The following is a 57,671-nucleotide window of genomic DNA, read 5'->3' as shown; positions in this document are numbered from 1 at the left end:
CACAGCCCACATGGGGGTCAGGAAAAAGGTGCCCACACCTCTGCAGCTTTTCAGGACTTCCAGGTAATGTCCCCTGCCTCCAAGAACGGCACCGATGCAGTCATCAACAATCTCTCCGTTTTCTTCTTTCAGGATGGAGACCCTGCAGTCCAGGTCTTTGAAGTCTTCTTCAATTTTCCCAAGCACGTTTCCGCAGAGCCCGTAAAAGAGCAGGACCCCGTCCGAACGGGGAGCCATAAGTTCTACTTTTGAATATACGGTTTTTTTAAGGTTTTCAGGGATTGCGTGCAGGGCGAGCTCAAGTATGTATATTATGAGGGTCAAACTTTTGTCTTTACCTGCAGCTTTTTCGGGAATCCCTTCAAGGGGAAGGGCTGTGTGTACAATTCCTGCTTCGGTCAATTTTCTCATAATCCCGCCGCAGTCTTCGTTTTCCACTACAAGCACTTTTCCAATTTCAGGGTCGTTTTCAAGGAGGTGCATGATCTCATCTTCAAACATCCTGCACCCTATTATGGTAATTACTGGCATGTAGCCTCCTCTGTTTTCCTGCAGAATACTTGCAGGGATTCTGGTTCTAGTACTTCGATTCCAAAATAAATTCCTAACTTGATGGAAAAATTCATGATCGGTGAATATATTCAAAAGCCAAGTCCTGTGAGTATACTTCGGAATCGCATTACTATAGTATATCTGAAGCATATTCTGAAACTTCATATGACTCTGAAGCTTTCATACAATCCTAAACTTTTAATCTAAATTCTATTCTAAATTCTAAATATTCCATTAGTTTTATGCAATTACCTGTATTAAAAAGCAAATATGATCTCCTTTGTATTAAAGATAAGATTTGAATATCAGATTCTTTTGATATCCGAGTTTCGCTTCCCGAGTTTCGCTTCGGGAGCACGAGGTCTGTTTCACTCGCTTCGCTCGTTCAAGCAGACTGATTCATAAAATCACAGATTTTACTTCCCGAGTTTCGCTTCGGGAGCACGAGGTCTGTTTCACTCGCTTCGCTCGTTCAAGCAGACTGATTCATAAAATCACAGATTTTACTTCCCGAGTTTCACTTCGGGATCACAGGGAATCAGAGATTTCCTGGGAGTTGCACTGCAAGTGCAACAGCACGAGGTCCTTTTCGCTACGCTTCGTTTCGCTCAAGAGGACTAAATGACAGATATTTCTAACCGGTACAACGCATTTGCTCTACCGAACCGTTTCTGTCACGCTCGCCTGCAAGCGGTCTTTTCCGCGAAAAAGAGGAAAAAACTATTAATGAAAACGAACCGGGAATCCAGTAGGAAACTAATAAGGAACCAATACTTAAGAGCAGTCAGAAAATGGTAAGAATGCAAAAATACGGAATTAAATTATATCTAAAAGATACTCTTCTCAGGTCTTCTTTTTCTTTCTTCTTGCTTTTTCAGATCGGTCTTTTGTTCCTTTTTGCTTCTTTTGGTAGTTGTCGCCATATCGCGGGAGCGCTTTCATACAGTGTGAATTGAAAAGTGGTTTCGTGTCAGATGAAATATTTTTAAACAAACGGGTATCAGGTAAGATGCCTGATAAGGCTGAGATGCCTGGTGCTGACTAAAGAGGTGGGTCTGTACACAGAATCAAAAGGGTTGAATTGAGCAATTTCCTTTAGCTGCAGGCCTGGTAGTAGCCGTCTTTCTCCATAACCTGTACGTGAAGAGAAAAAAGCTCGGAGAGGTTTGCATCTGTCAGAACTTCTTCTTTTTTTCCGTCCATGACGACTTTTCCTTCCTTTATGAGAATCACACGACTGATTTCGGGAATGACATCCTGCAGGTTGTGGGTGACAAGGATAACACTTTTCCCGGAGCATGCTATTTTCCGGACACTTTCACGGAAACTGTGCATGGCTTTTAAATCGAGGCTGTTTGCAGGCTCGTCAAGGATAAGGGCATGCGGGTCGTGCACAAGAGCTCTCCCTATAAGCACTCTTCTTGCTTCCCCTGTGGAAAGTTCGCACATCAACCTGTCTGCAAGGTGGGAAATCTCAAGGAACTCCAGAATTTCTCTGGCTCTTGTCTCCATTTCAGGGGTTACTCTGTGGTTGTAATATATTCCTATGCTGCTGAAAAATCCTGAGAGTACCGTATCAAGAACCCGGATCTGGCGACAGCAAGTCTGCTGGAGTTCTCCAGAGACTATCCCGAGAAGTTTCCTGAGCTCAAAAACGTGCCAGGTCTCCTTACCCATGATTTTCAGTACGAGCCCGTCAGCTCCTGCCAGCGGGTGGTACTCTTTTGTAAGGGTTTTTATCAGGGAGGATTTGCCCGAGCCATTGGGTCCTATGATTGCAACGTGTTCCCCTGGCTTGATGGAAAGGGATACGGAGTCAAGGATCTTTTTCCCGCTCCTGACAACTGTTACATTTTTCATTTCCAGTAAGGAGGGGGAATTTTCCTTCCCTGTGTTTTGAAATTGTTCAGCCATACGTATCATCTTTTAGTTTAAAACTGAAATTCATCCAGATCATCCATTTTCCAGTCGTTTTCTCACTTCGGGACTTTGCTGGATCACTTTTTATTGAAACTACTTTTGCCGGGACCTTTTATATTGGAGCTATTTGAAACTATTTTTTCTGGGATCATTTGAAGCTATTTTTACTGGAATTCACTTTTCCCCGGAGTTTTCCTTTTAATCGAAATTCCCCTTTTTAAATCTTTTCCATACCTTCAGCATAGTCCTTAACTGGCAGGAAGATTCGACCAGAAAAATCCATCCAGACTATATTCTGAAAGCATCGAGCATCAATTAGAATTACTGCTATAATTTAGTCCTAAAAGACATCAGAAGCCTCCGATTTTCTCTTTTTAGATTTAATTTACAAAATATCCCCTTAAACAAATATTTTACTGTCTATTCGGTTATCTTAACTCGTTTATATCTCTGTTCTATATTCGGTAGCCCATAGACATATTAAATATTATTAAAACCCTCGACGGCTTCCTTACTAAAATTTGTAAACCTCTATCTTAGTTTCTTACGCTTATATAATCTCATAAAATAAAGTCGCTTTAACCGAAAAACAGAGAAGTAATAGGGGGGTTTTGTTGGAAGTTAGCTATATTCGGAGTTCGTTCAGGTCTTATCTGTACGATATCCGTTTTATTATTCTTTTCTATGTGATAGGGGACTGGGCTTCTACTTTTTATGCCCTGCCGTTTGGCACAGAATATAACCCTGTTCCTGCAATGATCCTGGAAAAGTATGGAATTTACCATCTCCTGCTTATAAAAGTTGCATTCGTCCTTTTGCTCTTTTACGTAGCTCCGGTAATAAAAACGTCAAAGGGACGCTGGGAACTTACAAAACATATTATTGAATCCGTAGGTATCCTTGTCACTGTAAACAACCTTATGGTCGTTTGGTACGGGAGCAGCCTTATAGAGACTCTTGGGCTGGTCTGAGTTTTTGCAGACCCTGTAATTCAGGCCTTTTTTCCTCTCTTTTTATTTTTTCCTCACTGGTTGATCTGAGCCCTGTATTACTTCTCACCTGTTACTGCTCGCCGATTGTTGCTCACCTGTTGCTTATTTGTTGCCCACTGCTGCTTATTTACTCATTTTCTGCATCCGGCTCTGCTGTTACCCTGCTGCTGCCCTATTGCTTACCTGGTTTTGGAATATACGAAACAGTCGTAGTACTCTTTCCTGATCCTGTGAACTTTTTTTGCGATCCCTTCTTTTTCATACCCGCATTTCCGGGCAACCTGTTCACTTGCGAGGTTTCGAATATCCATAAGGATAACAATCCTCTGTAATTTCAGTTCACCAAAACCAATTTTTTCAAGCTGACTTACAGCTTCGGTTGCAATTCCCTGCCCGTGATAAGCCTTATCCACAAGATAACCGATTTCCCCAATCCACGGCCTATGCTGGTCGATCCTTATCCCGCAGGCTCCTACAAGTTTTCCGTCAAAGAGGATTGAATAATTATGTTCAAAATTGGTTTTCTTTTTTACCTCATTCAGCTTCAGAAATCGCTTTTCATCCTCAAGGGTTTCTACCGGAATTTCTATAAACTCCAGGTCAGTGTACATAAGAATTTCAAAAAGACGCTCGGCATCGGATAGTTCCTGAGGGCGAATCTTTACTCGAGGCATAATGGAAAATTGAGCTTCCCTCATGAAAAATGTTTTTAACGCCTCTCCGATTTTTCTTTCCCACTTCTCTTTCCCACTTCTCTTCCCCACTTCTCTTCCCCACATCTCTTTCCCACTTCTCTTCCCCATTTCTTTTCCCCACTTCTCTTCCCCACATCTCTTTCCCACTTCTCTTCCCCACATCTCTTTCCCACTTCTCTTCCCCATTTCTTTTCCCCACTTCTCTTCCCCACATCTCTTTCCCACTTCTCTTCCCCACATCTCTTTCCCACTTCTCTTCCCCATTTCTTTTCCCCACTTCTCTTCCCCACATCTCTTTCCCACTTCTCTTCCCCATTTCTTTTCCCCACTTCTCTTCCCCACTTTTCTTCTCTATTTTCCTTCTCTACCTTTCTTCCTTATTTTTCTTTTCCACTTCTCTTTCCCACTTTCTTTCCCACTTTCTCTCCTACTTTCTTTTTAGTTTTTCATCCTGACAGGCACACGGACCAGCAAACTTTTTTTCTTACCTGTCCATCCTGGTACCTGGCTATTTCTTACGCCTGAAAGCACGATATGGGTAGAAAAACAAAATATAAGTAACACCTTTGATTAAATATACAACTGTGCAAGCCGATATTATAGCCAGGATCAGAAAAGATTTAATCGAAAATGTTGATGAAAATACAAAAAATAGCTGTTCCCGCTTTTTTAAAGAAGAGGTGAAATGCTACGGAGTCAAGACTTCTACTGTCGGAAAAATCGCGAAAGACTATTTTAGGGAGCTGAAGCAGGCAGGGCAGGCAAAGAAAATAAATATATTTCTCCTGTGTGAAGAACTCCTGCAGTCGGACTACTGCGAGGAAGCCTACATCGCCTTCGAATGGGCATACGAGGTAAGAGCCGAATACACCGAAGCTGACTTTTCTGTTTTTGAGCACTGGGTCAAAAGCTACGTTAACAACTGGGCGAAGTGCGACACTCTCTGCAACCACACAGTTGGCTCTTTTATTGAAAAATTCCCGTCCTACATTGAAAACCTCAAGCTCTGGACACAGTCGGACAACCGCTGGCTCAGGCGGGCGTCAGCCGTGACCCTTGTCCTGCCCGCAAGAAAAGGCCTTTTCCTGCCTGAAATATTTGAAATCTCAGACCTCCTCCTCACAGATAAAGACGACCTTGTCCGGAAAGGCTACGGCTGGATGCTGAAAGAAGCCAGCAAACCCCACCAGCAGGAAGTCTTCGATTATGTCATGAAAAATAAAAAGGAAATGCCCAGAACTTCCCTCAGGTACGCAATCGAAAAATTCCCTGCAGACCTGCGGGCTGAAGCTATGAAAAAATAAAAAGAGGAAACAAAAAAACCGTGACAGAAACCTCCTGCAAATCGGAAACAGTACAGGAGCAGTTTAAGGCAAAAAGATCGAAAACTTCTGAGACTAAAGATAAAGAAGATTGAAGGGAGCAGGGAGTTTTTCCGATGCAGTACCCCCATACTACATCTATGAGCCCCTTTCTCCCCCATATTCCCTGGTTTTTATTCCCATATATTTGCCAGCAGTCTGGTCTGCAGGCGGATCCATTGATGCAAGCTTTGTCTGTCTGCCAATTAAATGAATGTCTTCACAAGTATTTTTGTCTATTTGTCCAGTAATGATACAGATTTAGCACTACCTAAGTTTTAATGAGAAAGTTTAACTCACACCTGCCTGTTCTATGCTTCGCCTGATAATGTATTGCATCTGAGAGTCTTTATTTTTATTTCTTGAGATATAATGTGAAAATGTGATAAGTTGGGACGAGAGGTGGTAATAGTTATTTTCGTTAAACAGGGCTTTTTAATTCAATTCTTATATTTTTTGCCCAGGCTGTTAAATTGAGGCAATTCTTCCTGCATCAGTTATTACGTATCCGCTGTCCCCGTCTGCAATATATCCCATCGATTTGAGCTCTCTGAGGTGGTTGTAAGTCATCCCTTTAGAAATTCCGGCAGTTGCCGCAATCTTAGAAACCGAGGAACCCCCTTTCTGAATCTCTTCAAGTATCAGTTTCTTGGTTTCTGAGAGGTTGAAGCTCAGCACCGGAAAATCAATCATCAAATTGTCTTCTTCGGTCACGTAAACGATTCTCTGTACCATATCGTTTCTCGCATATGCCCCAAAAAGCGCCCCAAAAGCCTGCGGCTTCCGGCCTCCTGAGACGTTCACAATAACCTGGTTACCCCTATCGTGTTCCTTTTCAATCAGTTCAGCAACATCTTTTGCTACTCTGACGGTGTCATAAAGAGCAGTATATTTTTTTTCAACTTCAAGAGCGTTTTTAAAAGTTTTTTCAATTATATCTTCGGACTGCAACTTCTTTTCAACCGCTCCTTCTTCTGAAAGAAGTATAATTTTTGAAGGGGAAAGCCTAGTCACACAAATAATAACAGGCTCAAAAGAATAGATTGTGGAGATGAGTGTGAGTTTTGGCATTAGATGCTTATTATTGTGGGGTTGGTTATATGCTTTACTATGCAGCATATAGGCTAGTTTGTATTATCTATTAATTAATATAATTTAAATTAGAAACGTATATATATAGTGTTGAAAATGAATGTTTAGGGTTTACAAGTTAAGGGTTGGATTTGAAAACGGAATATTATTACATATCTGATGTGGTCTTCTACCAAATAATTATATTCAGATTTGATTTCCTTTGTCTTAGGAATGAAAGACATTGAGGAGTATAACTCAAACAGATGTCACTGATATAATTAACGAAAATACCTTACTGCAGGAATAAAAATGATTGAAACTATTTGCAATATAGGCAAGACCGTCCGAGAAATTGAAGGGGAAAAGGACTTAGTCGATTTATGGCAAAAGGAAGAGAACGGAGATTATGAATTAATAATTGATGTTGATATCTCCAGTGATTCTGTTAAAATCGATACCAGAGATTTTGAAAAAAATGTTTTCAGGGATGGATTACTATTTACTCAAGGAAACTGGTTTATTGGCGGTGTTCTCAAAAAAGACTCACTGAAGGATAGCAAAATAGAAGATTGTTTGAAATTTATTGATGTTCCTCTTGATAGATTCAATGATGTTAAGTCGTTGCTTGATTCAAAACTCAAAGAATATGATGGAGTAAATTTTGTAGTATTTTTCATGAAAAACGGTCAAAAACCAATAGATATCTCCAAAAATAAGTTTCTGGATGAAATTGAAAAAAATGGATTAAAAAAAGTATCTTCTTCTGGGAATTGTCAGATGTGTGGTATACACACAGACACGCTGTATGATAGCATCATCTATAAATGCTATACAAATGACAAAGGGATTTTCTCAAATACAGAGGGTTTATCTTATGGTGTTTGTAAAGATTGTATTTTTAACATACTTTATGGAAGAAAACATGTAAACACATTTCTCAATACATGGTGGGGAGGAAGTGATATTTTATTCTTGCCTCATATGTATAATGAGGAAATAAAGGAAATTTTTGAATTCTCTAATATTGGTAACCTTAAAGGCAGGACACTTCTTGAGAATATTCGTGAAAACGAAGATGAAGTAATGGATAATATTGGTAATTGTGGTACTGAAGTCGATATTGTATTCTTTTCTGCGCCAAAGCAAAAATCAGAATGGAAAATAACCTATCACATAAGAGACGTGATACCTTCTCGATTTACAAAAATTGCAGAACTTGAACGTAAGTATAAGGCCAAGTCGGGAAATAATCTGGCTCTCTGGTTGGTACTTGCTTATTTACTTGGAGATTTTTCAAAACAAAATGAAATCTTCAATACAAACGAGGCTAAAAATTTCCTGAAAGCTATTTTTCATGGAAACAATTTGAATCGAAATCTTTTCTTTTCCCATTCAATGAGTAAGTATAAACACGACTACTTTGACGGGTATGAAAGTATGTCCATGATCCATAGGGTATATAGTTTCCTTGTGGACTGTGGTTGTCTTGATAAGGGTTGGAATTTTGTTGAACAAAATGATAGAGGTTACGATATGACAACATACGAGAATATTGAAGATTTCTTTGATGTAAACAAAGAATTTTTCGATCTTGAATCTAAAAAAGCATGGTTTTTGCTTGGTCGTCTTTATGGAAATATGATATATGAATCTAAAATATACAAGGGTGGAGCTGAAAAACAAAATACTGAATCATATTTAGAAAAGAACTTCTTCTTCGGAAGAAAATATGATTTCAAGACTTTTGTTTATTTCTCAAATCAATGCTCTGAATTGATGTATAAATATGGGGTGCAAAATAAAGGATATTTAAAAGATCTTATTTCTTCGTCAAAAGAACTGATGGGAACAGGTGATGGAAAATTCTCAAGTGATGAAGCTAAATACATTTTCTTCTGGGGAATGCAGCAGTGGATTGGAAAATCAAAGAGTGAAGATATCGATATTAATGGAGATGATGAATAATGGCTAATACAAGAGAATACTTACTAATTTGGGACAGTACGATGGCAAATCCAAATGGGGATATGCTAAATGACAACAAACCCCGACATGATGAAATTACAGGTCAGCTTGAAGTTTCCGATGTTCGAATAAAGCGTTTTATCAGGGATGAATGGCAGTCAATGGGTCACAACGTGCTCGTTCGCACAAAAAAGGATGATTCTGGAAAAGTGATGTCATGCACTAATTTGATCAAAGAGATTATGGGAAATTCCGGTGTAAAAGAAGCTGAACTGCCGAACCATCTCTTAAAGGAGTATATTGATGTCAGGTTATTTGGTGCAGTAATTACAAAGCCCAAATATGATATTACAGGTCCTTTACAAGTGATGTGGAGCAAATCAGTCAATCCGGCAGAAATAAAATTCATGCAGGGAAATTCTGCTTATGCAAGTGGAGAAGGAAAGAGCCAGTCTACAATCTGGTCCAAATACATATCTCCTTATGCACTTTTCAAAACCTATGCTGTTTATAATGATAATGCAGCAAAAAGACAGGGTATTGAAGTTAGTGATGAGGACCTAAGTGAGTTCACTAAAGCTTTGATTAATGGACTAATTAATTACAGGAGCACTTCCAAAAACCAGATGCCCAGATTATTGGTTGAAGTAGTATACAAAGAACATAGAATTGATGGTGAACTCAATTATGTTGATGTAAATTTTGATACTGAGGCAGAGGGAGTTAGAGAGATCTCCCAGGTTACTCTCGATCTTGAAAAACTTTGCAAATATTATGATTGTAAAAAAGATTCAATAGACACTATACGCATATTTAAACATAGTAGCGTTAGAGTGGACAACCTAAGAGATGATTTTGAGGTAATTGACTTCTAATGAGGCGTTCTTTGATGGACTGCTTGGTTTTTAGGGCAAAAAGTGGATACGCTAAATTTCGAAAACCGTATACCACTACATCAGCTCTGACTTTTTTGTGTATCCATCCTCCGGCTGTAAAGGGGCTTATTGGAGCAGTTATGGGTATTGACAAGACTGAAATTTATAGAACTACTCTGGATCTAAGAATCGGTATTCAAGTGCTTTCTCCTGTTCGTAAGGATATGCAGGTTCTGAAGTTAGTGAGTATGAAGGCCGAAAAAGATCTGTTTAACTTCCCTGTGAATGCCGAATTTCTGAGGGATCCAGAGTATAGAATATTTATATCGTGGCTTCCTGATAAGCTTGATGAACTTGAGAAGAGGTTAATGAACCAAAGTCCTGTTTTCACTCCTTATTTGGGTGTAAGTGAATACATTGCAAAACTGGTTTATGAAAATCGATGCAATGTAGAAATAGCAGGGAGAGCGGGCAGCGTGGAGAGTATCATTCCTTCACGTTTTATAAAACTGCAACATTCTGATTACCAGATGTTTACAGACAATATTCCTGTATGCAATAATGAAAAAAGGGAATATACGAGTTATGAAAAAATATTGTTTGCTTTCAAAAAAGGCAATCCATGCAGTTTGATAGGTGATCTAAAAAGGGATGTGTATAAAGTTGATGACAACAACATTTTCTTCTTTGAATAATGACTTTACTTTGAAGTCACATCCTCATCAATCATTAAAAGATCATCTAGATGGAGTTACTTCCATAGCAACTCATATCTTTGATTCTCAAAATCAGGATGATAAAAAGAGAGATGTTATAAAAAAAATCTGCATGGCTCATGATTTTGGTAAAGCCACTTCCTTTTTTCAGGAATATCTTGCTTTTCAGGAAGCAAAAGAAAAAGAGGAGTTTGGGAAAAAAGACAAAGTCTTTGGGCCAAATAAAAATCATGCTCTTTTGTCTGCTATTTTTGCTTACTGGTGGCTTCCAGAGGAATACAAACTGTTTGGTTATTTAATCGTGAAACGACACCATGGGAGTGTGAAGGATGCCCGTGACGAGTTTAATTTGATGGACGATTATAGTGTCATTGAGGAGCAAATAGAGGATATTAAGAAATTTAGTCAAACTGAACTTGAAAGAATTTATGGTTTTGATTTAAATGAGTTTTTTGCTTTCATTAATGAAACTAATATAAAAACAATGAAAAAACATTTTCGTAAAGTATGGAAATTAAATAATTTTTCCGTGAAAGACACTTTAGATTTTAATTATTTGTATTCCCTTTTACTAAACGCAGACAAAATGCAGTTGATTGCCGAGTTACCAAAATTGCCGACTCAAAAACCCTGTTGGTTTGTTGAAAAATATAAAGATCATATTCGTGCTAATCTTTTGTCTAAGAATGCAGCAATTGCAGATTCCCAAATATTTAGAATAAGAGATGAGATCTTTGGGGAAATGAAAAAGGAGCTTGATCTTATTGATTTGAATTCTGAATCTTTTTTTTCAATTAATGTTCCAACGGGTTCTGGTAAAACATTTCTTGCTTATTATTCTGCTTTTTGCCTTGCAGACAAACTTAAAGATCTTTATGGAGAGCAATCTCGGGTCATATATTCTCTCCCTTACATGAGTATAATTGATCAAAATTATGATGAGTTAGTAAACATAATTAAATTTAATCAGGGAATGGATGAGGAACCTAAGGATACGGAAATATTAAAACACCATTCTCTTTCTGAAATTAAATATGAATCTGGTGAAAAAGAATACAAAAATTACGATGCTAGGTTTTGTTACGATAATTGGCAGAGTAAAATCATAACGACTACTTTTGTACAATTGTTCAATACGATCTTTAAAGTTGGAGACAATTCCGTAGCACATCGCTTTAATCGACTTGCAAATTCAATAATCATTCTTGATGAAATACAGGCAGTGGATGAGAAATTTTATCCTGTAGTTCGGAAGTTTTTTGAATTACTGGCAAAACAATACAATACCAAATTTATTTTTGTAACCGCAACAATGCCTTTGTTAATTGGTGCACATGAACTTGTACCTGGTAAGAAAGCTTATTTTGAAAATCTTAACAGAATTAGGATCTGCAATCATATCCACGAGGATATCTTTCTAGATGATTTCAAAGATATATTGATCGAAGATATTGAAAGCCGAGAAGATAAGAGTTTTTTAATTGTGCTGAACACGATCAAGTCTTCAAAGGAAATATTTGAGTTTCTTCAGAAAAATACAGATAGACATTGCCTTTATCTCTCTACTGAAATATATCCAAAAGCAAGACTTGATAAAATAAAATTCATCAAGAATGGTTCTGATAAATTAGTGGTTATTTCGACACAGTTAATAGAAGCCGGTGTCGATATTGATATGGATGTTGTTTACAGAGATTTTTCTCCTCTTAGTTCAATAAACCAAACTGCAGGAAGAGCTAACAGAAATGGAGTAGGTCAAGAGTTTAGCGAAGTTCATGTATATCGGTTAAAAAATGAAAAAACTGGTTTATATTATCACAGTTATATTTATCCTGCATTTTTGACCGATATTACTAAGGATATTCTTGGAGATAAAGAGATTATTCTGGAAAAAGATATTTATTCCCTTAACGAAGCTTATGCAAAAAAGATTATTGAAAAAGTGAGTCCTGACGTTTCCACAGAAATTCTTGAACATATAAAGGATTTTGACCTTAAAAAATTAAGAGACTCCTTTGAATTGATTAAAAATGATTATGCTTTCAAGAAGGATGTCATTATTGAAGCAGATCCAGAATGTTCTCAAATTATTAATAAACTTAGTGAAATTAAAAGGAATGGAAAATCAACTAAGGATAAATGGGAATATAATTTCAAAATTAAAAATTTATTCCGCCAATTGAATCAGTATAAAATATCCATTTATGAGAGTACTTATTCATTGATCCATGACGATCTTTGCGAACTAAATGGTTTTGATGTCGAATATCTTCCAAAAAGTTGTGGTTCAAGGCAGCTTTATTCAGATGAAAAGGGGATTATTTTAGATACCCCTAATGTTATGATTTTTTGAGGTGTTTTCTTGCATATAAGTTACAGTTGTGTGCAATATCCGGATATTCGTCTGCAAATGCGTTATGGTTCAAAACTCCGAGGTTTTTTTGCTAAAAAATATTCCTTCGAAGAGCTTATGCATAATCATGGGGAAAAAGGACCTATTTACAGATATCCTTTAGTTCAATACAAGGTTATTGATGGCATACCTACTCTTCTGGGTTTAAATGAAGGTGCAAATCTTATTCTGGATATCGGTATTTGTGAAGAGGAACTAAATATTGAGGGAACCCGATTTTGTCTTGAAAGAGCAGAAATTACTACTGAATCTACTTTTTTTGGTGTTACCGATAAGATTAATGAGTATATTTTCAAAACCCCCTGGCTTGCTTTAAATCAGGAAAATATAACAAATTACAATGCTGTTGATGAGATCGATAAAGATGACTTATTGACTAAGATTCTAATCGGAAATTTGCTTTCCATGGCAAAATCTCTGAACTGCCGTGTTGAAGACAAAATTCGAGTAAAACTGAATGTTAAGCCCATAACGGTAAATTTTAAAGGTAAATTGATGGCTGGTTTTAAAGGTGGGTTTAAATCAAATTTTTGTCTCCCTGATTATGCTGGAGTTGGAAAATCTGTATCTCGAGGTTATGGTTCAATTAAAAAGCAATAAAAGGAGATGACGGCATGCAGCTTGTAATCAACACCCACGGCTCATTTTTGAAAAAGCAGAACAACTGTTTTCTTGTAAAAGTTGACGACAAAGTTTTCGAAGTCTCCGAAAAGAAAGTGGAAAGTATCCTGATTACGACTTCTGCAACCATAACTACCGATGCGATCAAATTTGCTGTGGAAAACAATATCGATATCGTTTTTCTGGACAATTTCGGGGATCCTTATGGGAGAGTATGGCACTCAAAACTCGGGAGCACGACATACATAAGGAGAAGGCAGCTCGAAATTTCGGAAGAGCCTGAGGGGTTCAGGCTTGCAAAAAGCTGGATTGAGCAGAAGATCGATGGCCAGATCCTTTTTTTGAAAGACCTAAAAAAGAATCGGCCTGACCAGAAGGACGAACTTGATGATTATATCTCTGGAATGGAAGATATGAAATCCCAGCTTGAAGCTCTGGAGGGTAAACTTGATGAGATGCGGGGAAAAATTATGGGTCTTGAGGGGATGGCATCGCGCAATTACTTCGGAGCTTTAAGTTTTCTTCTGCCCGATAAATGGAAGTTTTCAGGCAGAAGCCGGAACCCTGCAAAGGACGAATTCAACTGCCTTTTGAATTACGGATATGGGGTTTTGTATTCCAGGGTGGAAAAGGCGTGCATTATAGCCGGACTTGACCCTTATGTTGGCTTTAATCACACAGATGACTATAACAAAAAGTCCTTTGTGTTTGACCTGATTGAGATGTACCGCATCCACATTGACAGGACAGTCTTCAACCTTTTTTCTAAAAAACAGGTAACTGAATCTCAGTTTGATGAAATTCCAAACGGAATGACGCTTAATAAAGAAGGAAAAGCTGTTCTGATCCAGGCTGTCAATGAAACTTTTGATAAGGAAATAAGCTACAGGGGCAGGAACATAAAAATTGGAAACACAATCCAGTTCGACTGTCACAGGATTGCAAACAGCCTGATTGGGAAATAATAATTTTAATGCGAGAAGTTCGTGAAGCTAATAATTTGATATTCGGTAAAAATAAAAGTAAAGGAAATAAGAGTAGAGGGGATTGGTTTTGCTTGTCTGGGTAATATATGACATTACGGAAGATAGAGTCCGTCAGAAAGTTAGTGACCGTTGTAAGAACTATGGTCTTTATAGGGTTCAAAAAAGTGTTTTTCTGGGAGACCTTAATTCAAATGATAGAGATTCCCTGGGAATTGAGTGTGAAGAACTGATCAATACCGAACAGGATTCTGTATATATTTTCCCCATGGATGACCAATCTTTTAAAAAGGTTCAGCTGATCGGTCAGGCCTTTGATAAGGAACTTGTCAGCGATGAAATAATTACTAAATTCTTCTAAGTTTTTCTGAGGCGCATATGACGAGTTCTGAGTTTTTGGTGAATGAGGAAAGGGCTGAAACAGACGTTGAAAACGATACCGATGACAAGGACGAGATAGCCGTTGAACCTGATTCTGATAACGATTCAGGAACAATAATACGGATTTCAGATGTTCTTGAATACCTGTTCTGCCCCCGCTTTACCTACTATATGTACTGCCTCGATATCCCACAGCATGAAGAGAAAAGGTTTAAGGTTGTCAAAGGCCGCGAGGTCCATGAAACAAGGAAACTCGCAAACAGGGATTATGTTAGGAAAAAACTGAACTGCACAAGGAAGGAGAGTGAAGTTTTTATTGCTTCGAAACAGCACCATATAAAAGGAATCGTTGACGAGGTGCTGTTTCTTGAAGATGGGACTGCTGCCCCTCTTGAATACAAATTTGCCGAGTATAAGGACAAAATTTTTAAAACATATAAATTCCAGCTGGTTTTGCAGGCACTTTTGATTCGTGAAAACTACAATATTGAAGTAAACCATGCATACCTCTGTTTTACCCGCAGCAACAGCCTTGTCAAAGAAATGGAGATCAGCACCACTGATTTTAAGAAAGCTGAGAAAATAATCGAGGAAATACTAGATATCATTGAAAAAGGCTTATATCCCAAGACATCCAGATCTTCTAGAAAATGCGTAGATTGCTGTTACCGGAATATCTGCGTATGAGAATTTTTCTTGTATTTATAAAGGGTTTGATAATTTTCCAGCAAGAATTTTAGCCCCGAAAAAGGGCTCATTTCAGGCCTTTTCTGGCCAAACGCCGGAAAATTTTGCCCTATTCGCGAGCAAGATCCACTAAAACAAGGATTGAAACTCAACCGGCTTATATACTCAAAAAGAAGTTGCCCGCATTCGCGAGCAAGATCCACTAAAACAAGGATTGAAACATCATACCGTAGCCGGGAAGATGTACACCTGGTCAATTCGCGAGCAAGATCCACTAAAACAAGGATTGAAACTGTCAAGGAGTCGGATGGTACAGGAAAAGTAATCGGTATTCGCGAGCAAGATCCACTAAAACAAGGATTGAAACTCAACACCATCATAGGAAAATACAAAGGGACCAATTCGCGAGCAAGATCCACTAAAACAAGGATTGAAACCAAAGGTGAAACCGAACATGGTAAGAATTGAACTTTATTCGCGAGCAAGATCCACTAAAACAAGGATTGAAACTTGTCGAAGCTCCCAGCTCCACTGCCTGCAAACTCATTCGCGAGCAAGATCCACTAAAACAAGGATTGAAACATAAGTGTAGGATAAAAGCTGTACTCTCTTATGCTCCTATTCGCGAGCAAGATCCACTAAAACAAGGATTGAAACTCTTCCTGGTGTAATTGGAGCTCTCACGCCAGAGATTCGCGAGCAAGATCCACTAAAACAAGGATTGAAACTTGAATTGGGGGATTTAAACCCCCCATATTATCCTATTCGCGAGCAAGATCCACTAAAACAAGGATTGAAACTTGAGCTGATATGATACGAGGACGGAGCGGATAATTATTCGCGAGCAAGATCCACTAAAACAAGGATTGAAACATCACCCACCCACATACTGTATAAAGCCCCCGTTAGATTCGCGAGCAAGATCCACTAAAACAAGGATTGAAACGGAAACTGATTCTTGCAGTACAGCGAAATGCTACACATATTCGCGAGCAAGATCCACTAAAACAAGGATTGAAACCCTTATAGTCCTGCTTAAGAAAAGCTGTCCTGAAGAGATTCGCGAGCAAGATCCACTAAAACAAGGATTGAAACAAAAATACTGCTCTTATACATATACGTGTTATTTCTGGATTCGCGAGCAAGATCCACTAAAACAAGGATTGAAACATGCTGCAAGCATTGTCCTTGTGGTATTATTCATAGTATTCGCGAGCAAGATCCACTAAAACAAGGATTGAAACCAAGACTACCGGGTGCCTGAAAGACACCATCGGGAATATTCGCGAGCAAGATCCACTAAAACAAGGATTGAAACATGCTGCAAGCATTGTCCTTGTGGTATTATTCATAGTATTCGCGAGCAAGATCCACTAAAACAAGGATTGAAACCAAGACTACCGGGTGCCTGAAAGACACCATCGGGAATATTCGCGAGCAAGATCCACTAAAACAAGGATTGAAACTTCAAGAATTGTGGTAAAACAAAAGTAAGTAAATCTTATTCGCGAGCAAGATCCACTAAAACAAGGATTGAAACAAGACTATCTTGCAGGTCATACAAAAAGTGTACTGATTCGCGAGCAAGATCCACTAAAACAAGGATTGAAACTGTAATCACGAGGGTCATTAACTGCTCTATTCAGGATTCGCGAGCAAGATCCACTAAAACAAGGATTGAAACCAACTTGAGATGTTACAGACTGCTCTACCCGGTCCATTCGCGAGCAAGATCCACTAAAACAAGGATTGAAACAATATTTTCAGCGATTTTGAAAAAGACGGCTCAGCATTCGCGAGCAAGATCCACTAAAACAAGGATTGAAACATGGCATCCATAAGGAATCCTATTTTTTCAATCTGATTCGCGAGCAAGATCCACTAAAACAAGGATTGAAACTTCAGGCTCAAACAACAACGGAGCACCGAAATTTGATTCGCGAGCAAGATCCACTAAAACAAGGATTGAAACGATCCAAATGACTCAAAATGATACACCATACTCTCATTCGCGAGCAAGATCCACTAAAACAAGGATTGAAACCTTTTTACGCTCACAATTCAGAATATGACCTTTCCGGATTCGCGAGCAAGATCCACTAAAACAAGGATTGAAACCACACTAACACTTGATTCCCGGTTCCTCTAAATAAATTCGCGAGCAAGATCCACTAAAACAAGGATTGAAACTTGTCTTCCAGGCGGAGATCCATTGCGAATCCCCATATTCGCGAGCAAGATCCACTAAAACAAGGATTGAAACAATTCTTAATTCAGAGCAAGTCGATTGATTTATATATTCGCGAGCAAGATCCACTAAAACAAGGATTGAAACTCATTTTGTCTACCATTCCGAGAATCTTATCGAAGATTCGCGAGCAAGATCCACTAAAACAAGGATTGAAACGGGAAATATCTTTCCCCGGTTGGTTTTTGAATAATTACAATTCGCGAGCAAGATCCACTAAAACAAGGATTGAAACAAAAATGACTATGGTAGAAGTGACCCCCGCACAACTATTCGCGAGCAAGATCCACTAAAACAAGGATTGAAACAAAAATGACTATGGTAGAAGTGACCCCCGCACAACTATTCGCGAGCAAGATCCACTAAAACAAGGATTGAAACCCGGGGTATCGATTTTCATTAAAGAATTTGGTGTCTATTCGCGAGCAAGATCCACTAAAACAAGGATTGAAACTCATTGGTCCGCTGGCAATGCAGCAATTCAGATTGATTCGCGAGCAAGATCCACTAAAACAAGGATTGAAACCCAGGGATTCCTAGCAGTTTCGTAGCATCTGAATGAGTATTCGCGAGCAAGATCCACTAAAACAAGGATTGAAACCCCACTGCTCTTCGTCTTCGTCCCACACTTCAAAATTCGCGAGCAAGATCCACTAAAACAAGGATTGAAACCATACTCCATCTCTGTGTCGTCTACATCGCTTAAAAATTCGCGAGCAAGATCCACTAAAACAAGGATTGAAACAGTTATAAAACACCCCTTTGACAGGTGATGCTTCTATTAAATTTAAAGAAATTTATAGTTTAGAAAAAAACAATTCACAAAAATCGGATTAAACACTATTTTTAGCCTGCTCTATAAACTTTTTTATCTTACAGATATCTTTTGTGCTATCTTTGCCTCTAGTTCCACTGTTTACATCAACGCCATAAGGCCTGATTTTGCTAATGGAGCTGCGGACGTTTTCAGGATTTAATCCGCCTGCAAGGATAAATTTGATTTTAGGAAACTCACTGACAATTCTTGAGCTTACTGATCAGTCATGCTTTAATGTATATTTATTTATTCTATTATAACATATTATAATATATGTCTACAATAGCTATAGATCCGGATGTAAAAGAGTCTCTTAGAGAGCTAAAATTAGCTCCTGAAGAGTCTTATAATTCAGTAGTTAAGAGACTTATTAGCGAAGTTAAAAAGAAAGAAGATTATAAACCAATGTTTCCAAAAGAAGAAAAACAAGAACATAAGGAATCTCACATAAAAGATTTTAATGTTTGGTTAGAAAAAAAGCTGGTAGAAGATAAAAATATTTTAGATGCACTTGGAAGAAAGTGATGCTTTGATCAGTTTAATTGAAATTTTGAAAATTCATCAAAAGGTTATAGATTACGATAAATTTAAAGACCCAGATGATTATACCCCCACAATACGTTCTTTAGCTACATTGGAATTAATGTTTGAATATTTAATAAAAGAATCTAATACTATTTTTGAAAATGCCGCAATAATAGTCTATACTATTGTTGCAAAACATCCGTTTTTCAATGGGAATAAAAGAACTGGTTATGAAGCCATGAATTTTATTATTGAAGATGGAGGATACAAGTTTACATCTACAGATGAAGAGATGATAGAGTTCATAATTAGAGTAGCTACAACAGAAAATGAAATGTCAATTGAAGAAATAAAAAGATGGATAATTCGACATACGGAAAGAATATGATAATCGACATACGGAAAGAATATGATAACATAGAATCAAAGAGATGCACAGGGTAACAATTAATAATTCAATAGCAAGACTCATTAAAACAATTATTGAAACCAAAGAACCACGGCGGCACGGAGCTTCTCATTACAATCTCGAATTCGATATCAACTCTCAGATATTAAAGTCAATATCATTGCTCTAGCTGCCAGCCGTTTGGCCCTTTGCTTTTTTCCCGCCTGTCCGGTGCGGGTCGAGGACCCAAAGGTGCAGGTACAGGTGAAAATCGGCTTGTTGGTCGAGCCTTCCATCTCAAACGAATAAGCTGGCAAGGGAAGTTTCTTCGCCTGACAATACTCCTGAAGGGCAAAAATCGGGTCTTTCGACGTGTTAATCGTCATCTCTTCCTTACTGGCGGACTGATCTGCGATCGTGATCTTCAAGTCCGGAGCGGGTAAGCCCACAATAGCCGCGAGCAGGTCTACAGATGCCCGTTGCACGGCGCCTTTCTTTGTCATGTCCTCGTATGCTGCGGACTGGTACTCTCTATTATCGACTCTAATGGCGCTCCGAGCAATGAATACTGGCAGGTTGCTCCGTGCAGTTTCGGTCACGTCGTATACGGGCATCTGCCATCCCGGTATATGTTGTGCGATGTCGAAGATCGAGACGGCCTGATGAGGCGCAGTTGCGATTTCCTCCAGCAGTGCTCTTTTAAGCCCGGTCCATCTTTCGCCATCAGGAGCCTGCAGGAGTACCAGCCCTGCACAGATGATCGGCAGCTTGCCAAGGCGTTTCCGGAAAGCATCGCAATAAGCATCGGGGCAGTCTTCTCCCTTGCGGATCAGGAATTTGGTGATGCGCTCGAAGTCTGTATCGCTTGCATCCTCGATCCGATTCCCCAGGATGACCGACTCAGCTTTTCTATACGCCTTTTCCTTCATGTATTCGCTTTTAGCCTTGTCGTTTTCGAGGCGCGTCAGGTTGACGTGTGATGCAATTGCCTGAATCTCTTCTTTAGAATGGGGCAAGGACTCGTTTCGGATGTATGCCCGGATCTGCTGGTGGTTCACGAGATCAGCATACCTTCGGATGGGCGAGGTGAAGTGAGTATACGCTCCGAGGTTCAGTCCGAAATGACCCAGGATGACTGGGCCGTATTCCGCTCTGTTGAGCATCATGTACGCGGTATGCCTGAAGGTAGCTATATTTACCTCAGGGATAACAGCCATGCTTTCGAGCAGCTTCAGCAAGTCCCCCCGCTCAGGAGTAGCGCTCCGGGCTATATGGTTACGGAAAAGGATAGGAATGTCATTTTTGACCGCATACTCTGCTACAGCCATGTTAGCGAGAATCATCAGCTCCTGGATGATGACGTAGCCGATGGTATCCTCCCTGCATCTCAATTGCCGAAGCGATCCTTCTTCACTCGTCACCAGCCCGCGCCCCAGGTCGTAGAATGCCAGCGCTCCACGGTTACGGCGTTGCATCAAAAGACCGCTTGCGAGCTGGCTTGTGAGCTTGATGAGAGCATGCTGCTGGTGCTCCCGATCGGATAGAATACGGGGGATGTCAGAGAAGGCGAGCCGGGCTTCGCTGGTCATCGCAGTCCGCAAAAGCCTTGTTTCGAGGATCGACAGATCTATGCCGAGGATGATATCCACGACGAGGACATACTTCGCCTCTCCCGGCCACAGGGAAAGCTTCCCGTCTGCGAGCCGCCTGGGCAACATCGGGCTGTTACCGTTTGCATAATACCTGGTCTCGACCCGGGACATCGCAAGCCGATCAAGCTCTGAATGCCTGGGAACTACCTTTGCGACATCCGCGACCATGACCGCGACGTGCCAGCCGCCATTTTCCGTGATTTCCACCCAGATTGCATCATCCATGTCCCGGGTTGTCACGTCATCGATCGTAATACCTCTGAGCATATCTGGCATAATACCACTTAGGTGCAAAATTTGGTATCTTTCCTTATATGTATATTGGTTAGTAAAAAAGTGGTAAGAGATGCCCATTTTTACAAGTTATTGTTTCTGCCGTGCCGCCATGGTGAAAAAAGAAACATTGTGCCATCGTAGTAAATCATTCTCGCTCGCGAATCTGGATCCACTAAAACAAGGATTGAAACAAATTCTGAGTGATGGAATACCAATTTTCAAAAATTCATTATCAAGATCCACTAAAATCAGAATTGAAACACTGGATACAAATAAACAGGTCAGCAGCATTTGTAAATAAATTCCGATCTTTCAATTCTAAATATAAAAAAGTAAAACGCTTTACTTTGATAAAACGTTTTATCTTGCTTTTTTAATTAAATCAACTACCGATCATAAAGCGTAGCAATTTTTTGGCCGAGAGTAACAGTTTATTCTATGTTCTTATGATCTTATTCCGTGGTCACGCCGTCGAAGTCGGCTTCATTTGCTTCGGCTTCTTCTTTTGTGGCGCGAACGATTCCGTCCTTGTGGTGCGCCGGGGAATAGATTGTGTAGAGTTTCAGCTCTTCGGTTTTCGAGGTGTTGATAATGTTGTGCTCTGCACCGGCTGGCACTACAACTGCGACCCCATCACTGAGTTCGTATTCGTTGCCGTCGATTATGCACTTACCCTGTCCTGCCTCAAAACGGAAAAACTGGTCGTTTTCCTCATGCACTTCCATCCCGATGTCTTCTTCGGGCTTGAGGGTCATAAGTACCAGCTGGCTGTGTTTTGAGGTATAGAGCACCTTGCGGAAATTGTCGTTTTCCAGAGTGGCTTCTTCTATATTAATGGAAAATCCTTTCATATCCTTTTAATTAATGGTTTATCGTATATAGAATTATTCGAGAATAAGGTCTATTAATAACTGAATTGAAATATATTTCACCCGCTTTTGTTCTTGAACTGTGGTAGATTCGTGATTAAGATCCAAAGTAGGGGTTGAAATTCCGAGCATAACTATATCAATAACTTTAAATTGTATTCTCGCTTTCTCTCTTTTACAAAGGAGCACTTACAATGTTAAGAAAACTAATCCTGGCAATTTTAATAACCCTCCTGCTCACAGGGAGCGCGTCAGCAGCTACCCTTTATGCAGGAAGTACAGCCAAATACAAAACAATTCAAAGCGCGGTAAACGCGGCAAATAACGGTGATACAATACAGGTAGCCTCCGGGACATATAACGAGTATGTCTCTGTATCAGGGAAATTCGTGAGCATATACGGAACAAGCTATCCAAAAGTTAACGGTTTCAAGGTGACTCAGGGCGGAGCAGTCATTAACGGGTTCTCAATACAAAAGAACGGCATTGATTTCCAGGGTGCAGGCAGTAATAATACCATCCGTAATAATTATTTTTATAACTGTGGTGTGGACATCACAGGGTTGACCTGCAGCGAAAATACCATCATGAACAACCAGATCACAAATGGAACTGTTACGCTGTGTGAGACCTGGGATAACGTAGTCAAAGGAAATAAAATTACAAAAGCCAGAATCGGTCTCCATTTGTATGAAGGGGCGACATGCACAAGTATAACTGGAAATACGTTTTCTTACTGTGATATTGGTGTGCAATTGCCTGCTATCCCCCCGGGAATGATAGGGAATACATACATTGGAAATAAGGTAAACATAAAAATAGCTGATTATTGAAAAAAATTGAGTGGGGGATTTCGAATTCAACTGCATAACGTAGTTACATCTAGGATTCTTGGGCTGTGGGCCGCGGCTGCGAAACTCCGAACGTCACTGGTCCGGCCAAGCGTCCTCACATCCTGTCCATTGATGTAGCGAAAAATTTCCTTTCTTCCGTCATTCTGTCTCAATATGCTGATTGGTGAGAAACCACACTACTTCTTTAATGAATAATTCTGGTGCAGTATTGCGATATGCTACTGACCAGGCATCACGACTATTGTGCTGTTTGGGAATGCTTGCATTTACCTGCTTAATAAAATCGCTGTATACCGGGACTATCGCCTCCAAGCAAAAGCAGGGTAGGCATCTTCATGGATTTAAACCGATCCGGATTAAAACGAGGGAGTCTCCAACCTTCTGATCTTCTCGCAGTACTGTGTGCGCTGCTGCTACACGTCCGGACCAGGCTGGCAATGAACGCAGTATCTCGAGTTCATCGAGTGTTAGCCTGCCGACTTCAAGAATATATATGCTTAAGACCGCCTCACGGTCGTCCACATCCAGTAACTGTTTTATTTTATTCACCACGTCCGGCGACATAAGTTTCACGCCCGGAGCCTGCGGTTCATAAAGGATCAGCTTGTTGATGTTCTCCGTGAGCAGTGCTGCTTCAAGAGCACAAAATACCCCGAATAAATGACCGAGCAGATTAACCGGTTGAGCGATTTCATTCACAACCGCTACAATATCTTAGAATTCGCGCTAAACACAATATTTGACTGCATCGGTACTTTTACCAAGCCCTCTCCGGTCGACGGCATACACAGTGAACATTTGCTCAAGTTCTGGAAGAATGGGGTTCCAGCGAGTGTGATCTGCGGTGCTGCCGTGAATTAGAACCAGAGGCGGTCCCGAACCGCTCTTCCAGAAAGTGATCATGGTCCCATCTTTCGAACGTACGGTATGCATACATAGAGCCCTTATGGATTACAGTTTTTATCACAAAGCCCTATCTTTTAGTCGATATATATAATAATAGGTTAATACAATAGGGTGTTAAAATCAGGTATGATGAACTGAATCTCTATTATTTCGGCCTGTTAACATTTTAAGTTCTATAAGGATTATAAAAACAGGAAGTAATATATACCTGAAATTAAACAAAATTAAAAACGAAACCCTAACCTCAATAAAACAACATCGTAAACAAAACCCTATGCATGAAGATGAAAAGGTAAATCATGCAACTGTTTAAGATGTTAAAATGTGTGATCCAACATGCCTAGAAAATATGCCAACAAGACAACCCATTTCATCCTCCATGACGATGGTACATTCGACGTTTATATAAATGGAAAATTCAAAGAATGCGGACTCTATGAGGAAACCCCGGACACCGTAAAACTGGACTATTTTAAGCACTCTTCAATATTCCAGAAAGAAGAAGGGTGTCTTATTTCTGAGAATTACAGAGTCTGGATAGAAGACAGAATAATGAATGTCCCTGGCGGTATTCTTAATAATGGGGTGTTCATAGCTAACAGTGATAGTGGGAGTATTATTTGAAATAAGTTGAAGGAAATACTAAAATTTAAAATTAAAATAAGGTTTTAGAGGGATTGAAGCTAATCCCCCCGAATTTCTTTCATACCGTTTCTTTCAAAAACATTTCCAGAATTTTTAGTTAAATTGAAAAAACATAGTTTTTTATATACTCCAACATACTTTTTTTACATCAGGTCGTATATCCAGCAGCTGAAGAACTTTTTCTGACCATTAAACGTTGACCCGGAGTCCAGCTATTGACCTTAAGTTTAGTTATTGACCCTGAGTTCAGTTATTGACCTTGAGTTTAGTTATTGACCCTGAGTTAAGTTATTGACCCTGAGTTAAGTTATTGACCTTGAGTTCAGCTATATATTACAAATTATCTTGAATATCATTCTGATTCGAGATCAAAATCTATTAAGACAGGAATTGAAATAAACGGACAATGCGTGAACAAATAGAAATCTATTTCATATTCCAGAGCAAGACCCATTAAAACAGGGATTGAAACAGAAGATAGCAGTGGTGACGAAGTCGAAGCGGAGACTGTCAACCCTGTTCCTCACTCGTGCTATTATGAGCCGGATATTACATAATTACATACTGCTTTACTATAGAATTGTATCAGCTTAAATCAAATAGCTTAAACCAAATACTCTGAATGTTCTTTGAGCGATAAATATGTCCGGGAAAATCACCTACCTTGACGGGCTGCGCGGTGTAGCTGCGGTTAATGTTATGATAATGCATTTCTTTGTCGCATTAGCTCCGGCGATGGTCTATGGTAGTGAGCTGCCATCGCATTTCGGTGGAAACCTTGAACGGTTTTTTTCGACCACACCTCTGGGCTTAATTGGCGCTGGTAACTTTTCAGTCTGCATCTTCTTCGTCCTGAGCGGCTATGTATTGACCCAAAAATATTTTAAAATAAGGGACGACAGTATAATTATAAGCGGGGCACTGCGCCGGTATATAAGATTGTTTATTCCGGTATTTGCAGCAGTAATGCTGTCATTCTTATTAGCGTCAGCCGGATTATACCATTATTATATTGAAACTATGATTGTCTCTGCAGGCAGTAATTACCGTCACTACTGGACCTTTACGCCGGACATCTTCGATGCGGTTAAACAGGCGGTGTGGAATTCGTTTTTTTTAGGTGGTAACATCTACTACAACCCGGTCTTATGGACAATGACAATCGAGTTTTATGGGTCGATGCTTGTTTTCACAATGGCATTACTGTTCGGGTCGCTGAAAAACCGCTGGACGTTCTATCTTGCCGCAGTCGTGCTTTTCCTCAACTCTTACTATCTGGCTTTTGTAATAGGAATGGCACTCGCTGACACGTTCAACAATAAGACCCCTGTGTTGCAGGTATTTAAAACAGGTAATAAAATAGTGTTGTTTATTATACTGGTTTCGGGGTTGTTTATTGGGTCATATCCTATAAGCCCGCTGACAAACGATTCTTTATACGCGTTTCTTAATAACGGCTTCTTTGAAACACCAAAAGTAGCCTATCATATTATAGGCGCCGGCATGGTAATGTATGCCTTATTGAACAGCCAGGGCTTGCAAAACTTTTTTTCTTCCCCGGTGCCGGTGTTCCTCGGAAAAATATCCTACTCTCTGTACCTGATACATTTCCTGGTGATAAGCAGTTTCACCTGTGCATTGTTCCTGGCCCTGTACCCGGTATTATCATATGGCGCAGCTGTTTTAATCTCATGCGTACTGTCGTTACTATTAATAATACCGTTAAGCTATTTTTTTTATAAGTATATCGATATGGCTGGCGTAGAACTCTCTAGAGTTTTTTATATAAAACTGGTCAATTCTCGCACACATAACAGTGCCGGACACATAAAACAAGAACCATTATCGAGCTCTATTTTTACACTATATAATAAATTATTCAAATAACTCAAAAATCCAAATAATTCAAAAATTCAAATAACTCCAAAATTCAAATAACTCCAAAATTCAAATAACTCAAATTACATTATATTATATTATATTTTTGCGGTGTGATAATATATGCCGGCGTACGGATACCTTCCAGGTTGCTAGGATGACCATATTCGGGAAATTCGCAAGCAGGATCAATTAAAACAAAGATTGGAACTTCATAGCCCCTAACTGATATACAGACTTGAGATAATCAACTAAATTGCGTGACAGACCATAGTAATGAATTAAATCGGAGCCCGGGACAGTGGACAAAAAAAAGAAAAAGAATAAGAAAAAGAAAACTTCCTGCTACCCCAGGAGGAACGGAAAAGCTGAGGGGATCGGGAATGCTATGACTTGCTCCGGAATCTCGAAAGGAAGAAAAAGTAGTGGGAGAAAGTGGCACCATACAAAAAGGATCTTTTAAAGACTACAAAATAAAGGCCGTGTTTGCAAGATTTAAAGTCCTCTAATTCTACTTCAATAACCTTAAATACTTGTGAATACTATTTTTATTTATAGAAACTTATTTTAATGCGATGAGGTTTTATAACCGAAAGCTTCAAAACAGCTTGATTTGAAATTTTTTATGGCAACTGATAATTTAACGTCCACAAAACAAGTTTTCTGTTTACAATCTGAAATACATTTCCAGAATCAAGATCAACTAAAAAAGGAAGCGAAGAGTTTGACTACACAAAAAATAAAAAGTCTTGTCAGAAAATTTAACAGTTCTATTGAAATGAATAAGGATTATCAGGCTTATTCAGACTTTAAAGAAGGAGTGAATAAAGGCTTGGACATAGCCAGATATACTTTCGAAGAAAACGCAGAAAAGTTCTCTTTATCCCTCTCAGATGAAGACCGGGCTTTAATGACAGGGAACTTACAGAATGAGTTTAACCAGCTTTTAGATGGTATTATCCTGCCAAAAAAGCCAAATTGCTCTGAGGAGCGTCTGGATGGAATACACAGCGGATTTGAAAAATCCAAAAAAATATTTGGAGATTTCGTACAGGAGGCTTTTCCTCTGGAGAATTAATGAAAAGCCTCTATCAGTTTTATAACTTTGATTTAGCTTGAAAGCTCCTTTCTCAAGAATTCGTTTTCGATATCCATATTCTTAACAGCTCTATTTTCTATTCTCTTATTTTCAGTTTAGTTCTTAGTTAACGTATTCTATGGATCTTTGACTTATGATTTGTCTTTTTCAGAGTCAATTCTGGGTTTCTACCTCTTCCATAATAATATTTCATAATAATATAATCTCAAATTTATTCCAGATCTGTTCTAAAAGATCCAGCTGATAGAGAGTAATCGGTTTTGAGATCATCCGTGTATTAAATAGTAAACATTATGTGAGCCCATCCCAAAACCATTTTCATTCCTATATCTGGAACTATTTTGATGATCCGAACCCCGATTGACTATTCCAAATTCGAAGTTCGTAAGAGTAATTTTGAGTTTTGGGATCAGCTCAAAGTAAATTTTTGGGAAGTTGACGGCTTTCATCTCCCACCTGCCAGCCTACGGTTGTCGAGGAAGGGGACTTCCCGCCTTAAAGGTAAAATCTGTGATTTTATCACCAAATTGTTCAGTTACTAAATCTACAAGCAAGGCTAACTAATCAGGAATGGATGCTGGATGCCAGCAGCTCATTGTTTTTTCTCAGACTGGCCTTAAACTCGTTAGCAAGACCCTTTTAAATAATAAAAACTAAATTATTATAAATAATACTAAATATATTGATTATCCGGGAGCAGATCCATTAAAACAGGAATTCGGACAATGACTCTACATCTACATAACTGTTCAGGGTTTATTCAAAGCGAGATTCGATAAAAACATGCACCGGGACTTTTGTTATTGACATAAAGAGTCTCTTTTATATTTAGGGAGGGGCGAAAATTGAATCAGCAAAGAATTAAGAAGACAGCTAGAAGATTTAGTGATTTGATTGAAAGGAATAAGGATGGACGAGCTTATTCGGATTTTAAAGAAGGAATGAACAGCTGTTTAGAAATAGCCAAAGATACTTTTGAAGAGAACATAGAGACGTTTCTTTCCCCTATTTCAGATGGCGGTCAGACTGCAAAGGTACATACTTTGCAGGATAGATTCAATCGTATGTATAGATACGATTGTTGTTAAAGAAAAACCAAATTATTCTCAGGACCATTTAGACGGGATCTATGAAGGATTTGAAAAGTCTAAAAAACGATTTGGGGAATTTATTAAAGAATTCTATAATCCCTGACTGAAGCCCTGAACTACAATTTTTTACAGAACATGAGTTTTAGTTGCATGGCCGCTTTTCAATCAGCATGACCGCTTTTTAATCAGCATGACCGCTTTTTAGTCAGAATGACCGCTTATGTCGGCTATAATAATCAGTTACACCTGCAAATTATAATTGCTTTGGTAAGGAATAAGCGAGCAATATCTCTCTAAGGTGCGCCTCGATATAAGGTTCTCTAAAACAGGAATTTTATTAAAAATAGATATAAATAACAGTAAATTAATTAGTTATCCTGAACCAAGATTTATTAAAATAGGGTCTTAAATTCTTCCGTTTTTTCTCCCACTTTATGAAAATCGGTTTTCTAAAACAAATTGATCAACGAGTACTTGAGCTTCTTTATATATCAATATCCTTTTTTATATCTTAAAATAGGAGGGGTAAATTTGGATCAACGAAAAATTAACAGGACAGTGAGAAAATTTAGCGACTTAATTGAAAGAAATAAAGATAGGCGGGCTTATTCAGATTATAAAGAAGGAGTAAATGAAGGTCTGGAAATAGCTAAAGACACTTTTGAGGAAAACGTGGAAAATTTTCTTTCACCCGTATCAGACGAAGATCCGACTGTAAAGGTACAGAGCCTGCAGGATAGATTCAATCGTATTATAGATACGATTGTTGTTAAAGAAAAACCAAATTATTCTCAGGACCATTTAGATGGGATCTATGAAGGGTTTGAAAAATCCAAAAAGCTATTTGGAGAGTGTATAAATGAATACTATAATCCCTGATTTAAACTTATAAGGACTCTTGCTTTCATATTATTCAGCTTTAGTCATTATGGTCTCGCTTCAATTATTCCATAAATAATTTCTATTTTATAATATGGAACTAAGGAGTTCATAAGCAAAATTTACTAAAAATGAGCACTGTGACCTTCAGGAATTTCGTGAGTCTAACATATATAGTGAAAAATGGCATATGGTAATACTGAAGCAGCTAAATTTTCCGAAAATCATCTGTTATAAGTTCCAGGCAGCCGGAGAAGAGCAGGTCAACCCGATACAGCAGTGGAACTCTAAAAACAGTATCCTAGACATTTCCGGTTTGTACAGGGAATTGCGGGAGCAAGGTTTTAAGGTTGATATCAATAAAGAAAAATCTAGCGAAGAAGAAATGTAGCGAAGAAGGATGTAGCGAGGCTGAGGAGATCTGGAAAGCTATTATCATGTCAGGAAACATCAAGGCAGGACAGTAAAAATAATAAGTTATAAGTGCAGAAAGTAACTGATTCGAAAGCAGTGCCCATTAAATGTGAATTGAAACTTAAATATGCCCTCGACGGATAATTATATGTACTATTTGAAAGCAAGAATCACTAAGACAGGATCGAAGCCTTTTGATCAGAAATAGGTTGCCTTCTTCCTCTAAAGACTTATAATTCATGACCCGCTAAAACAGAGATTGAAACCGTACTGCAGGAGGAAAATGACGTTTTTCGGAGATTTTTATTCGAAAGCAGGATCCATTAAGCAGGGATTTGAACTCTCTTTGCCTGCCCGGATGTATGGTGCGGAAGTGTATAATCAATACTGCAGGCATAATTATAAAATGAAAGTTTATACAGGGCCTGATTTACCTATTCGCGAACCCTGGAGAGACGGAGATATAGATGGCGCCAGTTGAAACAACGGAAAGACTGGGGCGCAGCCTGGGTTTTTTCTCAACTTTTGCAATAGGCACCGGAACAATGATAGGGGCAGGAATATTCCTCCTTCCCGGAATTGCCATGGCGAATGCAGGTTCAGGAGCAATAATCTCATTTCTGCTGGGCGGGCTCATTTCAATAGCTACAGCAATCAGCATGTCCGAGCTGGCAACAGGCATGCCTTTAGCAGGCGGCAGCTATTACTATATCAGCAGGACAATGGGAGCCGCATTTGGTGCAGTAATCGGGCTCGGTTCCTGGCTGGCACTCGTATTCAAAGGTACATTTGCACTTATAGGGCTTGCAGAATACTCTCAGGTCTTTCATCCCCTACCTCTCTATTTAGTAGCAGCTGTTACAGGAATACTTCTGCTAGTTATTAATTACCGGGGTGCAAAAAGCAGTGGTTCGCTGCAGAACATTATCGTTATTATTCTACTGGTAATACTGGTCCTGTTCATCGGCGAAGTGTCTTTCATGGTTAAGCCAGCTAATTTTTTCCCGGTAGCCCCGCACGGGATAACCTCAATATTTACTACAACAGGGATTATTTTCATCTCTTATCTTGGTCTGGCAGAAGCGGCCGCAGTAGCCGAGGAAGTAAAAAATCCTTCAAAAACCTTGCCAAGGGCGTTTATCGCCTCAGCAGTTGTAGTGACCTTATTCTATGTTGGTATAATGGCAGTAGTTGTGGGATTTTCAGGCTCTGAAGGGACCGCAACAACGGTCACTCCGCTGGCAGATATAGCAGGCCTGATTGGAGGAGATTCCGGAAAATTCTTTATTTCCTTTGCTGCCCTTCTTGCAACGCTTTCAACAGCCAATGGTGCCATCCTTTCCTCCTCCAGATTTCCTTTCGCAATGAGCAGAGATGCACTGATGCCTGAATGGTTTGTCATGATCCATAAAAAGTATGAAACTCCTTACAATGCCATACTGGTCACCGGGTCTGTAATGGTTGCGCTCCTGTTTTTGTTCGACATAGAGCAGCTGGCAAGACTTGGCGGGGCTTTTAACATTTTGATTTTCATCCTGCTAAATATGGCAGTATTGATCCTTAGAAAGCGGACTCTACCCGGATATGAACCGACATTCCGTGACCCCTTATACCCTTTCACGCAAATATTCGGGGTGGTCGGGAGCTTATTACTGCTGCCTCTTCTTGGTGGTTTACCTTTACTATTTTCTGTATTGATGATATTTGCCGGAGCTGGCTGGTACATGTTTTATGGAAAAGGCAAAGCCATGCCAGCTTATAACCTGTTTGACCTGCTGGAAAACAATGTCGAAAGAGTGAGTGTTGAACCAGTTTCTGTTGGCAGGGTACTTGTGCCGGTTTCCAATCCGGGGCATGAACGAGACCTTCTGAAACTGGCAGATTTCCTGGGAAATGAGATAATTTGTCTGCATATAATTGAAGTTCCTCGCCAGACAACCTTAAAGGTGGCTCAGGAAGCCTATCACGAGAAAAAAATAGAGCTGGATTATCGTTTTCAGGAAGATTTCGATGTTTATCCTGCAAAGTTCGGAAATAAGAGAGAATTTATCGTTGCTTTTGATCACAGAATCTCAAATTCAATTATTGAACAGGCTGAAATTGAAAATGCAGACATAATCATTATGGGATGGCATGAATCAAAGAGGTTTAAGTATTCACTCGGAGACGTAACAAATGATGTTCTCGGGTCCTCAAAAAGCCAGATTGCTCTATTAAAAGGACATCTGCCTGACAGCATTAAGAAACTTCTTGTAGCATATAATGGAAAAGAAAATTCGGTACATGGTCTTTATCTGGCAAAAAAACTTGCTGTAAATACCGGGGCTGCAATTAGAATAATCAGTATTATCAGTCCTGATGAGGACCCGGATAAAAAGGCGAAAATTGCTGGAGAACTTGAAGAACAGGCAAAAAAGATAACTTCGGTACCTGTCAGCTTCAAACTGCTCGAAAGGTACTCTATAGAAGATGCCATACTGGAAGTTTCAAACGGCTACGACCTGACAATTATTGGCGACTCGAGCGAGAGGTTTAAGATTTCTTTCCTCGGGACCCTGTCCCAGAGGATTGCCAGACATTCCAGGAAGCCTGTAATGATAGTTAAAAAATCAAAACCGATATCAAAAGAGAGCCTGAATTATCTGCTGAAAAAATCTGCTAAGAAGATCTACGCAAGGATCAGGAAAGAAGAAGATACTGATTAAGGTCTTGATTAAGATCCTGGTTAGGCCCGAATTATTTGTATTAGGTCCTGATTAAGGCCGGACTAAGACCTGGACTAAGGCCCTGATTAAGATCGGATTAAGGTCGGACTAAAACCCTGATTAAAATCGGATTAAGGCCGGGGTTATCAGGTGCAATATGAGAGAAAGCCCCTAAATAAGGAGCGAGGATTCAGATAATTAATGAAATATAGTGATAATAGTAATCAGGGCTGAATTGCAGGAAGAGAGGCACCAGATATGACTGCAGGATACGCTGACATTGGAGATGGGAAGCTCTACTATGAAATTGAGGGAAAGGGCGAGGTGCTTGTGCTCATACACGCGGGCTTTGTTGACAGCCGCATGTGGGACGGGCAGTGGAATGACTTTACACAACATTACAGGGCTCTTCGCTTTGATATGCGTGGGTTCGGAAAATCCGATTCTGCAACAGGGCCGGTTTCCCGCCGTCAGGATTTATACCTTGTGCTGCAGGAACTCGGCATTGAACATGCACACATATTGGGCTGTTCCATGGGCGGAGAAACAGCCATTGATTTCACGCTTGAGCACCCTGAAATGGTGCTGTCTCTAATCATTGTTAACGGGACTCCGAGTGGCTTTGAAATGAGAGGGGCTCCTCCTTCTCAGGTTATGGAGATGCTGCAGGCTCTCGAGCAGGGGGATCTGGACCGCGCAAGTGATCTGCAAATCCGTCTATGGGTTGATGGTATTTTCCGCCAGCCAGAGCAGGTTGACTCTCGCGTCCGCCAGTATGCGGCTGAAATGAACCGGATTGCAGTTGAAAATAAAACATGGGCTATAGCCGATGCCAACCCTCTTAATCCTCTCAATCCGCCGGCTGCCGGGCGGCTAGATGAGATCAATATCCCTGCGTTGATTGTAGCCGGTTCTCTTGATAATCCTGAAATCCTCAGGGCTGCTGACCTGCTTGCAGACAAAATCAAAAGGGCAAAAAAGATTATAATTCCTGATAGTGCCCATGTGCCAAATATGGAAAAACCTGCTGAATTTAATAGGATTGTGCTGGATTTCCTGAGTCATCTATGAGGCAGCAAAAAGATAAGTGAAATTCCCTGTTTAAAAGCAACCTTCAGGAGCACTTTTTAACGTAAATATTTCTATTCCTTAACTGCTCGATTAAATTAAGGTTAAAGTAGCTCTCTGCTGAATAACCTTTTTTTCAATCTGTGATATTTAGTCCGTACACGTTCAATCTGTAAATACTCAAGCTGTTCATATTCAGTCTGTATACGCTCAATTTGTTCATATTCAGTCTGTACACGCTCAATTTGTTCATGTTCAGTCTGTACACACTCAGCTGTACACTTGCCGGCTTGAATTTCTTGAGACAGTAACTCTTTCCTTTGATTTTATTCTCTACTTTTTTTCCTTGTCAATACTTTAAGGTTTTGAAAGGGAAAAAGCCGATTATATGGGTAATAAAAGGTTATAGATGCAAACATATAAAAATACTTAAATCTGATTATTACCCATTTATTTTTTTGAGCGTTTAGCGCAACCAAATAAACAATTTTTTATGGGGGATCATACTAATGTCTGTAAAAATTGAATGGAAAGTCTTTACAGCTGAAACACAGAGTGACGGGACCTGGAAGTCGAACAGCCCGAGTCTTGAAGAACTGCTTAATGTTATAGCCAGCCCTCTCAGGATTAAAGAATATACTCCGGATATCGAGCATTCGATGGCTCAACTGGCAATTAAGGGACTGCCCTACTTTAGAATAACTGAGGTTACTTCAGGAAATACGGGGGCATCAGGGATTAAAACGGAGCAGGTCCATGCTTGAAGAGAAAAATATGGAAATGTAATATTTGCAGGGAAATTTAGTTTGATATTCTATACATAGTTGATAATGAAATAATAGCAGGGAAGATTTATGGGAATCTTATCCATTATTTCACACGTGAAATGCAAATATTGTTCATCATGCCCTCAATTCCAACCTAAAGGAAAATATTGCGAAGGGCTAGACTATCCTAAATGCGGGGTATTTTTGAAAAGAAGAAGGGAAGTATAAGCTCTGGTATAGAAACCAGAGGATAATATTAGAATTTAAAGAGATTTTCTCTATTATATTTAGAAAAGTTTAATAATCTATTAAACTTATACAGTACTTTTTGTACAGTATTTCTTATACGTACTTCTGGAGCTGATTTTGTGGCCTGTATAAAGGCTTTAAAATTTTTATTCCTTATTTTTCTTGTCTCCCTAACAGCCGGCTGTATGGACACTGGTAACCTTAAGGAGAACCTCATCACTGATGAAATTAATAAACTGCTGCCTGAAGGTACGGTGCCGGCAGAAGATTTCGAAGCCGAAGAAACTGATCTCACCGGAATTGGGGTGAGTGAAAGTACTCCCTCTCCGGGGATACCTGAGGTGCCGACGTATTCCGAAGAGAAATCAGGAGCTGTTTATCCAAAAGAATACAGGCTGCTGTCTCTCAACTTTCGGAGGGCTATAGGATCAGGAGAGGAAAGGATAGAGGCAGAAGTCTGCAATATCACAGGAAAAGCTTCAGGATACAATATGGAAGATGCCTGCAATGTTTTTAATCACGTAAACAGGCACTGGCAGTACAGGTACGACAAAAATGCCGAATTTTTTTTTGGGGCTTCACAGACTATCGACAGCGGATATACAGGGGACTGCGATGACTATTCAATTGTTATGTCTGCTCTTTTGAAAAATATGGGATTCAATACAAGGATAGTTACGGCATACAATGAGTCTTACGGGCACGCTTATCCTGAAATTTACATAGGGAATAACAGGGATACGGCTTACGAGATACTTGACTACGTAGCAGAGAGATACTCTTCTGCCGAAAATGTCTGGTACTCGGAAAGAGTGCTTGAAGATGGTCAGGAAACTCAGTACTGGCTCAACTTCGACTGGAGCGGATCAAACGGGTACAGACATCCCGGAGGCGAATACTTCCGGGGGACATGTATTATATATTACCCGAACGGTCTGATCGATTTTTGAAGCAGAAACAAATGCAAACTTTGCCCGGTTTCAACCTTCAGCTGGTGCCTGATTAACTGGTTGACCTCTCCGGAACCCAGAAAGGATCTTTTTATTTTTTCTTCCTGCACCGCGCTTGATCCTGCACCGCGCTTGATCCAGGCAGCCTGTCAGCCAGATAATATGAGCTGAAGACCGATACCTCAATCAAGAGGTCCTAAGACGTGTCTGATACCTATTTTAAAAATCGAAAAGGCTTAAAAAGCAGAGCAACGTCCCGAATTTTTTATCCCGTAGTATAAGTATCAAATAAATTTCTATGATTAATTTTATATGGTCATACTTCCACCCTCTTTTAGTAACAGGTATTCCCGTTCAGGGTATCAGGGGAGACGGTAAAGCCTTAAAATATGCTTTATGAAGAGGGGGAATTTTATGTGATTACTGATTTTGGGGAGCTTATCAGGGGAGACAGAGTAAGGGCAAATACATCTCCCAATATTAACGAGGCAATCGATCGCGAAATCGCAGTAACAGTCCGGTTCTATGCAGGCAAGACCGATTACGAAATCTCAAAAAGGATTGAAGAGCTCGATAATGAGTGGGATATAGGGCGTCATGTTGAAGCTCGGGCGGCTGTAGTTTCTATGATTGGATTGGTGCTTGGTTTGAATAGGGGCAAGAAATGGTTTATCCTGCCTTTAATAGCTGCAACCTTCCTGCTTCAGTACGCTGTACAGGGCTGGGCTCCTCCGATACCCGTGCTCAGAAGATTTGGAATCCGTACGAGACAGGAAATCGATGTGGAAAAATATGCCTTAAAAGCCCTGCGTGGGGATTTCGATGAGATTTCTTCTCAGGAGAGCAAAAGCAGGGCGCACAACACAGGCTGGCAATGAAAGTAAAGGGTTTAAGATTCAGGCCTTAATCATTTACTTTTAATGTTTATAAATGCTTGAAAATTCATTTATAAAATTGAAACTCTGTTTATTTAGAAGGGGAAGTTATGTTGATGACTGATTTTGGAGAATTCGTGAGGGGAGATCGTGTTAGGGCTAACACGCCTCAAGAAATTAATGAGGCGATCGACTCTGAAACCGCAGCAACAGTCAGGTTCTATGCAGGCAAGACCGATTACGAGATTTCGAAAAGGATCAAAGAACTTGATCATGAGTGGGATATAGAACGCTATATCGAAGCCAATGCAGCCATATTTTCTTTCATTGGTGCAGTGCTTGGTTTAAAACGGAGCAGAAAATGGTTTATTCTGCCTATCCTGGTTGCAATCTTTCTGCTCCAGCACGCTGTACAGGGTTGGTGCCCCCCTGTGTCCGTATTCAGAAGGCTTTTCATACGTACCAGAAAAGAAATAGAGCTCGAAAAATATTCATTGAAGGCTTTGCGTGGGGATTTTGATAGGGTCCCTTCTCAGGAGAGTGAAATAGACCGTGCAAGGGAAGCTATCAACGGCAGCAGGAGTATCTGAGCCGACGAGCGGCCCTGAACATTTATTTTTTTGATGCCTTTTTTCAATACCCTTTTAATATTTTTGTTTTAGTGTTTTTTGTTATTTAATCAAGGGAGATCCCTGAGTTTTTTTTAGTATATTTGCAGCAGGATATTTGAGAACCGATTTGCAAGTTCCATGCAATTACATATCGATTATTCTTCATAATTCATATATTCGGACAACTTTATATTATGTCATGCGTCTCGTCCAGGTGCTTATTCCTGTGGGAAAGCGAGAGTCCGTGCTGGCTGTTCTCGATAAAGAACAGATTGATTACGCTGTCTGGGATGAGACCGGAAGAGGAGACTTCGAGGCTCTTGTCCAGTTTCCCATCCCTCCCATAGGTGTCGAGCCTGTGCTTGAAAAGCTGCGCGACGCTGGAGTAATTAAAGGGGTATACACAATAGTATTGTCCCCTGAGACAGTTATTTCCGAACATATTGAGGTGTTGAAGAGACGGTATTCCGGAGAGCGCATCTCAAGGGAAGAACTGGTCGCACGTGCACAGCACCTCGCACCTGCAGCTTCAACCTATTTTGCTTTTCTTATTCTTAGCACAATTATTGCAACTGCAGGGCTTCTGCTTGACTCGGCTGCAACCATTATCGGAGCAATGGTCGTTGCCCCATTAATGGGACCCGCAATCACTGCCAGCGTCGGAACAGTAGTGGACGACCGAAAACTTGCCTCTCGAGGAGTATTGTTGCAGGTTACGGGTCTCCTGCTGGCAATTGCAGTCTCTGCCCTGCTCGGCTTCCTCATTAAAGAATCTTTTTTTCTCCCTCCAGGTCTTGATATTCGGGACGTGCCCCAGATTGCTGAGCGCATAAGCCCGAATTTCCTGTATGTATTACTTGCCCTGGGATCGGGCCTTGCAGGCGCTATCAGCGTAATGCGGAATGTAGGTTCTGCTCTAGTAGGGGTTGCTATTGCTATCGCCCTGATTCCTCCTGCAGCAACTTCAGGGCTGGGGCTTGCCTGGGGGCTTCCGGAAGTAGCTCTTGCTGCGGCTTTGCTTGCTGTTATTAACATGCTTGCCATTAATGTATCCACACTCGTTCTGTTCTGGCTTGCGGGCTTTCGGCCTCTTGAGTCTTCTGCTATAGACCATGCCCGATACGCTGTAATATCACGCAGTGCAGTGCTCTTCAGCGCAATTGCCGTCCTCTCTGTCATCCTGATCCTGACAAGTTTTGCTTCTTTCCAGGCTTATATTATTGAGCAGCAAGTAAACGAGGAAGTTACAACTATGTTTGAAGAACCCGTTTACACAGATATGGGGCTGACACTTGCCGAAGTTACTGTCAATTATGAGCCTGCGTACTTTCTTTTCGAAGAGCCTGTAAGTGTAGATGTTGTTGTGGCTCATCCTGCTGCACAGGAAGTCCCTCAGGATATTGCTATTCAAATCGACAACCGCCTCACCAGGGTTATAGATAAAGATTTCCGGGTCAATGTCGGGTTCATTGAGACTCAGCAGACTGCGTAAACCCGCTGCTTTAAACTCTTTTTTTAGGCCCTGTTTTTTCCCGATTTCTTTCTCGAATTTTATTCTTAGATATAATTATATAAATACAGACCCTAGTTTGATTCTGCCGAATGCTATTGATTTTCATGACATCAAGGGGGAAATGGAATGAGTACAGGTGTAACCAATCTTGACAGCAGTATTGAACTTACCAATGTCTGGCTTAAGGATATTCTTGAACAGTTAAAATGGCAGAGCAAGAACAGTGCATACGAAGCTCTCAGGGGCACGCTACATGCACTCAGAGACAGGCTGCCGATGGAGGAAGCAGTCCAGCTTGCGGCACAGCTGCCTCTTGTAATTAAAGGAATGTACTATGACGGCTGGACACCCCGGGACAAGCCGGAAAAGTTCAAAAAAGAAGAATTTGCAAGAAGGGTGCATGAGCAGTTTGGACTTGATTCCGGTGTAAATCCGGCTGAGGTTATCCGGGGAGTTCTACGTGTCATGTACAGGCACATGGGTGAAGGTGAGCTCGGACATGTAAAAAGCAACATGCCCGCGGAAATTCAGGAATGGTTCCCGGAAGAGATGAGACCAAAACAGTAAAAAGGTATGTCCAAGGTCAGTCTGAATTGAGCATTTTTTTGAAGGAGCTTTCTCTTTTTACTCTCAGTTTCCTTTTATACTTATAATTTCATCTATTTTTCCCTGGCTTGCTGTCTTTTATCGAGTGGGTTCCAAAGCTCAAAATTATTTCTTGGATTCTCAAATTTGAAATAACCGGTTGAGCTTCCGATTCTGATATTTTTTGAAACTCTTATTGGGCTCATTCCTGAACACAAAAATTGTATCTCTGTATTCTCAGACTCCTGTTGATCAGTCAAGTTTCTGATTATGAGAATGACTCTGAAATCTTATTGACGTGGAAATAAAGTTTTTTTGGATGAGCTCATAAAATGTCGCATTATTAAATTGGTGACTATGGCTTGTAATCTTTATAGGCCCATGTTGTGGAAAATATTAACGATAATGTTCTTGCTTTAACCATTCAGATAGCCTCATTTTGTTCCTTGATTCTTGTTTTTAACCAATCTGATTGTTGCATTCATTAGCTGTCTGCTAATGTCAGAAAAGCCCTACCATAACCTACTACAAGCCCTTATAGAAAGAGACTCGAAAAATCTGATATACAAAAGATTTCAAGCTTAAAGATATCCTGTATTGGGCTTCTAACAGATATGCTGAAAAGATTATTTCATATAAAACAATCCGACTTTGACGAAAATTAGCTCCAAAAATTCGAAAAAAATGTGTATATCGAATAACATCATTACAAATTCTAGCGCACGTAGCTGAAAACACTTATGACTTAAAAGCGAACCAGTCATGACTGCAGGCCGAAAAATCCAGTCTTTAATCTCTGAATCTCTGAGAAATACGGGACTGCTTGTTAGTTGTCAGTTATATCATCTATAATCTCCTGTCCTGCAAGTTTTAAAATAAATTGCAGGCTTTAATTTAAGACTCTGCTTTTGTTACTTGTTTTACATAACCACTAAGTCCTACTTCAGAAAAGGGCTATAATAGGCCTGAATTTTTTTACGCCAGGCAATTTTTTGCTTGAAAACAATTTTTTGTATAATTTATTTAATATAATTTATGCTATTACTATGTGCTGGAGTTGGGAAGTAAAATGGGGTATCTACCAATATAATCTACCACATAAAGAATTTCCTGGGGGTTGCTGGTCCACTTCGAATCAATATGCTTGGGGGAGCATAATATTCGAAGAGGCTGTATTGGGGGATACAGTAGATACAGCGCCTTCGGGCTTCTTCTTGCATTACATATTCAGAAGATTCTTTATCAAGTTTAAAAATATCAAGTTTAAAAATAACAATTCAAGGGTTTTATTCATGAAACATCTAAACATATGTCCAAAATGCGACGCTAAACTGAAATTGCGCCCAGATGGCGAGACCCAGTATTGTAGTATTTGCAGTTACTGGACAAAACTAGGTACTGCAAGACTCGATTCAATAATGATTTACGGATGAGGACTCTGTATGAAAAATGCCGAGATTTTTTAATATCTTCTGAGATTGCCAAAATTTATATTTGTTTTCAGAATCCAGTGACTGCAATCAAAAATCCAGAAAATAGTAAATTCAGAAAATAGTAAATTCAGAAAATAGTAAATCCAGAAAATAGTAAATCCAGAAAATAATAAAAGTCTCGAATTTTAAGACAGCTTCTAAGTAAAAACTACGAAGGATTACCAGAATCATCAAGCATTAATTTATGCTGTTATGATCCATATAATGATTAAAAGATTGGCTAGTCTCAAACCTTAAGTAAACAATAAGGAACATTCAGACAGGCTCTAAACAGGATTTACGCAGTTAAACTGAAAAACTCAATTGTATTAAAAGTTTAACTGTATAACGTTTAAATTGGGTTACAACGTTTATTGTACTTGATTTTGTACTCTAAGTATGTCCTGGTAGTAATCAGTTTTTTTGAGTTTGCAGTTCGAATGGAAAGAGGGGGAATATTATGTCAGTAAAAATCGAATGGCAAATCTTTACAGCAGAAACGCGGAGCGATGGCACATGGAAATCAAACAGCCCAACCCTTGCGGAGCTGCTCAACACCATAGCAGGACCTGAAAAGATCAAAGAACACAACAGTCTGGACATCGAAGACTCTATGGCCCGTCTGGCAGTCAAGGGGCTGCCATATTTCAAAATAACTGAGATTCCTCAGAAACGCCGAGACAAAAAATTTCCCGAAACCTGTATGCTAAAAACATCAGTTCAAAAGTAATATTCGTTTAAAAAGGATTGAGCCTTGAAAATGTCGAGCTCGATAAAACACTTAGTCAGTATTAGCAATCAAGCTAAAGGACCGTTACTAAATAACTTAGGCAATACATAATTATTTTGGACCAAAATCGATGGGCTTGCGTGTGAAAATGGTTGAGTACAGCCTAAAAATAGGTCTATGTTATTTTCGCGGTGGATCCTTAGTATGAGAAGTGAGAAAATGACATTGCCTTTAAAACAGGCAACTGCGTAAGTCCTAACTGGATTAAAAGCACAGATAAAGTTTTATAACTTTTATGAAAGTTGGATATTTTAAAAATTTCTCTACTGATTAGTGGTTCATCTTGTAGTGTTTCTTGTATCTGTTTTTTAATAAAGCAATCTTTGTCTCGATGATTTTGATCAGGAAGAAATCGAAGCTCTATTCAACGATTTTCTTGAGGCTCTCTCAGTTGAACATGAAGGTGGGAGTTTTTTAGTTAATTGTCTTATAAGCTAACCGCGCCTCAATGTCCCCTGAGGGTCTTAAAATCATTTTAATTTTGAATATTATACTATTATAACTTTAGCGACTTCTTCATGTATGCACAGGATTTCCAACCTAAAAACTGGTTAAAAACCAGTTAAAAACTAATTAAATACAGATCTGTTCAACTCTTCCATATTTGTCCTCAAGCCTTTCGATATCATCTTCCCCCAGATAGTCTCCCCGTGCAATTTCAATGAAAACAAGATTTTCATTGTCTATATTTTTTATACGATGAATCTCGTTTACCGGAAAGTCGACAGAATCTCCGGCAAGAACCCTTATTTCACTCCCGCTTTTAGTTACAAGCCCTTCTCCGCTGACTATGTACCAGTGCTCATTTCTATGAGCATGGCGCTGAAGTGAGATTTCACCCTGAGGTAGAATCGTAATAGTTTTGACTTTACATCCTGGCTTCTGCAAAAGTACCTCATAGTACCCCCAGGGCCTTTCTGACTCACGTTTGCATTTCTCAAGAATTGTTTCGTACACTTTGATGTAATCGTCCACCATCCTGTCAACAGAGAAGCGTTTTTCCACGCTCTCTCTGCATTTTTTGCGGGATATGGAAGCAACCTTTTGAACAGCATTTGCAGCTTCATCAACGCTATCAACCAGAAAGCCAGTCTCTCCATTACTGATAAGTTCAGGCATCGAACCTCTGTTCATTGCAATTACCGGTGTACCGCTTGCCATGGCTTCAATAACACCAAGCCCGAAAGGCTCATCATAATTGATCATGTGCAGCAAAGCGTATGCATTTGACAGGAGTTCTTTCTTCCGCTCAGGATCGACATGACCCTCATAAATGATCTGTTCATTGTCTATGTGGGGCTTGACTTCTTTTTCGAAATAGGCCTGATCCGCGATAAAGCCAGCTATTATAAGTTTCCTTCCGGTCTTTTTTGCAACTTCTATTGCTTCTCTTGTGCCCTTGTCTTTGTGCAGGCGTGATAAAAAGAGGAGATAGTCCTGTGGCTTATCATTAAAATGAAAGCTTTCTATCTTGATTCCGTGTCGGACTGTTGCTATATAGTCCAGCTCATTGCACCTGCAGGCATCACTTATGGACACATAAAAAGTTCGATTGTTGTATTTTTTGTAGACAGGCAGAATTTTCCTTGAAGAAATGCCGTGTATTGTTGTCACAACAGGCGTATCGACAAGTGCACTGTAGGTAAGAGGAAGATAATCAAAATGATTGTGTATTATATCGAACTCATTTGCTCTCTCAAAAAGTTCTGAGATATGCAGACATTCATAGACCTTTGTGATTATATCCTTATCTTCTTCGTAGGGTCTTGGACATACTGCATGAAGTTTGGCTGCGGTGTGCGAATCTGCTGTTGCAAACAGCGTGACGTCAATACCCTTTTTTATCAGTCCTTCGGTTAATAAAGAGACTATCGATTCCCAGGGCCCATATTTTTTAGGCGGTGTGCTCCAGGCAATCGGAGATAACATTGCAATTTTTATAATAATCCCCCCCTAAATACTCACTTCTTAATATTTATCTTCGAATCTAATTGTAATTTTATTTTAATTGTAATTTTATTTTAATTGTAATTTTATTTTAATTGTAATTTTATTTTAATTGTAATTTTATTTTAATTGTAATTTTATTTTAATTTTATTTCAATTTTATATCACCTTTTTTAGGATCATTGGAAAGACCCCTGTTTTCTTCAAACGATCTACAATATTCTTCAGGACATTGTATCTCAGGACACTCATGGATATACTCAAGTATATCGCTTACTTTTGCGCTGGCCATTGATACAGAAGTATCCGCACTTCCATAATAAATGCGAATTTCATCGTTCACCAGAACCCATCCGCAAGGGAAAACGACATCATTAACGTCCCCACTGCGTTCATACATTTCACGGGGCCCAAAAACCCATCCTTCTGATCTGTGGAGCACTTTTCTGGGATCTTCAAGGTTAAGAAGGGCCAATCCAAGTCGGTAACTTGCTTTAGATGTTGTATGGCGTACCCCATGATACATTATTAACCATCCGTCAGGTGTACGGATTGGCTGTGGTGATAAACCTATCTTGTGAGCATCCCACCATCCGCCTTCTCGAGCATATAAAAGAACTTCGTGTCCACCCCAGTATTTCATATCAGGAGAAAAAGAGATCCAGATATTTGCCTTTGCACCCTGCATACCAGATACAGGCCTGTGTAGCATTGCCCACATGCCATTAAATCTTACAGGGAAAACAGCAGCATCTTTATTTTCAGGAGGCATGCTAGGTCCTACTCGGTCAAACTTACGGAAATCTTCTGTAAAGGCAAGAGCTGGTAAGGGACCTGAATCCGAAAAAGCCGTATATGCTACAGCCCATTTTCCCATCTCATCAATGTAAGTTATACGTGGGTCTTCAATGCCATATATCTCTTCAGGATGGTTTACAGGATCAGGAGAAAAGGTTGGTTCGCTGTCAATTTCCCAGCCATCGATCCCATTATTACTCCTGGCTACGGTAAAGTGAGAAAAGCCCCTGTGGTCTTCGACCCGCACCAGTAATAGAGTTTGACCATCAACTATAACGGCTGCAGGATTAAACACTGAATGGGCCTGATACGGCCAATCTTCAACAGTAAGTATAGGATTTTTCTTATACCTTTGGAACAGTTCTCCATGTTCTTTCCAGGTCATGTTACTTCCCTCATTCCGCCTGATTTGCTGATAATAGATTCTTTGTTCTCTGCAGAGCCCCGTTATCTGCTTCATCGCTTACTTTGGATTGCAATATCGTACTGAAGGGCTTATTTATGTGTTTATTTAAAGAGCTCAAAGCCATAAAGAAGCAGATTACGGATTCTGCACCCTGATTACAGTTCATGCCGTCGCTGTTGAGCCCGTCGCAGACTGCACCTGTTGAATAATCGTATATGGCAGCTTTCAACCGGTTTCTGCCCAGGAAATATTCAAAAGAGTATTTTGCAAGTTCCAGATATTTTTTCTCACGCACAATTTCATAAGCCGAAATATAAGCCTGAGTCAGGTAACCTGCCTCTATAGGTTGCTGGTCAAAAATTGGCTTTTCTCCATCGTAAGAATACCAGCCCTGGTTCCCAACGATGTCAAAAAAGTCCCCTTTCCACTGAATCCCAGTAAGGAAATCAAGAGTAGCAAGACCAATTTTTTTATAAGTTCTGTTTTTGGTATAATCATATGCCAGTAAAAGGGATTCACTTAACTTTGCATTGGCGTAGGTAACTGTAGGTTCAAACCAGTCCCAGTCCTCTTTATGGTTCGCCTCATATAAGTCAACCAGAGAATCTGCATGGCTGGTAAATATAGATTCAAAAGTATCTTTTTCTGCAAGGGAGTCTCTGACCCTGACAGCGTCTCTGCGTGAGTAGAATAAAGACCCAAATTCGTCTGCATCTACGCCTTTTTTGAGTATCTCATACAGGCCGCACATTGTATAGGCTTTTGCCCTCGGATAGCGCAGATTTTCCATTTCCGGTTTGGACCTGCTTACAAGGGTATGTGCAAGCGTGCGCATATTTTCTGGAAGGTAAGGACAACTTATCATGTGTCCAAGCCCATAGATCGCACGCCCAAGAGTATCTTCACTGCCTTTTTTGTCTAAAAATTCTCTTTCATAGCTCATGAAGTTATGAAAATGACCCGTGTCTGTCTGGGCATGTTCAAGAAAGCTCGTGTATGTCGTAATTAACTTGCAGAACTCGTCAGACCTTTCCCCATTATTTATTAACTGTGTTAGAGCAACAAGAGCCCTGCCCACATCATCAGTGCTGTACCCATGACGGCGAGCAGGTACACCAAGATTGGTGTGCTGTATAATGCCTGTATCATCGGTCAATAGTTTAAGGTGATCAAATTTAACTTCAGGCAGCTGGTCTGGAAGGAAATTAAATCTGTTTTGTATTTTGGGATAGATATTGTATTTCTTTAAAGCCTTGCTAAAAACGGCATTATATTCTTTACCTACATTTTTCCAGGTCATTTTTCTACCAAAATCGTACGCTTTTTTGCGCATAATATCGCACTCTTCTGGATTTTCAATTAAGTATAAAAGGGAATTTTTAAAACCGTCCTTATCTCCGAAATCTACGAGCAACCCACGGTTATCGGAAAGCATTTCCTGGGCATACCAGTAAGGAGTGGATACTATCGCTTTTCCCATACCCATGGCATAGGTCAGAGCGCCACTGACAATCTGTTCCCTGGAAAGATAAGGAGATACGTAAACATCACTGGCCAGGATATAATTGCAGAGTTCTTCTTTTTCGACAAATTTATCGTGAAATATCACGTTATTCTCAAGCCCAAGTTCTGAAACCTTGTTTTTGAGACATTGCCTGTATGTTTCTCCCTGCTTCCTTTTAACCATAGGATGCGTAGCGCCCAGAATAAGATACTTAAGGTCCTGATATCGACTTACAACCCCAGGAAGAGCATCTAACATACTTTCTATCCCTTTATTCTGGCTCAGCAGACCAAAAGTAAGAACAAGTGGAGATCCTTTAAGACCCAGTATTTTTTTATACTTTTCACAGTTGTTAAACGGATAGTCCGGTACTCCATGGAATATGACTTCTATTTTGTCCTCAGGAACCTCATAAACATCTTTTAGCATATCGACTGCCGTCTGGCTCATTACAACCAGTTTTTCGGAATACCTGATGAGCTTTTCAGTGGATACCAGATATTCAGTGTCAGGCTCCTGAATTACAGTATGCATTGTGGTTATTACAGGCTTGTTTATTCCTGATAAAATAGCAAATATGTAGTCGCCTGCATCCCCGCAAAAAAGGCCGAATTCATGTTGAAGGCACACAATATCGGCATCAGATTGATTTATGTAGTCAGCAGCGCGGTAGTAGTCATCTATCTTGTCTCTTTGAATTTGAAAAACGACCTCTTTCGGATAATTGTAAGTTTCAGAAGGATCATTCAATGCAATAACTTCGCAATGAACTCCTTTGTCATCTCCAGAAACCGAATTTAAAAGATCAGAAGTGAATGTAGCAATCCCACACTCTTTTGGAACATAAGTCCCTATAAATAATACTTTTAATTGCTTATTCAAGTAATCCCTCCAAACTTGCATTAATTTATTTCTCACTTTCCCAATTATCTATTTACAAATACCTGGCTCATCAAAACTTCCATGACTTCGTCTGGAAGCTCATCAAAAACTTCCATGACTCCGTCTGGAAGCTCATCAAAAAGTTAGCTCATCAAAACTTCCATGATTTAATCTGGAAGTCCCCCAAAAAGTTAACTTATCAAAAGTTAGCTTATCAAAAACTTAGCTCATTAAAAAGTTAGCTTATCAAAAGTTAGCTTATCAAAAACTTAGCTCATTAAAAAGTTAGCTTATCAATAACTTCCATAACTGCCTTATGTTTTTATAGACTTCTCAATCTGGCTGGGACTTCTCTTGACGAGTTAATCCTCCCAGATTAGGGCATTTTTGTCTTTTACCTACCTTCCATTATATACCGTTTATATACTATATAAATGTATAGTTGTCTTTTTCCAAACCTAATTAAATATTATGTTGACGTATCTATAAAAAAATTCAACCCAAACGTTTGTTAAAAGACGGTTATTTAGGTATAGCAACCGGCTTTTTCTATTCGTATTGGAAACTGAATATACTGAAGACTGGGTTTTGAGCCAACTCCTTTTAAACCTATATCTCAGAGCGTGTCTGAATATTATATTTTTCTCATTCGGTTAACGTTTTGATACGACTCAGTCGTCTAATCATTATGTGTATGATCGCAGCATACACCAACGCTTGACTTGATTCTGTCAAACCTTCGTAATCTTTACTCAAAGGCGATATCGACCCAGCCATGCAAATGTCCGCTCTACAATCCATCTGTGAGGAAGTACTTTAACGCCTTTGACATCGTCGCGCTTAACTATTTCCAGTACCCATCCACACATTACATTGACCCAATAAACCAGTTTACCCGAGTAACCAGCATTTGACCAAATTAACTTCAACCGAGAAAATCTTCCAGTAACTTGTTCCATAATAATTTTAGCCCCATCTCGATCCTGAATATTTGCTGCATGAACTATAACCATTAACAGTAATCCTATTGTATCCACCAGAATGCGGCGTTTTCTCCCTTTTACTTTCTTGCCAGCATGATAGCCGCATATTCCTCGTGTTTCTGTGGTTTTAACTATTGGCTATCTAAAATCGCTGCACTCGGATCTGGTTCTCTGCCATACGCAACTCTCAATTCCGTTCTCAATGCAGCATTGATATGTTCCCAGGTTCCTTTAATCCGCCAAAGGCGGAAATAATGGTAAACAGTTTTCCATTGTAGAAATTCGTGAGGTAACATTCGCCAGGCACAACCAGAACGTAACAAATAGAAGATGGTATTCAATATTTCTCGATAGGAATGAACACGTTTTCTACCTCGATTCGTTCTGGGATTCTGGAAATAAAGCTTAATTAATTTCCATTCTTTATCGGTTAAATCACTGGGATAAGGAAGTCTTCTATATTGTTTTGGCATTGACGAACAATCAGATTATAGGAATTATTTAGTTTTAGGACAGGCTCTCAGATATAGCCTGGAAAATTGATTAATAGAAATAATGATCAAAAATAAGGGTTGTGTCCGTGTGTTATTGATTAAATCTGACAAAGCGGGCATATTTGTTTTGTCTGTACAAATTTGAAATTACTCTCTGTTTGCTGTTTTCAGTAACTTCCCCCACGATCCTATATTCAGCGGGTCGACATAAAGAGTTAGATATTTTGACAATATTGTTTTTGAACATCCTATAAATTGTATTTAAAGTGTTAACATATGGCCCAAATCTCACCACTATAATAATCAACGAACATTTTGCAACGATGTTTAGTCTGGGAAGCGATATGTTTTCCTACAAAAGCGCTATCATTAATAATACTCGGGAAAAAATAAGTTACCTGCCAAAAGTATGATACAGAACTTTTTAACTTAAAAACTGCGCAAAAATAGAATTACCGGCATTCTTCAAAGGGATATTTGCCGGCTTCTTGACAATTCTGAAAGTAAATTAGGATGCAAGAGCTTTAAGTGCTTGAAGGATGTGGATGTCTATATTATACCTAATAGAATTACTTATTTTTCTCGTCATGTCCATCTCTGCGTCTTCCAGCACATTTGCGTACCGGATAATCACAAAGTAAACTATAATAAAAGCTGTATATTCCAGGTTTGTTCCAGTCAACAGAAGTGCTTTTCCGGCTGCATACATAGCCACGACCATAAAAATGTCGATGAAGGTTAATCTTCTGTACGTCGAAGTGAAAGGGTGCATGTTCTGTTTCTTCCAGGTTTTTAAGGTCATAAAGACTTCAATTGACGCAAAAGATACGGAAGATGCAATTGCTGCTCCTATCATTCCATATTGAGGTATAAGTATGAAGTTGAGAAGGACATTCATTCCCGCACTTGCCATCGAACACTTCATAAGGAAGTCAGAATCTCCATATGCCATTATTGTGTGATAGTTAAATCCGAAGTATGAGTTTGTTATGAACCCCAGGGACAGGATGCGAAGGACTGTAACTCCACTTGCGTATTCTGCTCCATAGATTCTCGTGAGAAGAAATTCGGGGTACACAAACATCAACACAAAGATTGGAAAGGTGAACAGGAAACACCATTTGGTCGTTATCTGGTAGATAGGTCCAATTAATTCAGTCCTGTTTTCCCCCCAAAGCTTTGAGATTACAGGAATGTATACAAATCCCATAGAACCGATTATCATGGACAAAAAACCTACCAGGGGATACACTGCACTATAAACTCCGACCACTTCGGCTGACTTGAAATAACCAAGCATTATAGTGTCTGTCCAGGTCATAAAGTTTAAAAGAGTCGCAGTTATTAAAAGCGGGAAAGAATATCTAATCAATTGCTTTGTAGGTTCATTAAACTTAAGTTTTAATTTCAGTTTAAATGGGGGCCTTTTCATAAAGTATACTGACATTACACCAAATGTAAATATCATGGAAAGCAGATCCACAAACACTATTCCGTGAAAAGATACGCCGAAGAATACGGCAGTTGAAGCAAATACTAGCAGGGACAGGGGTCTTATGATATTATAGAAGTACATATTTACGTTGGTACGATCGAATCCTCTGTAGATTGCTACTGCCACATTCAAAAGTATAGTAAAAGGAAGGGCAAAAATCATAATTTTAACGACGGACAGGATTTTTCCCTTTATGTCGAATCCCTCTCCAACCAGACACTCGAATAATGCCGGTGAGACCAGCATGGCAAGTACAGCTGCTATCAGACCCATGGCTGCTGCTGATATAATTAATTCATGAATCTTGTAGTCTTCATTCCTGCCTCTGAAGTATGCAATATACCTTGGCACTCCTTCATTAAGCCCTAGAGAATAGCCCCTGTAATCGATATTACTGTAAGCGCAGGGTATATGTTCCAAAGTCGGCCGGCGACAGATATGAAGTGAGCACTCCTTTAATAGTAATATCGAAGAGCAATCCAATAAATGTGCCTGTAAATATTACACCGGAGCCTAGCACTATTCGGTTGACAGAGTCGTTAACTGACATGTTAACACCGTTTTATTGTCGTTCCAATATTCTCGAACTAACGGACAAAAACAGAATTCTGTTACCCAGCCATTGACGACTTGTAAACCAATTTTAGTCAACTCAAGATTGAAATCTAGAAAATTCTTCTCTGCAATCTCTTTATTTTTCACTTGTTTTTTCCTTCTTTAAAGCTCATTAAAACAATTTTAATACTGAATACTTACTCATAATTTTCAAACATTTCCGTTTGGATTCAGGCGTTACAGAAATAATCTAATTTGAGAGAATTTGTCTCGGGATAAGGGCGGAATCAAAGCAAATCTGCGTAGAGACATCAGGGTATTTCGGCGCAAGAAACGTTAAGATATGCCTTGAAATTTAAATAAGCTTAAAAAAGTTAAGAGATTAGGGCATGGGTCAATTACGAAAATTGCAAACAAAAGAATATTCTCTAAAATCTAACCAAAGAGGGCGAATTATAGTTTTTCTGTAATAATTTACATATAAGAAGAGTTATATTTTTTAAATTGTTGATTGTTTGAAATTAAAATTAAAGTGACGTTACTGTTAAAATTAAATTAAAATAGACTAAACTAAATTAAATTAAACTAGACTAAACTAAACTAAACTAAACTAAATTAAATTAAATTAAATTAAATTAAATTAAATTCTTATATTCCAAACGACAGAGAAAAGGAAGACAAAAATTGTATTACTAATGGGAGAAAAAGACCTGGTAACCTACATCCCGTAGATGTACATAGATGTAGAGTTTATTTTCACATCAATAAGTGCTTCAGAACAATTTTCAGGATCAGAAATTTTATTGGTCATTCGGAATTTGAAATTTAGACATGTATTTTTGAGTTTTGGGATCAGTTCAAATACAAATGAGAGAATTCTCATATTCTTCTATTTTTAGTTACAGTCGAATGCCCGAGGAATAATGGTAAACCTGTCGTTTCAGAAAAGATTAAAAATTCTCCTAAATGATGGTCTCGCCTGCTGCTGTGACTTTTTAGGCAGGCGAAAGCAGGGATAATCCACAAGATTTTAAAGACGGCCCTCCTGTCATATGTGATGCTCGATACCTTGAAGCCGGGAATATTCCACGGCCGGAGAAAAAAAAAGGATTTCTTTGAGGGCTGGTATTTTAAGATGGTGGATCGCAGTGAAAAGAACGCCTATGCTGTCATCCCCGGAGTCTCCATAGCCAGGAACCCGTTAAAGTCCCATGCATTCATCATGTTCATGGATGCCGAGCACAGCGAATGCGCTATTTCAAGTATCCGCTCGACGACCTTAAGGCGAACGATAAAAAGTTCGAGCTTACCATTGGTGGATCTTCGTTCAGCATTGATGGGATGAGACTCAACCTCGAACAGGGTGGAGACCTGATAGCTGCCCAAACCAGTTTCAAGAATATGCATCCCTGGCCCGTGAAGCTGCTGTCCCCGGGGGTGATGGGCTGGTATGCGTTCGTGCCGGGCATGGAATGCTATCACGGCATATTGAGCATGGACCATGCCATCGAGGGGTTCATAGAGGCTGACAGCATAAGGACAGACCTGACGGGTGGTAGGGGCTATATCGAAAAGGATTGGGGCGTTTCGATGCCTTCCTCCTGGATATGGATGCAAACTAACCACTTCGGCCGGGAAGGTATATCACTCTCTGGATCGATCGCGAAGATACCCTGGCTCGGCAATTATTTCACGGGTTACATCTTCGGCTTCTTATATGACATAAAATTATACAGATTTACGACGTATTCCGGGGCAAAGGTAACCGCACTCGATGTGACCGACAATAACATTCGGATCCGGCTGGAAAATAAAGAATACCGGCTCGACATCGATGCGGACAGGTCGGAAGGTGTCGAGCTCCCGGCGCCAAAACTGGGAGAAATGACGGCAAAGGTCAATGAGTCGTTACGCTCCAGTATCAATGTGACTCTATTGAAGAAAAACGGTTCTGGCACAGAGCTTATCTATTCGGGGACAGGGAGAAATGCCGGTCTGGAATTCATGGGCGATATTGCAGAACTGATAAAAGGCTTGAAGAAATAAGGTTTTAATTGATGTCGATTCGCATTTTCTAACCAAATTCATTATTTCATTTGATTTATCTTTGTCACATACAAGATAATAGTGGGTTTTCTTGAAGCTTTCATTTGTCGGATAGCAATCTTTTGTCCTAAAAGTTGCTATCTTAAATGAATAGAGAAAAGATAGAAAAAAGAATAGTTTATTGAATATACGAAGATGCGGAGTACTGCCCTAAAAACTTGTTAGCTTTTTTAGAAACTCAATGAAAATCTCTTTGTATACGTGTGGTTCTGGGAGTTACAAATTATCATACAAAAGTAATTACCAAAATTTATACAATGGTTTCTTATTTCCATGTGATTCAATTGCTTTTTGATTTATCAAAATCTGCTTTTTCAATTGCAGCAACTATCGGCTGTAGGTTAAGATACATTGGAATAAACTCCCTGTTTCTATATTTTTCTACAAGTTTAAATCCATTTTTTTGATAGAAGCCACTTGAATTTTTTTTCGAATCAACAAGAATGTATCTGCATCTTATGCTCTCACAAACTGACAGCGTTTTACCTATTGCTGCTGCTAATAGATACGTGCCTATTCCTTTTCTTTCAAATCTGGAATCAACTGCCAATCTTGCAATTTTAACTCTTGGATATTTGCGATATTCGTAATGCTCGATTCCATCTGTTACAGCTTTAGCTTCAATCGTATCAGCTATCAGAGCAACAAATCCTACGAATTTGTCTTTCCAAAAGCACAAACCGGTTCTACTGATCATATTAATCTGATCATCTAAAGCGTCGTTTTTCAAAAAATCATTCAATTCCGGACTTAGGCAATTAAAAGAAGAAAGATTATGACTTTTATCAAGGGGTACTATGTAAAGTTCAGAATCTGGAATAATAGAAGGCAAAATTAAAACCTGTTTTTCTCATATATTTTCTTTCCTCGCCTAAACAATCCTATTAGTTCCTCTGATACCACCGGATTTCTTTCATTTCTGAAGAACTCTTTTGCATCTTCCCCTTCAAGAACAAGCCCGAGTTCAATAGGTTTTGCCATTGTGAATACCTCTTTTGTTTAATTGATTAATCTATGTTAGGATTATATATCTTTATTGCAGTCCTCTGAGCTATCAGCAAGAAATATATTATTTCCAGAATTTCCACCATTATTTTTTATTATCCGGTTTTTCTGAAATGCAAGACGCAGGCTTCTAAGTCTGATCAAGGTCTTATAGGATATCCCTGATAGATTAAAATCTTCCTAAACTTCAATGATTAGAAATGATAGCAACGTTTTGATCTAATAATGTTGTTATTTCTCTGTTTTTTAGGCTTGTTTCTGGCATTTTTTTCATACATATAAATTGATTATAGCAACCTTTTATTATTTGTTGCTGTGTAAAATTTCATGAATAACAGTCTTGTTACAAGAGACCAAATAATACATCAACAGGTACATGCATTAAAATATTGTGAAGCAGTGATATTATAAGTGATAGTTTATTGGGATTCTTTGAATTTCTTACAGACTTCTCTAAACGCATAGAACGCATAGAACGCATAGAACGCATAGGATTCTTGCTATTAGGATTATTTTTTATCATTGCAGGAGCTTGCTTCGAATATTATTTTCTTGGTGCGATTCTCTCATCCATAGGTATGGCTATGCTGGCCTATGCAGTGATACCAAGAAAAATCAGAGAAAGTGAACTAAAAAAGTCATATGTTAGCAATACAATTTTTATTTTTTAATTTCAATTTATTTTAATTACTTTCTTATTTTTTTATTTCTCTTCACACTGTGCTTTTCTGAATTCAGTTGTTCTGCATCATATCGGAATATAGAGTTGTGATCGATTACTGTCCGGTTCAACGTCAAAAGCCGAAACCAATCTAGTGCCATTGCTTGTCAAGGCCTTATAAAATGCTCAATGTACTTGCTCTACCATATCCTTAAAAGCTTCATAGAGAGCACAAGAATAAGCTCTTATCCTGTTTTGATTAGCAAAAATATACTTTATAAAGTCAATCAACAGTTCAACATAATAACATTTAAAATAATAAATGCCTGTAAAATGTAATGAGAAAAATTAGGAGAATTGAGATATGAAAACATTTTACAGAACAACAATTGCACTGTGTCTTTCCCTGGCAATTCTTTTTCTAATTATAGGAACAGCCACCGCGGGTTATGTCAGCCCTGAACACCCGGCGACAAATACCGGGTTAAAGCAAGTGCCATATGATATCAACGGCGTTTTTACGACCGTGTCAGGTATCACCTACGACTCTGCTTCCGGCTGGTTTGCCGCAGACAACTCAGGAATAGTTTACACCGTCACTCAGTATGACCGGCTGTTTACGATCGAGGAGGATATCTTCTGCTCTCCTTTGTTTTTTGCCATTGACGATAAACACGGTACGCATTTCTTCAGCTATGAAAATAACGGGAATACCAGATTGTTCCGAAGCGGTATCATCGAGTCAGACGATCTTTTCTCAACGAGGCTGATTGCCAATTCAGGTGGGGTTGTCACGGTCCAGACGGCTCTCGCAGTTCGTAACGGAACAACAGTCCCCGATGACAGAACTGCGATTCCTGATCTCATTGGGACGTGGACAACTGCCCAGAACAGTGTTTACCTGATAGACAGCCAGGAAGGAAACGTGTTTTACGGTCAAATCACCCCACATGGGAAAACAACATCCACACAGTTTGCCGGATACATCGATACGGTTGCTGAGGACGGTACAGTCGAGATTGTTATGCTCTGTGAGAAAGGCAACCTCATCTTAGGCAATGTCAACGAAAGCACGCATAATATAACAATTTCCTATGTTCTCTATGCTGATGGCAGAGTCTCATTTTCGTCCCTGACAGAGGTCGGGACTAGGTGGGCGAGGACTAACATGTCGTACAACGTGAACCAGGAATACGTCACCGTTCTGAACAGTGGCGGGATTTCCGAAGATACCTCGGAACAGGTCCGGTTGCTGACAGTCTCTGATGAAAAGGCAGGCCTGTATACTCTGACTTCCGCTTCCGACGACATCACAATCATCGGCACTGTCCAGAGAGACAATTCATTTATCGAATATTCTCCAGAGACGGGACTTATTCGCGGTTTCGTTAAAGGTAATACAAAATATGATTTCAGGGGAGAACCTGAATTAGCAGAAGCCTCGGTCCATAATTTGACATTTTTTCAAAAGCTGAAGCAGAGGGCTTTGTGGCTTATATCGGTAAAATCACTCTCATGAAGCATTGTTTCAAGTATGACCCTGGTAAGGCGACACACGATTAGTAGGTATTACTAATTTATCCAGTTTGCACCAAAAACTTAACAGAAGATGTGGGCTAATCGACTAAACACAACTAGAAAGAGAAGAATCAGGGGAACTCTAGATTAAACACTTAGTTCCCATATTTTAAGCGCATATTAAGCATTATTACAAATATATAATCTCAATTGATGCCGATTTTGAAATTCAGTCCAAAAAATTATGTGCTTATATTTTAAGCGCATAATCCAACATCAGGGGCCTTTATGCGCTTAAAAATGCGGAACGTAGGGTACATATTTTTTTGAATTTTTTACAACGGAACCAGAAGTTATGTAAAAACTGTAATCAGCTGTTTGAGACTTCGAACCCCAGAAAAGAGACATGCAGTGATAAGTGCAGATCTGCTTTTTCTAGAAGAAAAAAATAGCAAAAAATGAGGTTACAACGCCGGTCGTGATTGAATAAAGAATTCTCGATACCGTTTATGTTCATTAGTTTCGTTAAAAAGCTCAGGGTGTTTCTCTCTTAATGGTGTTTGGAGTTCAGGATTCAAGTTTGTTGCTCCATAAAGTGATTTTACTTTTGAAAGTTGGTTAATTGTTAAGTCATGCTTATTGTGAAGCCCAGGTAATAATGAACTATCGGTATCATACTCTGCAAAGTCAACCTCTGTAAAATCGGCTCCTTCAAGGTGAGCCCCTTCAAAGTTAGCCTCTTTGATAATAGTATAATCAGTGAAGTCAATCTCTGTAAAATCGGCTCCTTTCAGGTTAGTTCCTTTCAGGTTAGCTCCTGAAGGTTAGCTCCCTGAAGAAGAGCCCCTGAGATATTGGCCTTGCAGAGATAAGTGTCTTGCAGATCTAGACCATAGGGCTCTATAAAATCATCGGGTTTATTGCGTTTTTTGATAACAGAAAGAATTGCTTGAATATCAAATTGTACTTTACCCAGTTCCTTTACTTTCTGATCTTCAATGGATGAGTTTTTTCGAACATAAGCAGTTAAAATTTCCATAATCATTCAAGTGTCGTATTCGCAGCGATGAAAACTTGATTTTCTTTGAGTACTCGCTTCGACATAACATGATGTGTGAATCCATATGAATAAAGTTGTTCAATGAATCTTTGATGTGCCGAGCTAGGGACATATTCTGTAAGCACAATGACATCAGGTGTCAGTGAGGCAATCGCATTAGCCATGTGATATGGAATCTTTCTATTGAATGTGCGATGATTGATATTCCATGTGAGCAGTTTCATTGTTGTTTGATCCTCTTTAATTCAACAGAATATACTTATACCTGACTTTCCGCAGATCCCCACTCAAAAGTAGTATTTTTCGCAATTTTTCCCCATCAACCTTATTATCTTGCCCTTAATTTCATCCATGTTGGCAATTTGAGTTACTACTTTTGAATCAACTTCCACTTTTACTTCTGTAATCTCCCTCATTAGCATAAAAGTCCACTTCAAAGTGGGCTTTTGAGTTTGTTTTTTAACTTGGTCAGGTATTGTTTCCCCTGTTTCTTTCAACCTTTCTCTTAGCTTCCATTCTGCTACCGAGTAAACCATTAGAGTTAATACCATTACCATTGATAGAGCTTCAATTCTTTGAGGTTTTTTCAAATAAACCTCCGAAACCCTGAAACTTTTGTCCTTTATAAACCTGAATCCCTTTTCAACCTTACTTTGATTCTTGTAGTAATCCAGCATCTTTTCAGCATCAAGATTGAGATCATTGCTTGCAATTATAAACCTTCCCTGATGCTCTTTTTCATTCAGTGTAATCTCTTCATTCCTGACTGCTGTTGCATTTACAACATAGTGGACGATAAGCTTTTCATCCTTCTTTGGCCTTCCTCTCTTACCGTTTTCCCTTGTTGAAACTGTTGAAATCTCTACAGTTTCAAGCAAACAGTAAGGATTCTCTTT

Annotated in this window: 49 protein-coding genes, 1 pseudogene and 1 CRISPR repeat array (1 of these 51 only partly in view); of the genes and pseudogenes, 32 read left to right on the top strand and 18 right to left on the bottom strand. The window is 39.4% G+C overall.

Annotated elements, in window-relative coordinates:
- On the bottom strand, nucleotides 1-531 hold the 5' portion of the coding sequence (locus FXV91_RS03655) for a DUF1638 domain-containing protein (RefSeq protein ID WP_229388410.1). Its footprint begins 258 nt before the window's first position; only the first 531 of its 789 coding nucleotides appear in the window; it begins with the start codon at nucleotides 529-531; the stop codon falls past the left edge of the window.
- A gap of 1,116 nt (nucleotides 532-1,647) precedes the next feature.
- Nucleotides 1,648-2,412 (bottom strand): ABC transporter ATP-binding protein, encoded by a 765-nt coding sequence (locus FXV91_RS03650; protein WP_229388408.1) that lies wholly within the window; start codon nucleotides 2,410-2,412, stop codon nucleotides 1,648-1,650.
- Between the two features lie 674 nt (nucleotides 2,413-3,086).
- Here FXV91_RS03650 and FXV91_RS03645 point away from each other — a divergent pair.
- Nucleotides 3,087-3,443: a hypothetical protein gene (locus FXV91_RS03645; protein WP_229388406.1), complete on the top strand. Its 357-nt coding sequence runs from the start codon at nucleotides 3,087-3,089 to the stop codon at nucleotides 3,441-3,443.
- A gap of 200 nt (nucleotides 3,444-3,643) precedes the next feature.
- Here FXV91_RS03645 and FXV91_RS03640 read toward each other — a convergent pair whose 3' ends face one another.
- On the bottom strand, nucleotides 3,644-4,138 hold the full coding sequence (locus FXV91_RS03640) for a GNAT family protein (RefSeq protein WP_229388404.1): 495 nt from the start codon (nucleotides 4,136-4,138) through the stop codon (nucleotides 3,644-3,646).
- Between the two features lie 35 nt (nucleotides 4,139-4,173).
- Nucleotides 4,174-4,488: a hypothetical protein gene (locus FXV91_RS03635; protein ID WP_229388402.1), complete on the bottom strand. Its 315-nt coding sequence runs from the start codon at nucleotides 4,486-4,488 to the stop codon at nucleotides 4,174-4,176.
- Nucleotides 4,489-4,743: 255 nt separating this feature from the next.
- Between FXV91_RS03635 and FXV91_RS03630 the strand changes: the two genes are divergently transcribed.
- Together FXV91_RS03630 and FXV91_RS03625 are read left to right on the top strand one after the other, a co-directional pair.
- The gene (locus FXV91_RS03630) at nucleotides 4,744-5,463 is read left to right on the top strand and encodes a DNA alkylation repair protein (protein ID WP_229388400.1); all 720 of its coding nucleotides are present in this window, start codon (nucleotides 4,744-4,746) and stop codon (nucleotides 5,461-5,463) included.
- 109 nt (nucleotides 5,464-5,572) lie between these two features.
- A complete protein-coding gene (locus FXV91_RS03625; RefSeq protein WP_229388398.1) occupies nucleotides 5,573-5,734 on the top strand; it encodes a hypothetical protein in 162 nt (53 codons plus the stop codon).
- Between the two features lie 254 nt (nucleotides 5,735-5,988).
- Here FXV91_RS03625 and csa3 read toward each other — a convergent pair whose 3' ends face one another.
- Complete coding sequence (gene csa3, locus FXV91_RS03620; RefSeq protein WP_229388396.1) at nucleotides 5,989-6,591, bottom strand: CRISPR-associated CARF protein Csa3; 603 nt, start codon at nucleotides 6,589-6,591, stop codon at nucleotides 5,989-5,991.
- 312 nt (nucleotides 6,592-6,903) lie between these two features.
- Here csa3 and FXV91_RS03615 point away from each other — a divergent pair, with 312 nt between their 5' ends.
- The 10 genes from FXV91_RS03615 (at nucleotide 6,904) to FXV91_RS03565 (ending at nucleotide 19,213) form a co-directional block, all read left to right on the top strand.
- Entirely contained in the window at nucleotides 6,904-8,559 is a 1,656-nt protein-coding gene (locus FXV91_RS03615) for a TIGR02556 family CRISPR-associated protein (RefSeq protein ID WP_229388394.1), read from the top strand.
- On the top strand, nucleotides 8,559-9,434 hold the full coding sequence (gene cas7b, locus FXV91_RS03610) for a type I-B CRISPR-associated protein Cas7/Csh2 (RefSeq protein WP_229388392.1): 876 nt from the start codon (nucleotides 8,559-8,561) through the stop codon (nucleotides 9,432-9,434). The genes FXV91_RS03615 and cas7b overlap by 1 nt, the downstream gene beginning before the upstream one ends.
- A 14-nt stretch (nucleotides 9,435-9,448) precedes the next feature.
- Nucleotides 9,449-10,129, top strand: a complete 681-nt coding sequence (cas5b, locus tag FXV91_RS03605) for a type I-B CRISPR-associated protein Cas5b (RefSeq protein ID WP_229388390.1) — start codon at nucleotides 9,449-9,451, stop codon at nucleotides 10,127-10,129.
- Nucleotides 10,101-12,503: a CRISPR-associated helicase Cas3' gene (cas3, locus tag FXV91_RS03600; protein WP_229388388.1), complete on the top strand. Its 2,403-nt coding sequence runs from the start codon at nucleotides 10,101-10,103 to the stop codon at nucleotides 12,501-12,503. Before cas5b ends, cas3 begins: the two co-directional genes overlap by 29 nt.
- A gap of 9 nt (nucleotides 12,504-12,512) precedes the next feature.
- Nucleotides 12,513-13,163, top strand: coding sequence for a CRISPR-associated endonuclease Cas6 (locus tag FXV91_RS03595; protein ID WP_229388386.1), 651 nt, complete (start codon nucleotides 12,513-12,515; stop codon nucleotides 13,161-13,163).
- Nucleotides 13,164-13,177: 14 nt separating this feature from the next.
- On the top strand, nucleotides 13,178-14,149 hold the full coding sequence (gene cas1, locus FXV91_RS03590; RefSeq protein ID WP_229388384.1) for a CRISPR-associated endonuclease Cas1: 972 nt from the start codon (nucleotides 13,178-13,180) through the stop codon (nucleotides 14,147-14,149).
- 88 nt (nucleotides 14,150-14,237) lie between these two features.
- Nucleotides 14,238-14,528, top strand: a complete 291-nt coding sequence (gene cas2 / locus FXV91_RS03585) for a CRISPR-associated endonuclease Cas2 (RefSeq protein ID WP_229388382.1) — start codon at nucleotides 14,238-14,240, stop codon at nucleotides 14,526-14,528.
- A gap of 17 nt (nucleotides 14,529-14,545) precedes the next feature.
- Complete coding sequence (cas4, locus tag FXV91_RS03580) at nucleotides 14,546-15,235, top strand: CRISPR-associated protein Cas4 (RefSeq protein WP_229388380.1); 690 nt, start codon at nucleotides 14,546-14,548, stop codon at nucleotides 15,233-15,235.
- Between the two features lie 111 nt (nucleotides 15,236-15,346).
- Nucleotides 15,347-18,228: a CRISPR direct-repeat array (repeat unit 37 nt; unit sequence ATTCGCGAGCAAGATCCACTAAAACAAGGATTGAAAC).
- Nucleotides 18,229-18,573: 345 nt separating this feature from the next.
- Nucleotides 18,574-18,825 carry a hypothetical protein gene (locus FXV91_RS03570; protein WP_229388378.1) on the top strand — a complete coding sequence of 84 codons (252 nt, stop codon included), beginning with the start codon at nucleotides 18,574-18,576 and terminating at the stop codon, nucleotides 18,823-18,825.
- On the top strand, nucleotides 18,806-19,213 hold the full coding sequence (locus tag FXV91_RS03565; protein ID WP_229388376.1) for a type II toxin-antitoxin system death-on-curing family toxin: 408 nt from the start codon (nucleotides 18,806-18,808) through the stop codon (nucleotides 19,211-19,213). Before FXV91_RS03570 ends, FXV91_RS03565 begins: the two co-directional genes overlap by 20 nt.
- Nucleotides 19,214-19,365: 152 nt before the next feature.
- Here the strand turns inward: FXV91_RS03565 and FXV91_RS03560 are convergent, their stop codons facing one another.
- Together FXV91_RS03560 and FXV91_RS03555 are read right to left on the bottom strand one after the other, a co-directional pair.
- On the bottom strand, nucleotides 19,366-21,141 hold the full coding sequence (locus FXV91_RS03560) for an RNB domain-containing ribonuclease (protein ID WP_229388374.1): 1,776 nt from the start codon (nucleotides 21,139-21,141) through the stop codon (nucleotides 19,366-19,368).
- A gap of 452 nt (nucleotides 21,142-21,593) precedes the next feature.
- The gene (locus FXV91_RS03555) at nucleotides 21,594-21,992 is read right to left on the bottom strand and encodes a cupin domain-containing protein (RefSeq protein WP_229388372.1); all 399 of its coding nucleotides are present in this window, start codon (nucleotides 21,990-21,992) and stop codon (nucleotides 21,594-21,596) included.
- A gap of 212 nt (nucleotides 21,993-22,204) precedes the next feature.
- Between FXV91_RS03555 and FXV91_RS03550 the strand changes: the two genes are divergently transcribed.
- Nucleotides 22,205-22,843 carry a NosD domain-containing protein gene (locus FXV91_RS03550; protein WP_229388370.1) on the top strand — a complete coding sequence of 213 codons (639 nt, stop codon included), beginning with the start codon at nucleotides 22,205-22,207 and terminating at the stop codon, nucleotides 22,841-22,843.
- Between the two features lie 354 nt (nucleotides 22,844-23,197).
- Here FXV91_RS03550 and FXV91_RS03545 read toward each other — a convergent pair whose 3' ends face one another.
- Nucleotides 23,198-23,563: a hypothetical protein gene (locus FXV91_RS03545; RefSeq protein ID WP_229388368.1), complete on the bottom strand. Its 366-nt coding sequence runs from the start codon at nucleotides 23,561-23,563 to the stop codon at nucleotides 23,198-23,200.
- 27 nt (nucleotides 23,564-23,590) lie between these two features.
- Nucleotides 23,591-23,797: an alpha/beta fold hydrolase gene (locus tag FXV91_RS03540; protein ID WP_229388366.1), complete on the bottom strand. Its 207-nt coding sequence runs from the start codon at nucleotides 23,795-23,797 to the stop codon at nucleotides 23,591-23,593.
- 309 nt (nucleotides 23,798-24,106) lie between these two features.
- Between FXV91_RS03540 and FXV91_RS03535 the strand changes: the two genes are divergently transcribed.
- The 16 genes from FXV91_RS03535 (at nucleotide 24,107) to FXV91_RS03460 (ending at nucleotide 41,301) form a co-directional block, all read left to right on the top strand.
- The gene (locus tag FXV91_RS03535) at nucleotides 24,107-24,394 is read left to right on the top strand and encodes a hypothetical protein (protein ID WP_229388364.1); all 288 of its coding nucleotides are present in this window, start codon (nucleotides 24,107-24,109) and stop codon (nucleotides 24,392-24,394) included.
- Between the two features lie 663 nt (nucleotides 24,395-25,057).
- Nucleotides 25,058-26,302: an acyltransferase gene (locus FXV91_RS03530; protein WP_229388362.1), complete on the top strand. Its 1,245-nt coding sequence runs from the start codon at nucleotides 25,058-25,060 to the stop codon at nucleotides 26,300-26,302.
- A gap of 616 nt (nucleotides 26,303-26,918) precedes the next feature.
- Nucleotides 26,919-27,371 carry a hypothetical protein gene (locus FXV91_RS03525; protein WP_229388360.1) on the top strand — a complete coding sequence of 151 codons (453 nt, stop codon included), beginning with the start codon at nucleotides 26,919-26,921 and terminating at the stop codon, nucleotides 27,369-27,371.
- Nucleotides 27,372-28,237: 866 nt separating this feature from the next.
- A complete protein-coding gene (locus FXV91_RS03520; protein WP_229388358.1) occupies nucleotides 28,238-28,480 on the top strand; it encodes a hypothetical protein in 243 nt (80 codons plus the stop codon).
- Nucleotides 28,481-29,014: 534 nt separating this feature from the next.
- Nucleotides 29,015-29,362, top strand: coding sequence for a hypothetical protein (locus FXV91_RS03515; RefSeq protein ID WP_229388356.1), 348 nt, complete (start codon nucleotides 29,015-29,017; stop codon nucleotides 29,360-29,362).
- A gap of 190 nt (nucleotides 29,363-29,552) precedes the next feature.
- Nucleotides 29,553-29,753, top strand: a complete 201-nt coding sequence (locus tag FXV91_RS03510; protein WP_229388354.1) for a hypothetical protein — start codon at nucleotides 29,553-29,555, stop codon at nucleotides 29,751-29,753.
- A gap of 306 nt (nucleotides 29,754-30,059) precedes the next feature.
- The gene (locus tag FXV91_RS03505) at nucleotides 30,060-30,257 is read left to right on the top strand and encodes a hypothetical protein (RefSeq protein WP_229388352.1); all 198 of its coding nucleotides are present in this window, start codon (nucleotides 30,060-30,062) and stop codon (nucleotides 30,255-30,257) included.
- The gene (locus tag FXV91_RS03500; protein WP_229388350.1) at nucleotides 30,244-32,481 is read left to right on the top strand and encodes an amino acid permease; all 2,238 of its coding nucleotides are present in this window, start codon (nucleotides 30,244-30,246) and stop codon (nucleotides 32,479-32,481) included. The genes FXV91_RS03505 and FXV91_RS03500 overlap by 14 nt, the downstream gene beginning before the upstream one ends.
- Before the next feature lie 258 nt (nucleotides 32,482-32,739).
- Complete coding sequence (locus FXV91_RS03495; RefSeq protein ID WP_229388348.1) at nucleotides 32,740-33,552, top strand: alpha/beta hydrolase; 813 nt, start codon at nucleotides 32,740-32,742, stop codon at nucleotides 33,550-33,552.
- A 506-nt stretch (nucleotides 33,553-34,058) separates the two neighbouring features.
- On the top strand, nucleotides 34,059-34,313 hold the full coding sequence (locus FXV91_RS03490) for a hypothetical protein (protein ID WP_229388346.1): 255 nt from the start codon (nucleotides 34,059-34,061) through the stop codon (nucleotides 34,311-34,313).
- Nucleotides 34,314-34,750: 437 nt separating this feature from the next.
- Nucleotides 34,751-35,515, top strand: coding sequence for a transglutaminase-like domain-containing protein (locus FXV91_RS03485; protein ID WP_229388344.1), 765 nt, complete (start codon nucleotides 34,751-34,753; stop codon nucleotides 35,513-35,515).
- A 416-nt stretch (nucleotides 35,516-35,931) separates the two neighbouring features.
- Nucleotides 35,932-36,393: a hypothetical protein gene (locus tag FXV91_RS03480; RefSeq protein ID WP_229388342.1), complete on the top strand. Its 462-nt coding sequence runs from the start codon at nucleotides 35,932-35,934 to the stop codon at nucleotides 36,391-36,393.
- Between the two features lie 113 nt (nucleotides 36,394-36,506).
- Nucleotides 36,507-36,980, top strand: coding sequence for a YgaP-like transmembrane domain (locus FXV91_RS03475; protein ID WP_229388340.1), 474 nt, complete (start codon nucleotides 36,507-36,509; stop codon nucleotides 36,978-36,980).
- 220 nt (nucleotides 36,981-37,200) lie between these two features.
- Nucleotides 37,201-38,493, top strand: a complete 1,293-nt coding sequence (locus FXV91_RS03470) for a TIGR00341 family protein (protein WP_229388338.1) — start codon at nucleotides 37,201-37,203, stop codon at nucleotides 38,491-38,493.
- A 147-nt stretch (nucleotides 38,494-38,640) separates the two neighbouring features.
- Nucleotides 38,641-39,081 carry a DUF2267 domain-containing protein gene (locus tag FXV91_RS03465; protein ID WP_229388336.1) on the top strand — a complete coding sequence of 147 codons (441 nt, stop codon included), beginning with the start codon at nucleotides 38,641-38,643 and terminating at the stop codon, nucleotides 39,079-39,081.
- A gap of 1,950 nt (nucleotides 39,082-41,031) precedes the next feature.
- The gene (locus FXV91_RS03460; protein WP_229388334.1) at nucleotides 41,032-41,301 is read left to right on the top strand and encodes a hypothetical protein; all 270 of its coding nucleotides are present in this window, start codon (nucleotides 41,032-41,034) and stop codon (nucleotides 41,299-41,301) included.
- Between the two features lie 633 nt (nucleotides 41,302-41,934).
- Here FXV91_RS03460 and FXV91_RS03455 read toward each other — a convergent pair.
- From FXV91_RS03455 to FXV91_RS03435, 5 genes and pseudogenes are all read right to left on the bottom strand, one after another.
- Nucleotides 41,935-43,290, bottom strand: a complete 1,356-nt coding sequence (locus FXV91_RS03455) for a glycosyltransferase (RefSeq protein ID WP_229388332.1) — start codon at nucleotides 43,288-43,290, stop codon at nucleotides 41,935-41,937.
- Between the two features lie 166 nt (nucleotides 43,291-43,456).
- The gene (locus tag FXV91_RS03450; protein ID WP_229388331.1) at nucleotides 43,457-44,491 is read right to left on the bottom strand and encodes a glycosidase; all 1,035 of its coding nucleotides are present in this window, start codon (nucleotides 44,489-44,491) and stop codon (nucleotides 43,457-43,459) included.
- Between the two features lie 10 nt (nucleotides 44,492-44,501).
- Nucleotides 44,502-46,898: a glycosyltransferase family 4 protein gene (locus tag FXV91_RS03445; protein ID WP_229388329.1), complete on the bottom strand. Its 2,397-nt coding sequence runs from the start codon at nucleotides 46,896-46,898 to the stop codon at nucleotides 44,502-44,504.
- A 645-nt stretch (nucleotides 46,899-47,543) separates the two neighbouring features.
- A pseudogene (locus FXV91_RS03440) lies at nucleotides 47,544-48,354 on the bottom strand (IS5 family transposase).
- Nucleotides 48,355-48,883: 529 nt separating this feature from the next.
- Entirely contained in the window at nucleotides 48,884-50,290 is a 1,407-nt protein-coding gene (locus FXV91_RS03435) for a flippase (RefSeq protein ID WP_229388327.1), read from the bottom strand.
- 1,383 nt (nucleotides 50,291-51,673) lie between these two features.
- Here FXV91_RS03435 and FXV91_RS03430 point away from each other — a divergent pair.
- Nucleotides 51,674-52,471, top strand: a complete 798-nt coding sequence (locus FXV91_RS03430; RefSeq protein ID WP_229388325.1) for a tocopherol cyclase family protein — start codon at nucleotides 51,674-51,676, stop codon at nucleotides 52,469-52,471.
- Between the two features lie 340 nt (nucleotides 52,472-52,811).
- On the opposite strand, the gene FXV91_RS03425 is transcribed toward FXV91_RS03430, so the two are convergent.
- Entirely contained in the window at nucleotides 52,812-53,363 is a 552-nt protein-coding gene (locus FXV91_RS03425) for a GNAT family N-acetyltransferase (RefSeq protein WP_229388323.1), read from the bottom strand.
- 2 nt (nucleotides 53,364-53,365) lie between these two features.
- Complete coding sequence (locus tag FXV91_RS03420) at nucleotides 53,366-53,512, bottom strand: hypothetical protein (protein ID WP_229388321.1); 147 nt, start codon at nucleotides 53,510-53,512, stop codon at nucleotides 53,366-53,368.
- Nucleotides 53,513-54,561: 1,049 nt separating this feature from the next.
- Here FXV91_RS03420 and FXV91_RS03415 point away from each other — a divergent pair.
- Nucleotides 54,562-55,716, top strand: a complete 1,155-nt coding sequence (locus FXV91_RS03415) for a hypothetical protein (protein ID WP_229388319.1) — start codon at nucleotides 54,562-54,564, stop codon at nucleotides 55,714-55,716.
- Between the two features lie 804 nt (nucleotides 55,717-56,520).
- Here the strand turns inward: FXV91_RS03415 and FXV91_RS03410 are convergent.
- Entirely contained in the window at nucleotides 56,521-56,760 is a 240-nt protein-coding gene (locus FXV91_RS03410) for a hypothetical protein (protein WP_229388317.1), read from the bottom strand.
- 302 nt (nucleotides 56,761-57,062) lie between these two features.
- The coding region (locus tag FXV91_RS03405; RefSeq protein WP_229388316.1) for an IS1634 family transposase at nucleotides 57,063-57,671 on the bottom strand (609 nt) is incomplete at its 5' end.

Source organism: Methanosarcina sp. DH2 (assembly GCF_020804225.1).
GTDB lineage: Archaea > Halobacteriota > Methanosarcinia > Methanosarcinales > Methanosarcinaceae > Methanosarcina.
Note: the sequence above shows the minus strand (reverse complement) of the source record. Positions and strands in the feature narration are given on the sequence as shown.

What these genes read in the sequence shown, in the direction of transcription:
- FXV91_RS03530 (WP_229388362.1), top strand. Translation starts at nt 25,058, where the DNA reads ATGTCCGGGAAAATCACCTACCTTGACGGGCTGCGCGGTGTAGCTGCG.
- cas4 (WP_229388380.1), top strand. Translation starts at nt 14,546, where the DNA reads ATGACGAGTTCTGAGTTTTTGGTGAATGAGGAAAGGGCTGAAACAGAC.
- FXV91_RS03505 (WP_229388352.1), top strand. Translation starts at nt 30,060, where the DNA reads ATGACGTTTTTCGGAGATTTTTATTCGAAAGCAGGATCCATTAAGCAG.
- FXV91_RS03470 (WP_229388338.1), top strand. Translation starts at nt 37,201, where the DNA reads ATGCGTCTCGTCCAGGTGCTTATTCCTGTGGGAAAGCGAGAGTCCGTG.
- FXV91_RS03490 (WP_229388346.1), top strand. Translation starts at nt 34,059, where the DNA reads ATGTCTGTAAAAATTGAATGGAAAGTCTTTACAGCTGAAACACAGAGT.
- FXV91_RS03475 (WP_229388340.1), top strand. Translation starts at nt 36,507, where the DNA reads ATGACTGATTTTGGAGAATTCGTGAGGGGAGATCGTGTTAGGGCTAAC.
- FXV91_RS03555 (WP_229388372.1), bottom strand. Translation starts at nt 21,992, where the DNA reads ATGAAAGGATTTTCCATTAATATAGAAGAAGCCACTCTGGAAAACGAC.
- FXV91_RS03570 (WP_229388378.1), top strand. Translation starts at nt 18,574, where the DNA reads ATGTCTACAATAGCTATAGATCCGGATGTAAAAGAGTCTCTTAGAGAG.
- FXV91_RS03500 (WP_229388350.1), top strand. Translation starts at nt 30,244, where the DNA reads ATGGCGCCAGTTGAAACAACGGAAAGACTGGGGCGCAGCCTGGGTTTT.
- FXV91_RS03410 (WP_229388317.1), bottom strand. Translation starts at nt 56,760, where the DNA reads ATGATTATGGAAATTTTAACTGCTTATGTTCGAAAAAACTCATCCATT.
- FXV91_RS03615 (WP_229388394.1), top strand. Translation starts at nt 6,904, where the DNA reads ATGATTGAAACTATTTGCAATATAGGCAAGACCGTCCGAGAAATTGAA.
- FXV91_RS03460 (WP_229388334.1), top strand. Translation starts at nt 41,032, where the DNA reads ATGTCAGTAAAAATCGAATGGCAAATCTTTACAGCAGAAACGCGGAGC.
- cas7b (WP_229388392.1), top strand. Translation starts at nt 8,559, where the DNA reads ATGGCTAATACAAGAGAATACTTACTAATTTGGGACAGTACGATGGCA.
- FXV91_RS03485 (WP_229388344.1), top strand. Translation starts at nt 34,751, where the DNA reads ATGGACACTGGTAACCTTAAGGAGAACCTCATCACTGATGAAATTAAT.
- FXV91_RS03525 (WP_229388360.1), top strand. Translation starts at nt 26,919, where the DNA reads ATGGCAACTGATAATTTAACGTCCACAAAACAAGTTTTCTGTTTACAA.
- FXV91_RS03420 (WP_229388321.1), bottom strand. Translation starts at nt 53,512, where the DNA reads ATGGCAAAACCTATTGAACTCGGGCTTGTTCTTGAAGGGGAAGATGCA.
- FXV91_RS03510 (WP_229388354.1), top strand. Translation starts at nt 29,553, where the DNA reads ATGGTAATACTGAAGCAGCTAAATTTTCCGAAAATCATCTGTTATAAG.
- FXV91_RS03540 (WP_229388366.1), bottom strand. Translation starts at nt 23,797, where the DNA reads ATGCATACCGTACGTTCGAAAGATGGGACCATGATCACTTTCTGGAAG.
- cas1 (WP_229388384.1), top strand. Translation starts at nt 13,178, where the DNA reads ATGCAGCTTGTAATCAACACCCACGGCTCATTTTTGAAAAAGCAGAAC.
- csa3 (WP_229388396.1), bottom strand. Translation starts at nt 6,591, where the DNA reads ATGCCAAAACTCACACTCATCTCCACAATCTATTCTTTTGAGCCTGTT.
- cas3 (WP_229388388.1), top strand. Translation starts at nt 10,101, where the DNA reads ATGACAACAACATTTTCTTCTTTGAATAATGACTTTACTTTGAAGTCA.
- FXV91_RS03450 (WP_229388331.1), bottom strand. Translation starts at nt 44,491, where the DNA reads ATGACCTGGAAAGAACATGGAGAACTGTTCCAAAGGTATAAGAAAAAT.
- cas5b (WP_229388390.1), top strand. Translation starts at nt 9,449, where the DNA reads ATGGACTGCTTGGTTTTTAGGGCAAAAAGTGGATACGCTAAATTTCGA.
- FXV91_RS03650 (WP_229388408.1), bottom strand. Translation starts at nt 2,412, where the DNA reads ATGAAAAATGTAACAGTTGTCAGGAGCGGGAAAAAGATCCTTGACTCC.
- FXV91_RS03565 (WP_229388376.1), top strand. Translation starts at nt 18,806, where the DNA reads ATGCACTTGGAAGAAAGTGATGCTTTGATCAGTTTAATTGAAATTTTG.
- FXV91_RS03495 (WP_229388348.1), top strand. Translation starts at nt 32,740, where the DNA reads ATGACTGCAGGATACGCTGACATTGGAGATGGGAAGCTCTACTATGAA.
- FXV91_RS03560 (WP_229388374.1), bottom strand. Translation starts at nt 21,141, where the DNA reads ATGCCAGATATGCTCAGAGGTATTACGATCGATGACGTGACAACCCGG.
- FXV91_RS03415 (WP_229388319.1), top strand. Translation starts at nt 54,562, where the DNA reads ATGAAAACATTTTACAGAACAACAATTGCACTGTGTCTTTCCCTGGCA.
- FXV91_RS03550 (WP_229388370.1), top strand. Translation starts at nt 22,205, where the DNA reads ATGTTAAGAAAACTAATCCTGGCAATTTTAATAACCCTCCTGCTCACA.
- FXV91_RS03430 (WP_229388325.1), top strand. Translation starts at nt 51,674, where the DNA reads ATGCGCTATTTCAAGTATCCGCTCGACGACCTTAAGGCGAACGATAAA.
- FXV91_RS03640 (WP_229388404.1), bottom strand. Translation starts at nt 4,138, where the DNA reads ATGCCTCGAGTAAAGATTCGCCCTCAGGAACTATCCGATGCCGAGCGT.
- FXV91_RS03455 (WP_229388332.1), bottom strand. Translation starts at nt 43,290, where the DNA reads ATGTTATCTCCGATTGCCTGGAGCACACCGCCTAAAAAATATGGGCCC.
- FXV91_RS03465 (WP_229388336.1), top strand. Translation starts at nt 38,641, where the DNA reads ATGAGTACAGGTGTAACCAATCTTGACAGCAGTATTGAACTTACCAAT.
- FXV91_RS03535 (WP_229388364.1), top strand. Translation starts at nt 24,107, where the DNA reads ATGCCTAGAAAATATGCCAACAAGACAACCCATTTCATCCTCCATGAC.